This window comes from Carboxylicivirga sediminis, assembly GCF_018156225.1.
Taxonomy (GTDB): domain Bacteria; phylum Bacteroidota; class Bacteroidia; order Bacteroidales; family Marinilabiliaceae; genus Carboxylicivirga; species Carboxylicivirga sediminis.
The window spans coordinates 115,344-173,014 of sequence record NZ_JAGTAR010000005.1; the positions used below are offsets into that span (position 1 = coordinate 115,344).

39 protein-coding genes and 1 other RNA gene (2 of these 40 cut by a window edge) are annotated in these 57,671 nt (G+C 39.8%); 11 read left to right on the forward strand and 29 right to left on the reverse strand.

What is annotated here, in order from left to right:
• Both rbr and KDU71_RS05060 read left to right on the forward strand, forming a co-directional pair.
• On the forward strand, window positions 1-335 hold the 3' portion of the coding sequence (gene rbr, locus KDU71_RS05055; protein ID WP_212188822.1) for a rubrerythrin. The gene continues 241 nt to the left of window position 1, outside the view; only the last 335 of its 576 coding nucleotides appear in the window; its start codon lies beyond the left edge, outside the window; it ends in the stop codon at window positions 333-335.
• 102 nt (window positions 336-437) lie between these two features.
• Window positions 438-1,583 carry a pyridoxal phosphate-dependent aminotransferase gene (locus tag KDU71_RS05060; RefSeq protein ID WP_212188823.1) on the forward strand — a complete coding sequence of 382 codons (1,146 nt, stop codon included), beginning with the start codon at window positions 438-440 and terminating at the stop codon, window positions 1,581-1,583.
• 55 nt (window positions 1,584-1,638) lie between these two features.
• On the opposite strand, the gene KDU71_RS05065 is transcribed toward KDU71_RS05060, so the two are convergent.
• Window positions 1,639-2,106: a MaoC family dehydratase gene (locus KDU71_RS05065; RefSeq protein ID WP_212188824.1), complete on the reverse strand. Its 468-nt coding sequence runs from the start codon at window positions 2,104-2,106 to the stop codon at window positions 1,639-1,641.
• A gap of 365 nt (window positions 2,107-2,471) precedes the next feature.
• Here KDU71_RS05065 and KDU71_RS05070 point away from each other — a divergent pair, with 365 nt between their 5' ends.
• The 3 genes from KDU71_RS05070 (at window position 2,472) to trhA (ending at window position 7,504) form a co-directional block, all read left to right on the forward strand.
• Entirely contained in the window at window positions 2,472-4,898 is a 2,427-nt protein-coding gene (locus KDU71_RS05070) for a glycoside hydrolase family 31 protein (protein WP_212188825.1), read from the forward strand.
• Between the two features lie 9 nt (window positions 4,899-4,907).
• The gene (locus KDU71_RS05075; protein ID WP_212188826.1) at window positions 4,908-6,767 is read left to right on the forward strand and encodes an alpha-amylase family protein; all 1,860 of its coding nucleotides are present in this window, start codon (window positions 4,908-4,910) and stop codon (window positions 6,765-6,767) included.
• A gap of 107 nt (window positions 6,768-6,874) precedes the next feature.
• The gene (trhA, locus tag KDU71_RS05080; protein WP_212188827.1) at window positions 6,875-7,504 is read left to right on the forward strand and encodes a PAQR family membrane homeostasis protein TrhA; all 630 of its coding nucleotides are present in this window, start codon (window positions 6,875-6,877) and stop codon (window positions 7,502-7,504) included.
• Here the strand turns inward: trhA and KDU71_RS05085 are convergent, their stop codons facing one another.
• The 3 genes from KDU71_RS05085 to folP are packed head-to-tail and all read right to left on the reverse strand — an operon-like array spanning window position 7,505 to window position 10,043.
• Window positions 7,505-8,389: a TIGR01777 family oxidoreductase gene (locus tag KDU71_RS05085; protein WP_212188828.1), complete on the reverse strand. Its 885-nt coding sequence runs from the start codon at window positions 8,387-8,389 to the stop codon at window positions 7,505-7,507. It lies immediately after the preceding gene.
• A 33-nt stretch (window positions 8,390-8,422) separates the two neighbouring features.
• Entirely contained in the window at window positions 8,423-9,190 is a 768-nt protein-coding gene (gene cdaA / locus KDU71_RS05090) for a diadenylate cyclase CdaA (protein ID WP_212188829.1), read from the reverse strand.
• 7 nt (window positions 9,191-9,197) lie between these two features.
• Window positions 9,198-10,043: a dihydropteroate synthase gene (gene folP / locus KDU71_RS05095; protein ID WP_244828208.1), complete on the reverse strand. Its 846-nt coding sequence runs from the start codon at window positions 10,041-10,043 to the stop codon at window positions 9,198-9,200.
• Window positions 10,044-10,462: 419 nt separating this feature from the next.
• On the opposite strand from folP, the gene mdh reads away from it, so the two are divergent.
• The 4 genes from mdh to KDU71_RS05115 all read left to right on the forward strand — a co-directional run bounded on the left by mdh (window position 10,463) and on the right by KDU71_RS05115 (window position 14,327).
• Window positions 10,463-11,392: a malate dehydrogenase gene (gene mdh, locus KDU71_RS05100; RefSeq protein ID WP_212188830.1), complete on the forward strand. Its 930-nt coding sequence runs from the start codon at window positions 10,463-10,465 to the stop codon at window positions 11,390-11,392.
• Between the two features lie 221 nt (window positions 11,393-11,613).
• Window positions 11,614-12,417, forward strand: a complete 804-nt coding sequence (locus tag KDU71_RS05105) for a hypothetical protein (RefSeq protein WP_212188831.1) — start codon at window positions 11,614-11,616, stop codon at window positions 12,415-12,417.
• Window positions 12,418-12,583: 166 nt separating this feature from the next.
• Window positions 12,584-12,985: a transfer-messenger RNA gene (gene ssrA, locus KDU71_RS05110) on the forward strand.
• Between the two features lie 145 nt (window positions 12,986-13,130).
• Window positions 13,131-14,327: a site-specific integrase gene (locus KDU71_RS05115; RefSeq protein WP_212188832.1), complete on the forward strand. Its 1,197-nt coding sequence runs from the start codon at window positions 13,131-13,133 to the stop codon at window positions 14,325-14,327.
• Window positions 14,328-14,460: 133 nt separating this feature from the next.
• Here KDU71_RS05115 and KDU71_RS05120 read toward each other — a convergent pair whose 3' ends face one another.
• From KDU71_RS05120 to KDU71_RS05235, 24 genes are all read right to left on the reverse strand, one after another.
• Window positions 14,461-15,594 carry a type II secretion system F family protein gene (locus KDU71_RS05120; protein ID WP_212188833.1) on the reverse strand — a complete coding sequence of 378 codons (1,134 nt, stop codon included), beginning with the start codon at window positions 15,592-15,594 and terminating at the stop codon, window positions 14,461-14,463.
• Window positions 15,594-16,076: a PulJ/GspJ family protein gene (locus KDU71_RS05125; protein WP_212188834.1), complete on the reverse strand. Its 483-nt coding sequence runs from the start codon at window positions 16,074-16,076 to the stop codon at window positions 15,594-15,596. Before KDU71_RS05125 ends, KDU71_RS05120 begins: the two co-directional genes overlap by 1 nt.
• A complete protein-coding gene (locus KDU71_RS05130; RefSeq protein WP_212188835.1) occupies window positions 16,066-16,413 on the reverse strand; it encodes a type IV pilus modification PilV family protein in 348 nt (115 codons plus the stop codon). Before KDU71_RS05130 ends, KDU71_RS05125 begins: the two co-directional genes overlap by 11 nt.
• A 5-nt stretch (window positions 16,414-16,418) precedes the next feature.
• Entirely contained in the window at window positions 16,419-17,606 is a 1,188-nt protein-coding gene (locus tag KDU71_RS05135; RefSeq protein ID WP_212188836.1) for a hypothetical protein, read from the reverse strand.
• Between the two features lie 107 nt (window positions 17,607-17,713).
• Complete coding sequence (locus KDU71_RS05140; RefSeq protein WP_212188837.1) at window positions 17,714-18,460, reverse strand: toxin-antitoxin system YwqK family antitoxin; 747 nt, start codon at window positions 18,458-18,460, stop codon at window positions 17,714-17,716.
• Window positions 18,450-18,926 carry a hypothetical protein gene (locus KDU71_RS05145; RefSeq protein ID WP_212188838.1) on the reverse strand — a complete coding sequence of 159 codons (477 nt, stop codon included), beginning with the start codon at window positions 18,924-18,926 and terminating at the stop codon, window positions 18,450-18,452. The genes KDU71_RS05140 and KDU71_RS05145 overlap by 11 nt, the downstream gene beginning before the upstream one ends.
• A gap of 390 nt (window positions 18,927-19,316) precedes the next feature.
• Window positions 19,317-19,760: a hypothetical protein gene (locus KDU71_RS05150; protein ID WP_212188839.1), complete on the reverse strand. Its 444-nt coding sequence runs from the start codon at window positions 19,758-19,760 to the stop codon at window positions 19,317-19,319.
• A gap of 16 nt (window positions 19,761-19,776) precedes the next feature.
• Window positions 19,777-25,263, reverse strand: a complete 5,487-nt coding sequence (locus KDU71_RS05155; RefSeq protein WP_212188840.1) for a DUF6443 domain-containing protein — start codon at window positions 25,261-25,263, stop codon at window positions 19,777-19,779.
• A gap of 20 nt (window positions 25,264-25,283) precedes the next feature.
• Window positions 25,284-28,694, reverse strand: a complete 3,411-nt coding sequence (locus KDU71_RS05160; RefSeq protein WP_212188841.1) for an RHS repeat domain-containing protein — start codon at window positions 28,692-28,694, stop codon at window positions 25,284-25,286.
• Between the two features lie 184 nt (window positions 28,695-28,878).
• The gene (locus KDU71_RS05165) at window positions 28,879-29,523 is read right to left on the reverse strand and encodes a hypothetical protein (protein ID WP_212188842.1); all 645 of its coding nucleotides are present in this window, start codon (window positions 29,521-29,523) and stop codon (window positions 28,879-28,881) included.
• 232 nt (window positions 29,524-29,755) lie between these two features.
• Window positions 29,756-30,004 (reverse strand): hypothetical protein, encoded by a 249-nt coding sequence (locus KDU71_RS05170; RefSeq protein WP_212188843.1) that lies wholly within the window; start codon window positions 30,002-30,004, stop codon window positions 29,756-29,758.
• Window positions 30,005-30,838: 834 nt separating this feature from the next.
• Window positions 30,839-31,804, reverse strand: coding sequence for a hypothetical protein (locus tag KDU71_RS05175; protein ID WP_212188844.1), 966 nt, complete (start codon window positions 31,802-31,804; stop codon window positions 30,839-30,841).
• A 6-nt stretch (window positions 31,805-31,810) separates the two neighbouring features.
• On the reverse strand, window positions 31,811-32,341 hold the full coding sequence (locus KDU71_RS05180; protein WP_212188845.1) for a hypothetical protein: 531 nt from the start codon (window positions 32,339-32,341) through the stop codon (window positions 31,811-31,813).
• Window positions 32,341-33,528, reverse strand: a complete 1,188-nt coding sequence (locus tag KDU71_RS05185) for a PilN domain-containing protein (RefSeq protein WP_212188846.1) — start codon at window positions 33,526-33,528, stop codon at window positions 32,341-32,343. Before KDU71_RS05185 ends, KDU71_RS05180 begins: the two co-directional genes overlap by 1 nt.
• Before the next feature lies 1 nt (window position 33,529).
• On the reverse strand, window positions 33,530-35,422 hold the full coding sequence (locus KDU71_RS05190; protein WP_212188847.1) for a type II secretion system protein GspD: 1,893 nt from the start codon (window positions 35,420-35,422) through the stop codon (window positions 33,530-33,532).
• Window positions 35,423-35,539: 117 nt separating this feature from the next.
• Window positions 35,540-36,967 carry a GspE/PulE family protein gene (locus KDU71_RS05195; protein ID WP_212188848.1) on the reverse strand — a complete coding sequence of 476 codons (1,428 nt, stop codon included), beginning with the start codon at window positions 36,965-36,967 and terminating at the stop codon, window positions 35,540-35,542.
• Window positions 36,968-36,986: 19 nt separating this feature from the next.
• Window positions 36,987-37,439 (reverse strand): prepilin peptidase, encoded by a 453-nt coding sequence (locus KDU71_RS05200; protein ID WP_212188849.1) that lies wholly within the window; start codon window positions 37,437-37,439, stop codon window positions 36,987-36,989.
• On the reverse strand, window positions 37,439-37,858 hold the full coding sequence (locus tag KDU71_RS05205; RefSeq protein ID WP_212188850.1) for a prepilin-type N-terminal cleavage/methylation domain-containing protein: 420 nt from the start codon (window positions 37,856-37,858) through the stop codon (window positions 37,439-37,441). Before KDU71_RS05205 ends, KDU71_RS05200 begins: the two co-directional genes overlap by 1 nt.
• Before the next feature lie 828 nt (window positions 37,859-38,686).
• The gene (locus tag KDU71_RS05210; protein WP_212188851.1) at window positions 38,687-39,160 is read right to left on the reverse strand and encodes a hypothetical protein; all 474 of its coding nucleotides are present in this window, start codon (window positions 39,158-39,160) and stop codon (window positions 38,687-38,689) included.
• On the reverse strand, window positions 39,144-45,773 hold the full coding sequence (locus KDU71_RS05215) for an RHS repeat domain-containing protein (RefSeq protein WP_212188852.1): 6,630 nt from the start codon (window positions 45,771-45,773) through the stop codon (window positions 39,144-39,146). The genes KDU71_RS05210 and KDU71_RS05215 overlap by 17 nt, the downstream gene beginning before the upstream one ends.
• A 23-nt stretch (window positions 45,774-45,796) precedes the next feature.
• Window positions 45,797-51,142, reverse strand: a complete 5,346-nt coding sequence (locus KDU71_RS05220; protein ID WP_212188853.1) for a BACON domain-containing protein — start codon at window positions 51,140-51,142, stop codon at window positions 45,797-45,799.
• A 42-nt stretch (window positions 51,143-51,184) separates the two neighbouring features.
• On the reverse strand, window positions 51,185-51,799 hold the full coding sequence (locus KDU71_RS05225) for a hypothetical protein (protein ID WP_212188854.1): 615 nt from the start codon (window positions 51,797-51,799) through the stop codon (window positions 51,185-51,187).
• Window positions 51,796-52,392: a hypothetical protein gene (locus KDU71_RS05230; protein WP_212188855.1), complete on the reverse strand. Its 597-nt coding sequence runs from the start codon at window positions 52,390-52,392 to the stop codon at window positions 51,796-51,798. Before KDU71_RS05230 ends, KDU71_RS05225 begins: the two co-directional genes overlap by 4 nt.
• Before the next feature lie 4 nt (window positions 52,393-52,396).
• Window positions 52,397-52,927: an OmpH family outer membrane protein gene (locus KDU71_RS05235; RefSeq protein ID WP_212188856.1), complete on the reverse strand. Its 531-nt coding sequence runs from the start codon at window positions 52,925-52,927 to the stop codon at window positions 52,397-52,399.
• Window positions 52,928-54,108: 1,181 nt separating this feature from the next.
• On the opposite strand from KDU71_RS05235, the gene KDU71_RS05240 reads away from it, so the two are divergent.
• A complete protein-coding gene (locus KDU71_RS05240) occupies window positions 54,109-56,496 on the forward strand; it encodes a PocR ligand-binding domain-containing protein (RefSeq protein WP_212188857.1) in 2,388 nt (795 codons plus the stop codon).
• 16 nt (window positions 56,497-56,512) lie between these two features.
• On the forward strand, window positions 56,513-57,181 hold the full coding sequence (locus tag KDU71_RS05245; protein ID WP_212188858.1) for a response regulator transcription factor: 669 nt from the start codon (window positions 56,513-56,515) through the stop codon (window positions 57,179-57,181).
• On the opposite strand, the gene KDU71_RS05250 is transcribed toward KDU71_RS05245, so the two are convergent.
• On the reverse strand, window positions 57,153-57,671 hold the end of the coding sequence (locus KDU71_RS05250) for a sensor histidine kinase (protein ID WP_212188859.1). Its footprint extends 714 nt past the window's final position; the window shows 519 of its 1,233 coding nt (coding positions 715-1,233); its start codon lies beyond the right edge, outside the window — the gene reads right to left on this strand; the stop codon is at window positions 57,153-57,155. The two genes, KDU71_RS05245 and KDU71_RS05250, sit on opposite strands and share 29 nt — an antisense overlap.

A 57,671-nucleotide genomic window follows, 5' to 3' on the forward strand; every position in this document is an offset into this window, starting at 1 on the left:
GTGACACAAAAGACAATTTAAAAGCAGCTGCAGACGGCGAAAATGAAGAATGGTCTGAATTATACCCTGAATTTGCCAGAATAGCCGAAGAGGAAGGTTTTAAGGAAGTAGCTGTTGCCTTTAAAATGATTGCCAAAGTAGAAGCATTTCACGAAGAAAGATATCGTAAGCTATATGATAACCTGGCCGCAGGCAAAGTGTTTGAAAAAGATGGCAAGGTAACCTGGATGTGCCGCAATTGTGGTTTTATTCACGAAGGTACAAAAGCACCAAAGATGTGCCCGGCCTGCCTGCATTCACAAGCTTATTTCGAATTAAAAGAATCCAATTACTAAGCCGCAGACTTAAGTATTGGCATACACGAGGGCTCCTTCACCGGTGCCCTCTTTTTTTTGCATTGCAAAAAGCGTGTATTTTTGCAGCTCAATTACACAAGCATGAACATTGACGAACGATTAGAAAACACCAACTTTCCTCTGCCTGCTATTAGGGAGATTAACCTGTCAAAACACCCAAGCAGCATTAGCTTGGGACTGGGCGAATTGAAAAATTTCACTGTCGACCCACAAATATTTGAAGCTCTCTCTTCCAATTGGAACAACGGCATTTCATATACTCAAAATGCCGGCTTACCAGCTTTGCGGCAGGCCATAGCCAATCATCAAAAGCAACAAGATGGCTTTGACTACAACGAAAATCACGTTGTAGTAACCATTGGCGTACAAAATGCTATGTATACATCCATACGCACTTTGCAAAAGCTTGGTGCGCAAAGAGTTTTAATACCTTCAATTCATTTTGGCATTTATAAGAAAATTCCGGCTGAATTTGGCATGGAAGTTATCTGCTATCCACTGAACAGCGATTTCAGTATTAACCTGCAAGCATTGGAAGAAATTCTTTTACCGGATGACATCATTATTATTAATTCGCCTTCCAATCCAACTGGCAAAGTCTTTTCCACTGATGAGTTGAGCAATCTGGGCGAATTATTGTCAAAAAAACTGACAAAAGGCTATGCCATAGCAGATGAAATATACAGTGCATTGGTATATGAAGGACAAACTGCAGAATCATTTTCTAAATTCTTCAAGCGAACAATTATTGCCAATGGTATATCAAAAAGTGGTGCCGCAGCAGGTTTGCGGGTTGGATGGCTTATAACCCGCCATGAAAAACTGGCAAAAGCATTTACATCCAACAATGCAACCATCATCAGCACGCCACCTACAGCCAACCAGTATGCCGCCATACCAATCATTGATGGCCAAACGACGAATACCATTAACCAATATAACCAGTTTTTAAAAGCGAACCGTGATAAAGTAATGACCATGTTGGATTCCCTTGACATTGAATACAACATGCCCAGAGGAAGTTTTTATATTTTCCCCAAAGTTGGCAATAAGATAACTTGTAATATCAAAGACTTTTGCATCACTACGGCCTCAAAACCCAATGGAGTGGTTGTCATCCCGGGCGTGGCTTTTGGTGCTGAAGAGTACATCCGCATTTCATTGGCAACAGCTGAGATGGATGAAGCTCTTACACGGCTTAAAAAAGCCATTGAACACTCCCTTTAGGCATAAAAAAAGGTGCAAAAAACTTGCACCTTTTACTCTTATATTTTTCTATCGCTTAAGCATTGAAGTGATACAAGAAAACAATCTCGCCTTCATAGGCTGGTTTTCTGCTACCTTCAATTTCCAGCTTAATACCAATATTAGCTCGTGTTACACCTCGTAGGTTAACAGCGTTATTAACTTTAGCGTGTAAGCGCACCTTACTGTTAACCAATACAGGGGCGTTAAACTTCAATTTTTCAATACCATAATTAACCTGCATCTTAAGGTTTTGAACATCCACAATCTGGTTCCATAAGTGTGGCAAGATAGAAACAGTCAAATATCCATGCGCAATAGTATTTCCAAACGGCGATTCGTTCTTCGCTTTTTCAACATCGGTATGTATCCACTGATGATCTAATGTTGCATCGGCAAAAAGATTGATTTGTTCTTGAGTAAATTCATGATAATCAGAAATTCCAAGGTCACTACCTATTAACTTTTCTAATTCGTCAAAACTCTTAATAACTACTTTACTCATCGTCTAATTGTTTTTTAATTGAAGCCGCTAAGATAAACTATTTCAACAAAGCTGCATAATCTGCTTCAACAATGGCAATATCACACATGGAACGAATAGCGGCCATATTCGAAAACGTTTGCAAATCAATATTTTGAATAAAAAAGCTAAGCATCTGCTAATTACAATCTCTTTCAAACAACCACAATCCCAGCCATAAACACATGATTAACTGAATATTACCAATCACAAACAATTACAACTAGTCATCATAGAATGCAAAGCACTCCATTGTCACTATCGCTTAAAACATGCGGTATTCGTAACTTGCCTAAGTGTATTTATATGGCTTAAATAATGCCAACTAAAGATTAAAACTTATACAAATGTCTATCAGAAATCTGTTTACAGGACTGCTTCTGCTTCTTGCAAGTAGCCTTAGCCTTTTTGCTCAGTCAAACGATCGTTTGTTTGTATCAGCAAAATATGAAAATAATGTACTTTGTATAAATGTGAGTGATGGTTTAATTAGGCTAACACCATATTCCCAATACAGCATAGAAGTCTCTTTCAGGGCCCATGCAGATGAAGAACTCTTCCCCTCGCACGCCATTGCGCCGGAGAACCATCCAGTGAAAGCTACTTATACCGAAACCGAGCAAACCATTAAGCTTTCAACGGGTCAACTAAGTGCATTGATAAACAAAGCACCTTTTTCAATTAGTTATTATTATAACGAAGAGCTAATCCTTGGCGAAGAGGCAGGTTATTTCGCTGACAGTGTCAAGCAGGGCTTTCGTTTCAAGCTGATGCCAGATGAACTGCTGATGGGTGGTGGCGAAAGAGCTCTGGGCATGAATCGACGCGGTAATAAGCTCCAATTATATAACCGAGCCAGCTATGGTTATCAAACACATGCCGACTTGATGTACTATTCAATGCCACTCCTCATTTCGTCAAACAAGTATATGCTAGGTTTTGACAATGGAGCCAGCGGATGGCTTGATATTGGCAAAACAGAAACTGACATACTGCAGTTTGATGCGGCTGGAGGCCGTATGAGTTACTTTGTTGTTGCTTCTGATAGCTGGCTAGATTTGAATTACAACTTTACTCAATTAACCGGTCATCAACCAATGTTGCCACGATGGGCTTTAGGTAATATTTCCTCGCGCATGGGTTACCACTCGCAGCAAGAGGTTGAAACTGTTATTGATTTATATCAGAAAGACGATATCCCATTAGATGGCATTGTATTGGATTTATATTGGTTTGGCCCCGATGTTACAGGCCATATGGGTAACCTGGAGTGGTATCGTGATTCATTTCCTGAGCCTGAGAAAATGCTTGAGCGCAATAAGTCCAAGGGCATTAACACAGTGCTCATTACGGAACCATTCATCCTTAAAAACAGTGGCAAGTACAAAGAATGTGCAGAGCAGCAATTACTGGGAACCGATTCCCTCGGTAATCCTTACATTTTTGACTTTTTCTTTGGTACAACAGCTTTACTTGACATTTTTAAGCCCGAAGCACAACATTGGTTCTGGGAAATTTACAAAAAGCATACAATGAGTGGCGTTGATGGCTGGTGGGGCGATTTGGGCGAACCAGAAGTTCATCCCGATGATCTTATGCATGTCAATGGTCGTGCCGATGAAGTGCATAACTTGTATGGACATGAATGGGCAAAAACCATTTCTAAAGGTTATCAGCAAGACTTTCCGGATAATCGGCCGGTTATCCTGATGCGTGCGGGCTTTATTGGCTCCCAGCGTTACGGTCTGGTGCCCTGGTCGGGCGACGTCAGCCGCTCATGGGGTGGTTTACAGTCGCAAGTTGAAATTGCTCTGCAAATGGGGATGCAAGGTTTGGCCTACATACATTCCGATTTAGGTGGTTTTGCTGGTGACTACAGGGATGCTGAACTTTATACCCGATGGCTGCAATATGGGGTTTTTCAACCCATTTATCGAACGCACGCCCAGGAAGACGTGCCACCTGAGCCAGTTTTTTGGGATGACAACACCAAAGCTGTTGTCCGCGATTTCATTCGTTTACGTTATCAACTAACCCCCTACCTTTATACCTTAATGTATGAAAACACCGTGAAGGGATGGCCTCTGATGCGCCCGCTGTTTTACCTCGAAGACAATGCTGAGCTGTACAATGAAACCAAAACCTACTTATGGGGAGATAACTTCCTGGTATCGCCAGTGGTTGAAAAAGGCCTTAAATCACAATCGGTATACTTGCCTAGGGGACATAACTGGTTCAATTTCTTTACGGATGAAAAGTTTGAAGGTGGCCAAACAGTAAATGTAGTAACCGATATTTCAACGCTACCAGTATTTGTTAAGGCTGGCTCGTTTATTCCCATGGTGCCAGTTTACAACAACATGACTGCGTACACGAGTGAGCACCTCATCCTGCACTATTACCACGATCCTTCGATAAAAACGAGTACAGGCCAGATGTATGAAGATGATGGAGTAACAAGGGACAGCTACAAATCAAATAAATACGAGCTTTTGAACTTTGATGCAAGTCATCAGGGCAGCTTGCAGCTAACGATAAAACCTGAAGGCTATGACTACGAAGGAAAACCTGATAGCCGGCACATTGAGCTGATTATTCATAACTATTCACATAAACCCAAAAACATTAACATCAACGGAAAGAAGGTTAAAATCACAAAATCAAGCAGCAAACCAGGCACCCTAAAAGCGGGAGCTTATTATAATCTTCAGACAAAACAGCTACACATCAATTCTGAAATGAGCAATGAAGCATTAAAAGTATTAATCGATTAATTTAAACATATGCACAGATTATTAGCAATATGCGCACTGGCTCTGGCAACTTTAGCCTGCCAGCAACAAAGGCCATCAGAAAGCCAGAAAACAACTGAACACAAAACTGTTGTTTACCAGGTTTTCACCCGACTATTTGGTAATACAAACACAACTAACAAGCCTTGGGGTACCATAGAAGAAAATGGCGTTGGCAAATTCAGTGACTTCACCGACAAAGCCCTTTCTGAGCTAAAAGACCTTGGAATTACACACATATGGTACACAGGCGTACCACATCATGCGGTTATAAACGACTATACAGTGTACGGAATTTCTAATGACGACCCTGATGTTGTGAAAGGTCGGGCTGGCTCACCCTATGCTGTTAAAGACTACTACAATGTGAATCCTGATCTGGCTGAAAATCCAGCCAACCGTCTGGAAGAATTCAAAGCCTTAATTGACCGTACGCATCAGCACGGTATGAAAGTATTGATAGATATTGTACCTAACCATGTTGCCAGACACTACGAAGGCAAAAATAATCCGGCAGGTGTATTGGATTTTGGAGCACAAGATGACACTTCAGTAGTATATGCCGTAAATAACAACTTCTATTACATCCCCGGCGAATCATTTAAAGTACCAAATCCTGAAAATAACTACCAGCCACTGGGTGGAGAAGCACATCCATTAGCTGATGGCCAGTTTGATGAAAATCCTGCCAAGTGGACAGGCAATGGCTCCAGACTGGCACAACCTGGTTTTCATGATTGGTATGAGACAGTTAAAATCAACTATGGCGTGCGCCCAGATGGAACAAAAGATTTCCCGGAGTTACCGGAAGGCTATGAACTAAAGGACTATAAAGCGCACTATGCATTTTGGCAAAACAAAACGCTTCCAGATTCGTGGCTAAAGTTCCGTGATATTGCCTTGTACTGGACCGAACTGGGAGTTGATGGCTTTCGTTTTGACATGGCAGAAATGGTGCCCGTTGAGTTTTGGAGTTTTATGAATTCATCCATCAAAATGGCTAATGAAGATGCTTTTCTGCTGGCTGAAGTATACAATCCAGCATTGTATCGTGATTACATCCACAAAGGTAAAATGGATTACTTGTATGATAAGGTTGAATTATACGATACGCTTAAACACATCATGCAGGGTCATGGCTTAACCGATAACCTGCCTGCTATACAAGACGGTTTGAAGGATATTGAACATCACATGCTTCATTTCCTCGAAAACCATGACGAACAGCGCATTGCAAGCCCTGAATTTGTAGGTGATGCGAAGAAAGGGATGCCAGCCATGGTTGTTTCGACTACCATCAGTACAGCCCCGACAATGATCTATTTTGGACAAGAAGTAGGTGAACCAGGTGCTGAAAATGCAGGATTTGGCAATCATAGCCGTACAAGTATTTTCGATTACATAGGTGTACCGCATCATCAGCGCTGGATGAACAATGGTGCATTCGATGGAGCTCAGCTTTCAAATGAAGAAAAAGAACTAAGAGATTTCTATAAACGTCTCCTGACTTTCTCGGTAAAAAGTCCGGCACTCATGGGTGAATACAAAGAGATTCACACCATCAACCGTTCAAATAATGAGAACTATACAGATAAAACTTTTAGCTTCGTGCGCTGGTGCGATAAAGAGCAACTAATCATTTGCTCAAACTTTCAACCAAATAACTCGCAGAACTTTCTTCTAAAGATACCTGCAGAAATCATCAAGCAATGGCAGCTCTCGGATGGACAATACCAACTGACTGACCAATTATATGGCAGCACAAATAAGCTATTAGTTGAGAATGGGGAGGGTACGATAGATATCCATACCGAACCACTCGCTTCATTTATTTATAAGATCGACAACTAAACAGTACAACCGGTGACACTTCGAGCAAGGTCACCGGTTTTTTGTTTAACACTTTTATTCCAAAGCCCTTTGGGATACTGCGATTTCATATACCTTTACAACAAAAAATGCAAGTTAAACCTTCCACCTACAGCCCACTTGAGGAAAAGCTAAATATCTACAGTCATCTGGCTGGTATAATACTAGGCTTTGTAGCATTAATCTTTCTATTATTTAAAGCCAACAGCACTTTATCATTGACAGTTTATCTAAGCTATGGCGCATGCATCATAGCACTTTTTACATCTTCTACTTTATATCATTCTGAGAAGGATTCTATTCGACGAGCACGGCTAAAGGTATTCGATCATTGTGCCATCTATTTTATGATAGCAGGCTCCTATATTCCCTTTCTGATACTTGGCATAGGTACAAGTTGGGCCTGGTGGCTTTTGGCCGGTGTTTGGCTATTAGCCATTTCCGGAAGTATACTTAAGCTGTTTTATGCAGGTCGTTTTCAAATTCTCTCAACCATTAGCTATGTATTGCTGGGCTGGATTGTTGTAGTGGCTATTAAACCGCTAATAGCCGCATTAAGTACGCCAGCTCTGACCTGGCTGGCGCTGGGAGGTGCATTTTATACCTTGGGTGCAGTTTTATACCAGATTAAGCGCATACCTTTTAATCATGCCATTTTTCATGCATTTGTATTATTAGGTGCCTATGCCCATTTCCATGCTATTTATTGGCATATCTGATTAGCAAATCAAATCGTCAAGCACTGCCTCAAAGGTTGGAAACTCAAAATGGAAGCCATCTTTCTCAAGTCTTTTAGGCAACACTTTCTGTCCAACCAGCAAGGCATTGGCGCCTTCGCCAAACATCACTCTCAACAGTTTTTCAGGAATCGCTGGCAATACAGATTTTCTGGTACGTTCTTTAATGGCCTCAGTTATTTCCAGATTCGATAGCATTTGTGGTGCAACTAAATTATAAATCCCATTTGATGCCTCTCGCCTGATGAGATACCAGAAAGCACTTAACACATCATTTAGATGGATAAATGGGAAAACCTGGTGTCCATCGCCCAGCCTGGCCCCTAATCCAAATTTAAATGGTTTAAGCATCCGGGGAAATGCACCGCCTTCATTGCCCAAAACGACCCCTAGCCTAACAATACACAGGCGCACATCTGTCAAAGACTGAACTTTATAAGCTTCGGCCTCCCACTGCTTACACACATCACCCAAAAAATCATTGGCATAGTTGGTCGAAAACTCATCATGGACCTCAAAACTATCATAAATACCAACCGCTGATGCTGTTATGAAAATTTCAGGCGAAGTTTCCATCTGGTGTATAGCATCTACCAGTACATTTGTTGTATTTATACGACTGTTTAGTATCTCTCGCTTGTAGTTAGGTGTCCATTTTTTAGCGGCAATAGGAGCTCCTGCCAGATTTATAACAACTGAGCACCCATTTAATAATGTTTTGAGCTGTGATTTTTTGCTTTTAAAATGCTGTCGTTTTAAGCGCACAACAGTATAGCCATTGCATTCAAGGAAATTACTCAATGCATTACCTATAAAACCTGTGGCACCACTTATTGCAATCTTATTATCTATTCGCCCCTGAGGCATAATCATCTAGTTTATCAAGTTAACCTATAGCTATCAGGATTTATTCAAAAATTCCTGCAACTCTTCACCACTTACTCCCATCTCCATTTGCCCTTTACTAAAAAACGAAATACGTCCGGTTTCCTCCGACACAACAATAGCATGAGCATCTGTAGCTTCGGTGATACCCATGGCTGCCCTGTGCCTTAAACCAACGCGCTTTGGAAGATCAGTATTTTGAGAAACAGGCAGAATACAGCCTGCTGCTTTTATTTTGTTGCCGGTTATAATAACAGCTCCATCATGCAGTGGGCTGTTTTTGAAAAATATATTCTCCAGTAGTTGTGAAGATATGACCCCATTAATCAACTCACCTGTCTGCACATAATCAAGTAATTCTGAATCCTTAGTGATAACAATCAGCGCGCCGGTTTTGGTTTTTGCCAATGACAGACAAGCTCGCACAACTGGCTTATTGTAGATGGACATCATTCCTTTTGATTGTGACATAAACACCTTATCCATTGAAAAGCGTGTACTCACGTTGTACCTCGATCCCAGCAACAAAAGGAAGCGCCTGATCTCTTGCTGAAAAACGACTATGAAGGCCACTACACCAACATTAACAATATTGTCGAGAATGGTGGATGACAACTCCATGCCAAATGTTTTGATTAGTATCCAAAACACGATAAAAGCAAAGATGCCCAGCATGATATACAAAGCCACTGTTCCTTTGATTAGCTTATAGATGCGAAACATCAGGTAAGCAACCAAAACAATGTCGACCAAATCGATAAATCGTATATCCAGAAAAGTCATTGAATAATCAGGCTTTTGTAAGTTGACGCACTAAATTAATACATTCTACGGCTTCTTTGACATCATGCACCCTTAAAATGTTGGCGCCATTCAATAATGCTACGGTATTCAGGGCAGTTGTTCCGTTTAAAGCGTGTTCAGGCAATATATTAAGCAACTTGTATATCATAGACTTACGAGAAACACCCACCAACATTGGCAATCCGAATAACTCAAACTGCTTTAGCTCTCTTAATAACTCATAATTGTGTTCAAGCGTTTTGCCAAAGCCAAACCCTAAATCAAGAATTATATCTTTAATTCCACAAAATCTTGCCTGTTTGACTTGTTTGGCGAAAAACAGGCTGATATCACCAATCAGGTTATTATAGGTAGGATTCATTTGCATATTTTGAGGTGTACCTTGCATATGCATCAAAATATATGGTACACCCAACTCCCCGATTTCTACAAACATCTTTTCATCCATCATACCGCCAGAAATATCGTTGATGATATCAACTTCAAAATCATTTACAACCATCCGACTCACTGAGGCTCTGAAAGTATCTACTGAGATAACTGCATCTGGAAACCTTTTACGAACCCAGGAAAGTGACTGTGTCAATCGGCTTATTTCCTCCCGCTCTGAAACATGCATGGCACCCGGACGCGATGAATAGGCTCCAATATCGATTATATCACCTCCTTCATTAATGATTTGTTCACAGCGTTCTATTATTTCTTTCTCCAACTGATACTTACCTCCATCAAAAAATGAATCAGGAGTAATATTTAAAATCCCCATTGCCAATGGCTTATCCAGAGACCGAAGCTCACCTTTAATATTGATAACATGACTTTTACCCGACATTTCAACAACTATTAGATAATTAATTTAAACATGATGGATGAAAAATTGTTAATTCTCATACAAAGCTAAAACAAATAATTTGCACGGCTTAGCAAGCGAAAATTTTTGCTTGAAAAATGAACCTGACGTTAAATTTTAAGATGTTATATTTATTAACATTTGACACAAATCACACTTAATAGAGAAATTTTTCATTAAATAAAATTAAGCATACAAACCTACACCTGAATACCTTACAACCACAGATACAATTGATAACAAACGTTAAAGCGTTATTTTTTCAATATGCCTGTAAATAAAGTTTTATATTTGCGTAAGCGAAAAAATAAACATTTAATGCGTTAAATGTTAAGCTTTAAAAGCGCGCTATTTCTGAATTAAAGGAAAATCAAATATTACACTAATTAATACCTATTATTATGAAAGTAACAGTAGTTGGAGCAGGTAACGTAGGTGCAACTTGTGCTGATGTTCTTGCCTACAGAGAAATTGCTAATGAGGTTGTTCTTGTTGACATTAAAGAAGGTGTTGCGGAAGGAAAAGCACTGGATATCTGGCAAAAAGCTCCGATTAACTTGTATGATACCAGAACAATTGGTTCTACTAACGATTATGAAAAAACAGCGGGTTCAGATGTTGTAGTTATCACATCTGGTTTACCTCGTAAGCCAGGGATGACTCGTGATGATCTGATTTCAACGAATGCAGGTATTGTTAAGTCGGTTACCGAAAATGTGGTTAAACACTCTCCGGATGCAATTATCATCATTGTATCGAACCCACTTGATGTAATGACTTACCAGGCACATTTAACATCTAAATTCCCACGCACAAAAGTAATGGGTATGGCCGGGATACTTGATACTGCTCGCTACCGCGCATTCTTAGCTGAAGAGTTAAATGTTTCACCAAAAGATATTCAGGCTGTTTTAATGGGTGGCCACGGCGATACAATGGTTCCTCTGCCCCGTTATACAACTGTTGGTGGTATTCCGGTAACTGAATTAATCGATGAAGATAAACTAGATGCCATTATTGAGCGTACTAAATTTGGTGGTGGCGAACTGGTAAAATTGATGGGTACTTCGGCCTGGTATGCACCAGGATCAGCTGCAGCTCAAATGGTTGAAGCAATTGTAAGAGACCAGAAGCGGGTATTCCCTGTTTGTATTAAGTTGGATGGTGAATATGGCATTAACGACTGCTACCTGGGTGTTCCGGTAATTTTAGGCAAAAATGGTGTTGAGAAGGTAATTGAACTTGACCTTAATGCCGACGAAAAAGCGCTTTTGGAAACCAGCCGCAAGCACGTTTTGGAAGTAATGAACGTTTTGGATAAAAACGCCTAATTAAAGACACTGATTATATAATCTGATTCTACAGGCCCTGCCATTTTTGTGGCAGGGCTTTTATTTGTACGATAGCGAACAATTACATGTTGCAATACCGTTCATTCTTTTAGACTCTTCGAAGCCCATTTAGGCCACATCACCCTATCATACTGACACTTACAAAACATGGCACAAATTCTGAAATGTAGTTAGCGTAACCAACGATGGAGGATTGAAAGATGAAAACTACAGTTAACCATAACCACAGACACTCAGTAATTAACTACTTGTTTTTCGGTATTGCAGCCAGTATTTTTACTTTGAGTATATTTTTCTCACTATATCAACAAGAGGAAAAAGTAAGATTCGTAAAAGATATGTCGTTCATGGTCAACTCACGACTTACCAAACCCGTATCTACTTCAACCATCACTGAAACATACGCGGTAAATCTAAAGGAAATGATGAGTGACACGGAAGCTCCTTTAGTGGTAGAAGCATGGATGACTGAACCCTACCCTGTAACTGCATCAGCACAACCTGCAGCCATACCAACAGCCTATACTGAACAGGCAATAGTAGTAGAAGATTGGATGACTGACCTGAATAGCTGGTCTGCTGTTTCAAGCAATACTTTCGAAGAGGAAGCATTGGCAATTGAAAGCTGGATGCTGAACACAGAAGAGTGGGCTGTATTAAACAGCAACAGCGCCTATAATGCAAATACCTATGCCGCAGAGCAACTATATATTGAAGAATGGATGTTGGATTTAGACAACTATATTTCCTTACCAGCGAGCAACACTTTCGACGAGGAAGCTCTTACTATTGAAAGCTGGATGCTAAATACCAACGAATGGGCAGTATTTGCAGAAAACAGCCCCTTAGCAGAGTTTGTAGGAGAGCAACTTTACATTGAAGAATGGATGCTGGATTTAAGAAGCTGGTCAGTAATTTTCAATGATGCAGAATTTGAAGAAGCTCCCTTGACTATTGAAAGCTGGATGTTAGATACATCAACTTGGTTAGCTGACGCTAAATAACCTTTATATACGATTCCATCAGTTGGGCCGGACAGAAACTGTTCGGCCTTTTTATTTTATGCATGCCAGAGCTTTATCATGTATTCCTTCAGAAAAAATGACGCAATTAAAGCTATTAGTGCTATTGAGCGAAAATATTTATTAATTTTGCCCTGCACTACATTTAGGGGCTGACGTGGATTTGACAGCTTGGCAAAGTGGTGTGTAAGCATGTCGAGCGTTGTGGTACCGGCTCGTTAATCCCGGATCTCAAACTTTTTTAATTGGCGAAAATAATTACGCTCTTGCTGCTTAATCGAAGTATAGTAGATAAGCCCAATTTCGGCATAAGATGCTGAAACAAGACATCTCCCGGGTGCTAACGTTCTGAGGCGGCCCGATTCGGAGATGCTGGTAAATCGGAACTAGAAAACAGTTTGTCTTGCACTGCTTTCGAAATTTAAGAGACTAAGGTAGCGATCGGTGGCTTTGATCCAGTTGCTACCCGACAATTAAGTCAAAGCTAAGCATGTAGAAAGCACATGGCTTCCTTGTCTGGACCGGGGTTCGATCCCCCGCAGCTCCACCAGAAAGTGAAATAATTTGAAATATAAAACTTCAAATCATTTCACTTTCAGCTATTTAGATAAAATCTATTCAGCTTCTTGAATGTCTAAATCTCAACTTATTTCCAGATTTGTTTGACAATTGTTTGTACACAAAATGGAAAGATAATGAAAGCAAGAACAGAATTAAGGTTGAGAAAATCCTATTCAAGGCAAGATGGCTCACACCCGATTCATCTCAGATTAACAATCAACCGCCAATCAAGATATTTTTCTTTGAAAGTTTATTGCAAAGAGGAAAACTGGTTAAAAGAGAAGCAAGAAGTTAGTTCTACAGTAGAAAACAGTGCTATCATTAATTTGAAAATTTCTGATGCCAAAACAAGGGTAAAAGCAATTCTCAATGACTTTACCCGTTTTAACAAGCCTCCAACATTTTTAGAATTTACAAATAAGTTTCGTGGCAATTTCTCTAAAGATAATTTTTACGCATTTGCGCTTTCATACATTAAAAATCATGAGGAGTTGTCTGCAAACACCAGACGATCATACAAAAGTCAACTTACGAAACTGAATAACCATACTAGAATAAAGAACCTATCATTAGCGGAGGTTAATAATCTTGATTTTATACAAGGTTATAAAAACTACATGCATACCACACTTGAAAATAAAACGAATACTATAACCAAGTCCCTCGGTTTTATAAAAGCTGTATTGAATGAAGCCATTAGAAATGATTTACTAGATACCAATGTTTTCAATAAGATTAAGCTAAGTAAGGTACCTAGTAAAAGAGAGTATTTAACTTCTTACGAAATAGAGTTGCTTGAAAAGTATTACAGCTCATCAAAAATACCAAAAGGTGAAAAGAATGTTCTACGATACTTCCTATTTAGCTGTTATACCGGATTGCGATTTATGGATGTTAAGCAATTAACCCCCAAACACATTATTTCTAATTCAATTCTTTCTAATGAAAATGGAAGTGTTGATGACTGGAAAACTGTGGAAAAACAGATGCACAAAACTAAAATTGATGTAGTAATTCCTCTAACTAAGAAAGCATTATCATATTTACCTTCATATGAGCCTACTGCTCAGCAACCAATATTTAGAGTAATCTCCAACCAAAAAACGAATAAAACTCTCCGAAAGTCTATTACCAAATGTAAAATTGACAAAGCTAGTAACATTAGTTTTCATTGCGCCAGACACTCTTTTGCAACTAACACCTTACATAAAGGGGTGGCACTTAAATATGTAAGCAAAATGCTTGGACACACTGAAATTAAGACTACAGAACTCTATACAAAACCCAATAAACATTACTTAATCGATGCAATGAGAGTTCTGGACCAGTAGTAGCATTTTGAGGGTACTTTTTTTGTACTTTGGTACTAGAAGCTATCTAACTCATTAATTTATTGACAATTTGCTCAGTACAGAAAAAGTACTTTCATATACATCTCAGCACTAATAAACAATTCAAGTTCACCTAACTTCCCATCAAGGAATTTCCTAACTTAAACATCGGTAAATACATGGCAATTAGAATAACAGCAACCATCCCGCCAATTAAAATTATTAATAGAGGCTCAAGCATAGAACTCATTAAAGCGGTCTGGTGGTCTGTGTCTTCACTATATTGCTCATAAAGCCGTTTGAAGATCCCATCCAGTCTATTGGTTTCTTCCCCAACCTTTATAAGCGACACCATGCGTGATTCAAAAATGCTAAACCGGGCCATCGAAGCATGAAGTAATTTCCCGTGAAATAGGTCCATTTGAATCTGTTTTAAAGCCACTTCAAATGGATATAAGCCCATCATCTTACTTACTAAATCAAGAGCCTGTACTAAAGGAGTTTTTGCACCCGTCATCAGGGCCATACTTTGACAGAAACGTGCCATGTATATTTTGCGCACCAATGGGCCAAATAGAGGAATATTCAACAATAGTGATGATGAGCCTTTTCGAAACCACTCCTGATTTTTGAAGGTTTTATAGGCGAATGTAATACCAGTAATAGTTAGAGGAATTAACAACCAATAATCTCTAAAAGCTTTAGAAACACTAATGACACCCTGCGTTAAGGCCGGTAACTCTGAATCAAAACGCATAAAGGCATCTGCAAAAAGTGGTACGATAAAATTCATCATAAAAAAAACCGCACCAAAAGCTGTAAAGAATATCAGAATTGGATAGGAAAAAGCACTGGTCATCTGCTTACGCTGCTTCAAGCGCTTGCGATAGTACTGCGTCAACTCCTTCATCACTTCAATTAAGCGGCCACTCTCCTCGCCTATCCTCAAACTAAAGAATTCATACACACTGAAATGCTTATTACTTTCTATCGCTCCTGAAAAACTGGCTCCATGAAGTATTTTATCTGCGATAGATTGAAAAAGGTCCTTGAGTTGTTTATTTGTTTGTTCCTTTATTATTATATCCAGTGAAGCTTTAAAATCAAGACCTGATGTTATCAGAATCACTAACTCTGAATAAAACTCTTCTTTGCGCTTATCATTAAACACCTTACCCAATGTGATATCTTTCTTCCAGAAAGACACATGATCAGATGTTTGTTTATTCGCCTGTTGTTTCTTTATTTGTGCAATATCCAATGCCATCACTTAATCTCATCAAAGGTTATTCCTACGGGATAGTCTTTACTGACACTTATCAGATAGACCATTTCATGATTGATACAATCAAACGATATTTGTCCTACCAGTTCACTGCTCTTTTTTGAAGCGATAACCTGCGGTGGACGATGCTGAATGCGAAACGTATCGGCTGCAATGGCACTCTGCCTAAGCAAATAATCCTTCATAAATGCATATGAAACTACTTCTCCGTTAGAGATACAGTCCAAGGTAGTGCTATAAATCACTTGTTCTGCTTTGTCCATATCCGAAGCTAAGGCAGTATGCAACAGATTAATTTCTGTTTGAGTATGCCCTACCACTGTGACCGAATGAAAAAGCTGATAATAATACCGAACACCTGCATAAGCAAAGAGCACTACCAGCCCGGTTAATACCATAGCAATCACAGCCTCCAATACCGTGAAGCCTTTCACACATATATGTCTTAGATGCCTAATCTTCATTTACGGGTATTTCAATATACAGGCGACGACTGGCCAGTAACTTATCCTCACCTTGTGTTGCATTTATCTGTATTAACCAAAGTCCTTTTGCCTCATCCATTAACTGCGTCTGTTTCGAAACTGTATAAAGCTGTTTTTCAAGGATAAGTGGTTCAGTATTTTTTGTTGTGATTACCTCATTGACCAAATGATTAGTATCATACCAGGCACGCTGTTTCAACAGCCTGTCGGAACTGGAGAAAACAGTATTAAAAAGCACACCGGATAGAGCAATACTCATCGAAATAATGAAGATAGCCACCACCACCTCAATGATGGAGCTTCCTTTTACAGTCATTCGTTTTACCATGTGGCCACCTCCTTATACTTATGAATGTCATTTGTAATACAAAACGATGCATATCCATCGGGTAGCTTCCCCTCGTCAATGGAGCAGTCAATCATAAAATTTTCATAAAAGGCTCTGGCCGTCATTTCAACAAAACGGTCACAGTACAAACTGCCAATGATTTGCCCTTTAAAATTCACATCGCCATTGACATATACCTTTCCAACCAGACTACTGTTCTTCCCAATGGTTAGTGTGGTCTCCCCTTCCTGAGCTTGTTCAGAATAACAAACCACACCACCATTAATTTTACAACCACTATGGATGGTTATACTGGCTTTGGGTAATTTACTGAAAACTCCAAGGTAAGAGGGATAGTTAAGCTGACAGCCTGATTCCACCACAATGCTACCGGAGGCAACTGCCTGCAGTTTTCCCTTAAAGCCACTCTTAAAAACGATTGATTTACCAATTAATTGAATATTATTCAAAGCCACGCCCGGCCATACTTCAATGGTATCAGGCGAAAACAAGATGATGTTACTGTTATAAGATCCCTTATCCAACACCATACGTCCATGCGCCTGAATCAACAGGCTTTTCTCTGTGAATGGCTGATAAACTTTCTGTTTGGTTTTCAAGCTTTGAAAAGGAATAATACTATCTGTAGCGCCACTTTGTCCGCTAAAATAACGCTGATAATACTCCCGTAATTCATCTTTAATGGCTGGCATTGCCTCTTTACTCAGCTTCAAATGACCATCGTGCAGATATGGTCCTTCGAAATAGCGTCCTTCAGCATTTCCTTTACGAAGTCCCAATTCCGATAAATAGCAATCTCCATTGATATAGCTGTTACCAACCAGTGATACGTAACGCTTCTTATCCGGCATCCAAAGGGCCGCACGTATATTCTCCTGCTCAGCAAGCAATACTGTTTTTTGCTGTACCAACCTGCGCCATTGGGCGCTTGCAGTTAGTTTTTGAAGAAAGCCCCAGCGGTTCATCACGAGGTTAACAGGTGCCGAACCATCCTCAAACACATCCAGTTCCAGAGTTTTTGTTTTAGACAGTAATCCGGGCTGACAGCATACTTTCGTAAGGGCTGAATTTATATTATCAGTCAGCTCTGTGCGCTTATAAAAAAGTGCGTCTTCGTTGAAGGATAGCTGAAAGTAGGAAATGGTTAATAAGCCAATCATGCTTAAAATCAACATCACAAAGATGGCATAGTACAATGCTCCACCTTTGATTTTTCTGCATGAAAGTTTTATGAAGACATATAGGTTTTTATGGAGGAGCAAGCGGCTCATGATTCAGAATCAGCTTGCTTAGTCTCCTTCACTTTCGCACCCTTTTCTTTGCTTTTCTTCTGCCGCTTCTCTTTCTGTTGGGCTTTGTTAGCTTCCCGTTCAAGCTTCTTCTGTTCTTTATCCTTGAGTCGTTCCTGCTTATTAAGGGCTCGCTGATTCTTCCAGCGGGTTAGTAAATTTTCCTTTGCTGCCTTACTTTCATCGTACTTTACCAGAGTACCTTCTTTATACTTCGACTTTTCCTGTTTACCATCAGGCAGGTAATGAATCACTTCTCCATGCAAGCGCCCTTTTTTGTATTGCTCCTGATGAGTCTGTTTCCCATTGTTAAAAAAATAAGCCACGCCTTCTTTCAGGCCACCCTTGTAAGTGCATTCAAACGCTTTCAGTCCTTTACTATCCCAGGTTGTCCACAGGCCTTCTTTCAGGCCTTTCTGATAATGCCCTTGTTCAATTAATTGATCGTTTGAATTAAACACCTTGTAACTCCCGTGTAATAATTGACCGGCATATGCGCCCTGATTGACTTGAATCTTATCAAAGGCATACCAGGCATATAATTTATGCTCATCCAGTTCAATCTTATCCGATTTGTTCACCAATATGGATAACTCAATCAAAGTATCCGGTTTATGAATCAACACCGTTCGTTTTTCCGGGATGATATCGGCGCTGCTCTGAGCCTGGCTATGTAAGGCTAACAGAAGCAACAAGCAGTATATTAAAAGCTTCTTATAGTCCATTTCTTTTAAAATAACGTTTGTCGTTTTGGTATTCAAGGCCAATCGAATCGGGAGTAATGGCCAATACTTTTACCTGGTCTTTTAGCTCATTCTCACGTACCAGGTATTTTCTACTGGAAATCTGCAGAATAGCCATTGTTCTATTCTTGCGTCGGCTTTTAACCGTTCCTTTAAACTCTACCATGGGCCAACGTACCACCCTATTTATTGTGCGTTGTTCGTTCTTTGGCTCTTGCGGTTGTTCGACAGAAGGCTTTGTTTGATTTTTCAGGAAAGGATCAGAATAATTGTAAGATAATTGCCTGCGAATAGTGTCCTTACTTATTTCTTTGTTACTAAGCACCTGATTGGATTGGTATTCAACAGTGCTGTTATTTCCCGAACCTGAAAACACCTTCCAGAAGATGGTACCCCAAACTACCACTGCCAATGGAATAAGTATATAAAGTGATTTTTTGTTTTTCATGTTTCAGTTTAGGTTTCTCAAAGATAAAAAATCTAAGGAATTACCTTATTGTTAGATAGGTTTAATTTTAAACCTTCCTTGACAACATTGAAAGTAATACATCTCTCTAGCTGACTATTTTTCACTATTCAGAAAGCCCTTAAAACGGATCACTATCCGTTTGAAAACCGATAAGCATCGGTTTTTATGCAAAACCGCTCGGCGAAGTTTGCAACTTCGTCGAATCTAACGACTAGTCTGTGACTAAAAACATATTTGCATTAAAAAGCCACGCTATGGCTAACGTGGCTTTCTATTATTGTTTGCTTAGCAATGTTAGTTGAAAACTAACTTCCAACTCGAACGAAGTCACAGACTTCGCTCAGCTCCGGGATATTCGATTCACATTTACTATTCATTATCAGCTTCTCGAATACCATTAATCTGTAGTTTTATTTTCTCCAAAATTTGCTCTTTTGAAGTGAAAAATGATAAGAAATTATCTTTAGCATTCAGCATAAAAAAATATTTACGTCTACCTTTAAACCTAATACAAAGAATAAATGGTAGCTTAGTTACAATCGTAATATCTATAAAATCTGCGAATGCCTCTTTTTTAGTGGTAAATAAATTGGACAGCTTAAAAAATTCACGATTAAATTCAAGCTTGTATAATCTAGAATAGATAAAATTAAAGCTTAAGACTAGAGTCATACAAATAATTAAAATAATAAAATTATAGCCATCTTTATCAAAAAAGCAAAAAGGTAACAATATTATCAACATGAAAATAGCTATTGCTATCAAGTTAATTTGATAATATTTCACCTTTTCACTACCTATTACCTTGAACATTGGATATCTTTTTAAATTAAAATGTAATTCTTAGTCCGCCTTCAATCGTGAAATTAATTAACATACCATACCCGTATGAACCACTTGTTTGTACACCTGTAGATATTGCATTTTTACTCTCTCCAGTTATCGGATTACTTTCATGACTATAGGATACCTTTCCTGTTAAACCTGGTGTTCCAACTCCAATACCCCCTTCAATTTTATCTTTGCCCGTAAATTCTTTTTTATCCAGATCATAAGTGCCAGACCCATTAAGTTCTACGTCAACTCCTTCACCCCCTATACTAAATCCGGAGTTAAGTTCTAATTCACCATTTTTTGATGCATAGTCGAATTCTCCTGTAGGTCCATTTTTATCGATTCCTCCTGACAACTCCAACAACTCTGCAGACATTAAATTTCCTTTATAACCAGCGCCTTCAATCTTTACTGCTCCTTGTGCCCCTGCTGTAAGTCTAACATTGCCTTCAACATATGGTGTAACTTCAATATCTTCAACAGTTTCTTTTACCGTTTCAACAGCCTGCTTAACTACTGCTTTTGCAAGTTTTGTAGCTACATCTGCAACTACATTTTTAGCTCGCTTAACTATTTCATCAATAGGATTTCTACCATCAGGATCAATAAATCTCATGGGATTATCAAAAGCGTAATTATAAGGAGAGTGTCTTCGCATTTGTTCAGAAAGTGGATCTAATGTATGCCACCTCCCTAACGAAGCATCATAGAATCTAGCCCCATAATCGTACCAATCCAATACACTGCCTCCCAGTACATCGTCCTGTAGCTCTTTACCGTTGTAAAGGTACTTGTTGGAGTTATCCGGGGTTACCGGCATAAACCTGGAACCAAATGCATAGTAGTCCGACTTCTGTAGCAGCTGGGCATTACTGCTGGTTCCATCGCGGCTGAACATGGCCCGCGTATTGCCCAGGTGGTCCTTCAGGTAATACTCGTAGGTATATTCCGAACTGGCATAGGTAGTGACGCCTTCTTCGTTAAGAATGTAATCCAGGCTCTTGTCTCCTTTGTAAATATAGTTACCAAAATAGTAATTCACAACCGCACCGTTCTTCTTCTTGGCCAGCTTCTCACCGGCGGCGCTGTAAACATACTCCAGCCTGTCGCTGCCTTTCTGTACCAATTGGGGTAGGTTCAGCTGGTTGTAGTCAACCGTAAAGCCCCTGCGGCCATCAAGTGTTAAATTCCCGTTTTTATCGTATTGATAAGTTGTGCCTCCATTGATGCTCATCAGCTGGTTACCGGTCGCTGCTCCACTGGTATAATTGTAAGTAAAGTTATCTATAAGGCTGCCACTATTATCAGTGCGCTGCAGGCTCTGTATGTTGCCATTCAAATCGTAGCTCAGGCCTTTCTCTTCAAAGGCGTTACTGGCGGTCCAGGCGCTGCCATAGGTCTTGTAGTCCGATGCGGTCAGGCGGTTCAGGGCATCGTAACTGTAGCCATAGCCCTGCCGGCTGCTGCCTTCGGCATTCCAGATGGTGGCCGATATATTGCCGTTGAACTGTTCCAGGCTATTGTTCAGGCCACTCTCGGTGGTGTGGTACAGCAGGTTCATAGCAAACAGGTCGGCATTGCTGTCGCCCGTGCCATCATTGGCCAGGTTGGCCGGGTTATTGATGGAGCTTAACCAGCCTCTGATGTTATAGCGGTAATCCACGCTCTGTAGGTAACCCGACATGCCATCCTGCTGATGCAGCTGCTTGTCCACCAGTTCGCCCAGCTCATTGTAGCTATGCGCGGCCAGCGTTACCAGTCCGTTGCTGCTGTCACCAGCTATCTGCTGCTTAACGGTCAGCAGTCTCCCGGCATGATCGTAAGCGTAATGTTTATCGGTAGTGGTGGTGACACTGTTAAAGGTCACGGCCTGGCGGGTCTGAAGCGTCTTGCCAACAAAATCAAACTGCGTGCTGACCGTTTCTTCGCCTGCCTCATACAAATCCCTCCTCACCTGGATAGGCCGGTATTTGTCGTCGTAATAAGTTGTGACCATTAATATATCTGGCTCGTCAAGCACTTTGGTAGCTGTACCGGTTACCAAACCTTTTACTTTATCATTATAGTTCACATTACCATGCGTATCGCTATAGCCTGAGATGTTATTACTGCTTTCATCAAATGCCAATACATAAGGGTAATCATAGTTATCGTAGTAGGTCGCTGTGTGATATACAATACTGCTGGCATCCGTCGACCTTGGAAATGAAGCATCGTTATACCCCCAGTGTATGGTATTTGTCTTTTCCCGGCTGACATAAAAACTGCGGCCATTAGTATATTCATTATCAACCAGAGTCTGCATAGTTGCCTGATTATAGGTAGTGCCAAAGGTCACTTCACCGGTTAGCACCGGCCGGTTCAAGGCATCGTACTTGGTAAAAAGCCAGGTGTTAGCGTTGGTAAATCGCTGCTGCCCATCCTGCGTCAGCACCAGGCGGTCGCGCTTATCATACACCATCCACACCTTATCGGCGCCAGGTATTTTCTTCTCCACCATGCGCTTGCGGCCATCGTATTTGTAGATATAGCACCAGGGCTCAATAACGGTAGTATGCGTGTCGGCATAGCTCACTACCGTGCTGTTTTTGCCTATCAGCTTTGAGGCTTCGGGGGGCAGCACGTAACGCAACAGGCCATAATCATCGTACACATAGTAAGTTTCAACGGCTGTTTCACTACCGACCGTTCCCACATAACTGCGTTTTAACACCACCTGTCCCAGCTTGTCCTTGTACTCCTCGGTGGTGTGGAGCTTGCCCCTGGCCGAGGTCCAGTTCTCATCCTTTGTAACAGTTTTATACAGCTGGTTGGCCGCGTAAAAGTCTTTTTTAATCACGGCATTGCTGCCCACTTCAAAGAGCAGCACCCCAGTGGCTGCATCAGCAGTGTTGGTGCCATAATCCATCTTCACAGTATGGCCTGCAAAGGTTGGATTGCCATTGTCAAAGGTTGGCTGCCAGGCGGCTCCGGGAGCGCCCTGGGCCAGTACTCGGTTCAGGGGCGAGTTTTCGAAGACGGTCTCCGCATAGGGGTGGCTGTCGCTTGCTATATGCTCATGGGGTGCTCCGTAATAGTTAACAACGTCCACTTCGCTCATGGTATGGTAAGCTCCATAGTTGCTTTCCTTAACAATGGGCAGGTATTGCTTACGCTCGCGGCCAAAATCATCGTAGGCTATATGCTGCACCACGTCGTGCCCCGATGCACTGCCCCTGACACCCACCGTCTGCTTCAGGCGTCCCAGCCCATCGAAATACTGAATCTGTTCTGACTTCTCAGCCCGCTTCAGTGTACGAATATCGGCAGTATCTGAAACGCCTTCTTTGAGTATTGTAATAGCCGATATATAGTTTTCATTGGAGTAGCTGGTTGCCGTTGGCTGCAGTGTCACATTCACCTGCAAGGCATCGCCCCACAAGTAGGCCGGAGCTCCACTCCTGGAGCGGATGTAAACGGTGGCAGCACTTGAAAACACCTTCTCGAGCTGACTGTCGGCGGTGGAGGTGCCTCCTGCAGTACCTTGCCAGTAATAGCTAATGCCGGCTGGCGGTGTAGACAAACGGACGAGCGTTTGTTCCTCTCCCGTGATAATTGTTGGGCTAGAAGGAATAGATGGTTTGGTGTATACAGATACATTACCAAATCTTGGGGTTGAGCTCCACAGCTTAGAGACATTGTGCTGTGCGTTTAAACGATAATTGCCTTCACTGTTGAAAACCAAAGTACTCGCCGATGATATGCCTCCATCGCTTGTTTGCCAGTAATAGGAAATACTCTCTGTATTAATAGGTTTATGTACTGTTGTTTTGCCATCGCTATAAGTCACCCCGGGATATGGAGGTGGTGAAGGATTATAATAAACAGCTACTGAAGAACTTCTCACGTCACTCCATACCCCAGAAGCTGTATGCTGCATTCGTAAATAGTAAATATCATTACTGATAAAGGTTTTGCTATCTGCATAATCATCCATCGACTTGTTGGTGCTATTGCTTTGCCAATAAATTTTATATCCAACAGGATCAACAGGTTTGGTAACTATCGTTTTACCATGTTTATACTCAATGGTTGCCGCAGCTGGTGGCATAGGTTTAGGGTAAACGCTAACACTACCGCTTCTGGCAATACTCCACAAACCTGAGATATTATGACGCGAACGCAAATAGTAGGTTTCAGGGTAGGTGAAGACTTTCAAGCCTGAGTTAGTCATCGATGTTCCATTGCTACTGCTCTGCCAATAATAAGTACAGTCTGGAGGGGGTGGCGGAGCATTCATCTCTGTCTCGCCAGCTAAATACACAGGTACTGGTGCCAAAGGAATGGCTGGTGCATCATACACCTTAACACCCCCACTGCGCGCCTCACTCCACAGACCTGATATAGAATGACGCGAACGCAGATAATAGTTGCCATCAGCAGTAAATGTCTTGGAAGAAGCACTTCCTAAACCGGTTGACTTTGATAAAGTAGAATACTGCCAATAGTAAGTACAATCAGGCTCTGGTGTAGAACGGGTAACAACAGTTTGTCCGTCTTTGTAATTAAGCAATGCCACTGCTGGCGTAGCCGGCGTAGTATAGACCTTGACACTGCCACTGCGCGCTGAACTCCATAACCCGGATATATTATGTCGTGAACGCAGGTAATAGGTGCCGTTAGACGTAAAAACCTTAGTGGAGGCACTGTTAGCTGTTGAAGCGCCAGTGCTGCTTGTTTGCCAGTAATAGGTGTAACCAGATGGAGCAGACGGTCGTGTTAATACTGTTTGACCATTGCTATAGCTGGGAAGAGCAGGTGCCGGCGCAGAAGGTGTGTTATAAACACTTACTCCTCCGCTTCGCACACTACTCCACAAACCACTTACATTGCTCCGTGCTCTTAAATAATACGTTCCGCTTGAAGTAAATAGTTTAGTACTTGTACTATTGGAGGTAGAGGTACCTGTACTACTGGTTTGCCAATAATAGGTCACACCTGATGGAGGATTCGCTCGGGTTAACTTTGTAGAGCCAGGTGAATAGGCTACTAAAGGTGCCGGTGGCACCAACGGAACTGTGCCTACTTTCACCGAGACTTCATAAGGGCCGCTACCGGTATCAAAAATAATGCTTTGGTTTGAACTACTGGGTAGCGATACCAACTTAATATCAAAGGTATTGCTATTAATTTTGGTTGCTGAAAAATATCGAAAAATGAGACACCTGATAGTACAGGTTACCTGAGGCCCATACAAGCTGATTCGTTTAGTCTCCCCTATTGTTCCAGAGAATGTTAAGCTGGAGGGACTTGAGCCTAAAATAGTACAATCGCCAGGCTCATCTGGCAAATCATGTATGAAATCATCCGCTCCTTCGTTGTTGATTATCCTTGTTGTCTCCAACTGGGTATTTTGCTCCTCTTGTAATAATAACTCCTGACCGAAAACTATATTGGATAATAATAATAATAGAAACAATAAGCATGCTAGCCTAATGTTCATTAGATATCTATTTTTCATTGTTATTGGTTTGGTTCGTTTTTATAATGATAGGTGTGGTTCTTTATAATATTACCTGAATGGTCTTTTATACATTTTAATCGACCAAAACCATCGTACTCGTAATAAGTGGTGATACCATTCGGATCGGTTTGAGAGGTCATACCTTTTAATGGATCATAGGTATAAGTAGTAATTAATGCATCCTGAAGTGATGATGCATTTCTTAGATGAGTATTGAATTGCTCCCAACTGTATTTATTTGCTGGAAGCGTCATATCCGATAGTCCTGTCATAAAGATGTCCAGAGTTTGTGAGCCGAAATAGGTTTGAAGAACATTGTTTACAACTGACTCGAGCGTAACATAGTCTATTTTATCAGCTTTGATTACAGAAAGTGTATAATTGTATCCGTATATTACTGAAGTTGAATAACCCAGTTTTTCATCCTTATATTGGGATACATTTCTATAATCATCGTATTGTTCGACTATAAAAACATCCTCTAATTCTAATCCTTTAAAAGACTGCTCTCCATAATCAAATAAAACAGCACCATCACTTAAAGTCTTATAGTTTCGTCTCAGCCAAACATTTAAAAGTCCATTCGAGTAATTTTTCTCTTCAATCGCCTGGTTAATTTGATTAGTGATTACCATCTGCTCTAACGTCGATAATTGCTCATCTGTTAAACCTGCAATCTGAGACTTTTGGTATGGATAGAGAAGCTTCTTATTTGACATATTCCCTTTACTATCTTTAAATAACTCCTCGGTTATTTGATTATATTGAGGATCATAGGTATAGGTTATACTAGAAGCCACAGGCTCGCCTCCATTTTTATTATAAACTATGGTAGATTTTGATTTTAGCTTACTATTCCCAAGTTTAAATGCATAGTTTACTGGAATGTATTTTCTATCCCAATTTGCAGAAGCATCAACATAAGCTCCTGTAACAACTTCCTTTTGAAGAAACTTTAATGCATTTACTGAAATAATATTAGTGTTGGTATAGCTATAATCTTCCTCTTTTACTTTGTAGTAATTTCCATTATTATATCCATAGCTTATTATTTTATCTGTTTGAGATTTTAAATATTCAGGATATAGTAAATAATCAAAAGGAAAGTACTCGTTGCCCAAAAATCCAATAATATGATCTGTTCCTGTATAGAAATATTCATTTTTGCCAATATTTTGGGAAACTGTTCCAATGTATTCAGTCACTTTATTATACTCAACAGGTGAACCTCCATTATAACCAAAATCAACATATGAAGTCGAGCTAACAAATAATTCTGTTTTATTGTAGCTATCTGGATCTCCAATAACAGTACCAACACCTGCACTTTTTACCGATTTTGAATAATTTCTAATAGTTGGGCTTACCAACATACCCACACCAACTCCTCCTTTAACGCTTATATCACCATAAACATAGCCTTTTATAAAAGACGGCTCTAATTTCCCAACATCATAACTCTTCACAGCCTTTATTCTTAACCCTCCAGCAATTGAAGGATCCCATTCTTTAGGATCAGTTACTTCCACTACATCCATATAGCTTATTGTAGCTGAAGCATACGAAGCATTAATAATCGCATCAGGATCATTAGTACAGTCACATGTCTCAACTCTTAGCGTATAAGTTGTTCTAGCATTTAAATGAATATTAACCACATCAGATACGATTTGATCGGTTTGATGATGAACAACTTCATATATCACTCTTCCAATATCATCTGTCAATATTAATTTTGGATAATTTAAGCCATGTCCAATGGTTCTTGAGAACTCATATGAGAGGTGTGCATCACCACTAAATTTTGGTATTATTGTTACCGTATCTACCAACTTTGTTTGTAGTTGAAGCGATGGTTCACTTACATGACCAACTGCCATTACATTTTCTGGAATCCAAACTAATTCTGTCTGACTCCCGCCTTGGTATAAATTATTATTCAAATAATAATGTGGTTCAAACTCAAACTGAGTTGTACCTCCTGTTGGGTAAGTTATCTGATTTAAAACGCAGGCCTGAACATGTAATGCACTTGCAGCCCTATTAGCATTACCCAATAAAGTTGTACCATTACAAGAAGCAATTTTTGTTTCAGGCACCAAACTATTATTAGAATGCTCTCCATTATAGTATCCCCAAAAATCTTGAGCAGTAGTTTTTCTGGCAGGTAATTTGGTGGTATTGTATTCAAATCCATAATTTTGTGCTTGGCAATTAGGAGAATGCACAACTATAGCATTTAATTTCAGACTCTTATCGTTATTTTCATATGCTTTATATGTTTCAACTCTTTTGCCGCTCCATGGTCTATCAAAATAGGCATCATTTAAGAATTCTATATTCTTTATCTCTTTATACAAATCATTCTCTATCAGCTCATAAACTCTAACATTTGCCAATCTAACAGATTGTCCATCTTGCCTATCGGATGCTATATCAAAGCTTAGTTTACCATTGGAAAAATGTATCTCTGATAATTTACGACAATTCTGGATTGAGATGCTTGTTCCGCCCCAATTATAAGACTGAACGCATAAATTACCTGCATTATTACCATGTGCTTCTGTTATTATTGAATAGGTTTGACTCCCAAGGTTATAACTCCCATAACCATGAGTGTTACCATATTTGAATTTTATGGTATCGGATTTATCTGACGAAACAATATCTGTTAAATACCAGGCAGTTATATTTTTGTTGATACCAATATAATTTTCCCTGGAAGGTATAATTTCAGTTTCTTCATAAGCATCTTCTCCATCCAAACTTCGTCCAAATTGATAAATTGTACCATCAGGTGTTATTATCTCAAATTCCCAGATGCTTCTAGTCAATATTTTCAAATTATCCAGTCCCATTGTATAAAACTCACCATCATTGCCCATTAAAAACTGACCCGTATACCCATTAAAGTTATAATTATAAATATCAGGTTCTGAATCATATTCTCCTTCAAAACTTCGCTTAGCAAATAGGTAGTCATTTTCATCAGTAAAATCAAAACTACCTTCTGCACGTATATTTGAGCATCTACTCCTGTAGCCATTAGGAACAAAATCATCTGCTGCTCCCTTTATAGAGCGCGTTATTACTCCACCAACCATTAAATCCCAACCTAACCCAATCCAGGAAGCCTCTTGATCTACCTTAACACCAGAAGCATGATAGCTTAAGCTTATAGGAACAGAAAGTCGTTTTGTATTAATAGTATATAATGGAATAGATATATTTACTAATCCATTTTGAAGATTAACAGGATATTCACCATACTTACCAAGTGAGGCGGCAGTAGGTGAAGATGGAAAACTCATATTTGAATTCCATCTTGAATAGTCCTCATTCTGACCAAATGTGTTTAGTGGCATTAGATATATAACTAGCCAAAAAACAATTTTTATTATTCTTATCATATTTACAATTTATTTCTTTATACTATTCTCTTCACCAAATCCACCCTCTAGTTATAACTCAGAGGACACGATTCTCACTATTAAATCACTAGTCACACCTCCATGCATACAATGCGTTTCAATTCTTTTCACTCTTTTTTGAAACTTTTGGTTCACAGGCTCTGTGCTTCGGACTTAAAAAAACCTACCTATCCACAATCACCCGTGCACCGCGATACTGGTTGTACAGTTCGGGCTGATTGATGGCCACCACCTCCATCAGCACATCCAGCTTGCCTTTCAGCAGGTCGTCTGCTTCGTCCATGCGGGCTTCCAGCTGCTCACCCGCATCCTTACGATTGACGATGGCACTGCGCACCGCCGTTTGCTTCTGGTCAAATTGCTGGTGGGCCTGCTTAAGTCCATCCACTGCTGCGGCATCCAGTCCATAAGGGGCAGCCGCCTCCTGATACGCTTCGGCCAGCTGTATCACCCGCTGCGAGCGGCTCAATAAAGCCATCTCAGCCAGTCGCTTCAGGCTCGAAGCCGACATATCCAGCTCATCGGCCGAAATACCATTCTCCGAAAACACCGCATAGGCCTTCAGCATGCGCACCGTGTCCATCACACGTCGCTCCAACAGCTCACGGGCCGCATTTTTATTATCCGAAGCCGCACTAAGGCCATTGCCCTTGGTCACATCCAGAGCAGCTACTGCAGCCAGTACAGCCGCAAATTCATCAATCGATTCACTTAGTCCGGGCAATGCCCCTAATGCTTCGCGGTTAGCAGTCAGCCAGTCGCGCACCACCTTATACATGTTAAAGCGGTTGTTTAATCGTTTGTCCATTTTCTAATTATTTAAGGTTATTATTTGGTTGGTTCCGCGTTTGAAACCGGTTGATTATGCTATTAAGTGCACATAGCGTCGCACACAGTGCCGTAAACATCATCACCTCATCCATCTTCAGGCTTCGAACAACTTCTCCATCTCACCTCTAACCTCTCATCGCTTTCTTCTCATTACTCAACTCCTCATCTCCTCAACTCAAAACCCTAAACCCTGAACCACAACTCACTTCTCATCTTTTCAACTCCTCAACTCTAAACTTCCATCTCCCCCTCAACTCATCACTTACCAATGCTCCCCTGCAACTATCCCTTGCAGCGCTACAACCTGCCAATGAGGCAGTGTAACCTGTCAGTGTTTCAGTGTAGAAGTGCTTTGTAAGGCCTGCAGCATGTCTTGTAACGCCTGCGCCATACATTGTAAGGCCTGCGTCATGCCTTGTTGGCCCTGCAGATGCCCTTGTATCGACTGCGGGGGCCATTGTTTTAACTGCGTATAGGCTTATTGCCATTGGGGCTGATGATGCATCTATAGCAAACAAAACGCATTCTATTAATTGTGTGTGTGTGTGTGTGTGTGCAATGAAATACCAGTAAGATGCCCAATCAGTTGATTAAGACAACCATTACTAAAATCAAATCACTATGGTTTTATTAAAGTTGTATTCAAGCAAATGAGATAATCATCTCTACATGCTTATTAGCTTTACAACAAATCGGACTTTCTGAATAGCCAGGCACTTGAGGGTGTGCCTCTGTAAGAGAAGAATAAATTGCAACGCAGGCAATCAATAGATTTTTTTTCATAATGTACTAGGTTCAGTATAAAAGTTTAACTATTGCCAGTATTATAAAATACTGACAGCTACTAACTCTCACCTATGTACTATTATTTGATACTCAACACAAGTACCAGATAACTCCCTTGATTTATATGATTCTCCATTGTCCTTTCGGACTATACAAGTATAATGTTTTATTTTAAATATATAAACTATACAGTATGCTATTACACACCTACAGTTGTATTCAGTCAACTCTGCAATGCTTATAATTTAAGGATTATATACAAAAAACATAAACAACACAATGCATCAATATAGAATCAGTATAAATACGACACATAAGCTTCAGTTAGTTAATCACTAATGATGGTATCTATTTCAATGTTACTAAAGGGCATCATGGGATTAAAATGGTTTTTCAATACCACTTGTAGGAATTGCTTCACTTAAACACATACATTCCTTTATCTACATATTTTTCAGTTCAACGTTATGCGTCAGGCCTAATCCATTAATAATGATTTATAAGCTCTACTGCTCCACCTTAAACTCCCCCACCTCACTATCAATACTTTCGTTACCTGCTTTATCAACCGATTTAACGAGCCAACGATAGGTTTTATCATTATTCAGCTTGATGGTATGGGTTTTTCCTTCATAATAACCTGCATGCACCAATACATCCTGTAAGGTTCTTTTTTCGTAGATTAACAGGCTGTCTTTAACATCATTCCATTGAGGATCGGAACTGTTCCATTTAAAAACTACCGTTGTATCAGTAAGTGTGGCGTTATTACCAGGCTCTTCCAAAGTTGGTTGATTGGGCTTTGTCTGATCAATCACCAATCGACTACTGTTAAACATACTTTCTGATTTTTCGTTGATTGCCCTTACGCCCCACCATAACTCCGACTCTTCGAGCTCGTTAATACTTAATCTGTTAAGCAATTGTGAAATATCAGTTGTATCAAGCACTAAATTCCCCAACCAGCTTCCCTTGTATATGCGTAGCTCATAGGTATCAACATGTGGTATGGTATCCCACTGAAATTCTATAGCTGTTTCGTTGGTGAAATAATTCTCCAAGGGCTTACGCAGGCGTATTGTCTGACGTGTTAAATCATCTGAAGCAATAATGTTTAGAACCGCATAACTCCAATCCGTCACATACGCACTGTTCTCAGCTCGTATACGCCATTCAAATTGGCCTGGATAAAGTGTCATCTCGTATTTATCTCCACTCACAAGCGTGTCGGTTAAAACCGTCTCTGAGGCATCAAAAGACGGAGAAACTAACTGAAGCCGGTATTTATCTGCACCGTCAATTTTATCCCACCAAAAAGTATGAGTTACAATTTCAGTAGTTGTACCATCTATGGGTGATAATATTTCTACTTGATCATTTTCTATATCCTCTTCTAAAAACACTTCACAGGCTGTTATACCTATAAATGATAAAACGATAACGATGAAATATTCTAGAGTTGATTTCCTCATGTTTTCTTAGTTTTGATTTGCTCCTACCGATTGAATGTAATACACGCCAAACAATTCTTTCTTTTTTTTGCGGAGATTATATTCCGACTCAAAACGAACCGAACGCAGTTTACCCGCAGCTGAATGATGCTCCAACTCATCCAGCAGTCTTAATAACTTTTTAAAGGCCCCTTGTACCTTTAGCTGATAGGTAACAACCGATAGTTCATCTTTTGTAAAGACATGCTTAATGGGTATTTCGTTTAAAACAAGCTTATTCTTTTTACAATAATTGGCAGCTTTCTCAATCAGGTACGGACTGGCATCTTCGCCAGAGGCATCACCAATCAAGCGCTCCACATCTTCCAGCTGTTGTTCTATCTGCTGTAATCGACGGGGTGCATCCTGTATACCCATTAGCTGCTCTCTTCGATGATCCAGTTGTTCTTTCAGCTCAAAGGTTTTATTGACGCCCAACTTAAAGCTCAACCAAATTAGTATCACCGCTCCAACCAGCATTAGGTAAAACTTCTTTTTATTGCTAAGGTTATCAAACATCAGAATAAGAGTTTAAGGTTAAACTTTGCCGGCACATCCGCTTCATCCTGACTATATGAAACCAAATCCACTTCTTTTACCCAATCCTCTCTTTTCAGTTGACTCAGCCACTTATGAATGGCTAAAGCATCTGTTGTTTCTCCAACAATTAGTATTGTATTTTCCTCAAATTGTATTTCTTTACTTTTCTGAACCTTACTCACTTCAGGATGCATGGCTATCTGGGTTAAGGTCAGATTGGCCGGCATCAATTCCACCAACCTATCGCAATACCAGGCAAAGGAAGTCTGTCCTTCCAGACCACCTTTGAGCACTAGCTCCCTCTTAACAGCTAAATCACTCTCAGCTTCTTTAAGTTGCTTGAGAATGTTTTCATTTAAGGCATATTGTCCAGATATCTGGTTATAATCTTTGTTGTATTTATCAAAGAATAAGTAGTTAACAAACAAACCGATAAACAATGCTACCAATACCGACCAGCCGGCATAAAACATCAGTCTCTTATAACTGTATTCTTCCAGCAGTGCTTTGCTAAATGCATCACTCCCCAGCCTTGCTTCAAAAAAGCTGATGCACAATGCCAACAGTGGCAAATGAGGACCAGAAATAACGTCATCCCCAAACTTATATCCACTAATGCTTTCATCTGATAAAGGTTTAGCAGTAGTTATTTCATTGTGTTCAATGTTCAACACATAGGAACCCGCTATAATTTTTCCTTCTAGTGAAAGACTAGCAATCAACGGGGCAATGCACATAGGCCCAACACTGATCTCAATAATGTCTTTAATATACTTCTGAACGTTTAAATACACCTCCTGTAAGGTTTCCGTTCGTATAATGGCAACAAATCCGGTTTTACCCTGACGATATGGATACAATTCGAAATCCTCAATATTGGGAACGAGCTGACCAGTCAATTCACCATTATCATCAAACTGAGCTTTCTTAATTAACACTCCCCAACCTTGTATATTGATTATAACAGGTGCTTTGTCTGGCAAAAAACGCTCTAATTCTTTCTCTGACTGGATCGAGCTTTTTCGATCAACTACCTTATAGTCCCCCTTTCTATTCTCAAGAACAAGGGCATTATAGCTCCAGCTCTCTTTATTATTCAAACAAACAGAGACAGCTGCCACTCTTGAGCAGGTTGCCAATAGCTTATGTTGCAGTAGGTGATTCAATTTAGCTGATTATGGTTGGTTTGATAAATATATTCAGTTTAGACTCTGATTTGGATTTTACCCTGGATGAAAATAGCCATTTAACAAAAGGTATCCGCGCCAATAAGGGCACTCCACTTGTTGTATTGCGCTTATTGGCTTCCTCAAGTCCGCCCAGCAGAATCATTTCCTGATCACGAACGCGAATAAGTGATTCAAACTTGCGAGATACTTTCCCCGGCGGAGCATTCTTCTCAATCCGTTCTGTAAAGTCACTCTGTTCCACACTAATTTTTAAAGTAACTTCCTGATTACCGGCCACCAATGGGCGAATATCTATTTTCAACTCTGCCTCAACAGGTTTGTACGTGGTTGTCTTCTGAGAAGATGACGTAACTGTTCCATACATTACATTTAGCTCCTCCTTATAATATTCTGTGCGACCAATACTCATAGTAGCTTTGTGACCGTTCATGGTTGACAGCTGGGGGGTGGAACGCACTTCTATCACCCCATTCTCTTCGAGCGCCTGCAAAGTCATGTAAAAATTAGGATTAACCTTACCCAGATTGACCCAACCGTGCCCGTTGATGCCATCAATAATCTTATTGATATCGCCGGCGCCAATGGTCATGTCTACCGATGGCAATACCGTCCCACCTGAAGTAACAGGCTCTTCAGCAATACCAGCTGAGATACCAGTGGACAAGGCGCGCGAATCCTTATTGTCTATGATTACCACTTCAATCAGAATAACCGGCACAATTTTGTCGACTTGCTTAAGAAACCCGCATAAATAGTCAAGACGATCATTGGTTCCGGCCAGCACCAGACTGTTTAAATCCGGATACTCAATAATATCCACTCCTTCCTTTAAGTTTTCAGGAATAATATGCACCAATGAATCAATGGTTCGGTAACGCATCTGCACCAGACGTACATCTTTCATCTCCATCGTTTCGCGCGGGCCAACCCACCAGGTCTCATTCATCTGCCTGGCAGACGTATTAAGGCCTGCAAATACATCTTCCATCAACTTAAGTAATGACACCCCCTTAACATCTATGGTAACCCTATCACTAACCTCACCTATCACCTGGTAAGGCACTGTTAAGGGTTCAAACACTTTAACTAATAACTCCTTGAGATCTGCATTCTCTGCTTTCACATCAATGGAATCAATAGTGTATGGATGTACCACCAGAAACCCTGGTTCATTATTTCCTTTAGACTGATTAAAGTTATTACCTCGCTGATTAGAAACCTGAGTGTTGTTAATCTTCACGCTTGGCTCAAACAAATAAAAACCATCCTCCGTCTTTTGCACCTTAAAGTTATTTCCAACAGCCATCTTCTCAAGGGCATTATCAAAAGGCATTTCCCGAATGTATGAACGAACATTTATTCCATTGGTACCCGGTGTAACAACCACATTTTTGCCGGTTTGCCGTGTAATCTCACGAGCCACCTGCTCAATGGAAGCCCCATTAACCTCGATGGAAACAACCTGATTATCTGCACTGTACTCTATTATAATAGATGGAGGTGGTGGAGGATTAGGTATAATTACGCGGCGTATATTAAGGATATTGCCAATAATACTGATCTCCACAGGATAGTTACTCTGAATAAACAGCAATAAGTCTTTTACCTGTACATTACTAAAGTTATTGCTAACCATCTGGTTTAGTCCGGGATCTAAATTTACATTCAAGCCTGCTTCATTAGCTATACCTCTGATGAACTCATGCAAAGGCAATTCGTTCACCGTAAAATCAACTCGTTCCGTTAATGCAGGCGTGGTTTTTGAAAGGCTATCAAGTATTTGCACAAAGGAATCTGTGTTAGTTTGAGCAGATAGCCTGTTAGTTAATATAAATAGAGTCAGAATAAGTAGTAAACGGTTCAGGTTCATAGATTTTTTTTCGTATTTGGACTGAGACGTGTGTCGGATAGTAAAAATAATGAATATTGCTTTTACATTACTGTTGAAAATGTTAAATCTAATAATTTAGAAAGTGTTTAATCAGTCTTAGTGCATAGATAAAATAGGATAGACCTCTTCAAGGCTGGTTTGTCCGTCATTAAACATGTCGAATGCCACTTCTGAAAGGTTCATAATATGTTTCTCCTTTAAATATTCGGATACATCAAAGGCCTCGTGACGAATACTCTCCTTTAACTGACTGTCAATCGGTATTATCTCATACAAGGCCCTGCGTCCACGATACCCGGTATAAAAGCACTTGCTACATCCACCTGGCACATAGTGTTTATTAATTTTGACTGGCGCAGTAAACCCTGCCGGATAATCAGCCTCATCAAAATCAACCTGTTTCTTACATTCACAAAGACAACGCACGAGGCGCTGGGCAACCGATAGATTAAATGTAGAGGCCACCAAATAAGCAGGTACGCCCATATCCACTAATCGAGTAACTGTTCCCCAGGCCGAATTGGTATGCACTGTACTCAACACCAGGTGGCCGGTTAAGGCAGCTCTCACAGCCATACGTGCTGTTTCGGTATCACGTATCTCACCCACCATGATGATGTCGGGGTCTTGCCGCAGAAAAGTTCGCATGGCACTGGCAAAATCAAGACCAATGGCCTCCTTCAATTGCACCTGATTAATACCTTCCAGGGTATATTCAATCGGGTCTTCAATAGTAAGTATATTAGTATGCTCCTTGTTCAACATCTTAAGGGTCGCATACAAGGTGGTGGTTTTACCCGAACCTGTGGGACCACTGATTAACACGATACCATTGGGTTTTCTAACGCCTTCGAGGTAATCATCCAATTGTTCTTTTTGAAACCCAAGGATGTCCAAATCAATTTGGGTGGCATCCCGGTTAAGCAAACGCAATACAGTCTTCTCACCATGCAAGGTAGGCAATACCGACACACGGATATCAAACTTACGGCCGTTCTCATTGAAGATGATACGTCCATCCTGTGGCAGGCGCTTTTCTGCTATATCCAGGTTAGCTTTAATCTTAATCTTATTAGTGAGTGCCGGGTAATCATTCACACCTATCACATAACGTTCCACCAGCTTACCATCGATACGAAAACGCACCCTGCAGCGCTCTTCATAGGCTTCCAGATGAATATCACTACTCTTGATGCGGGCAGCTTCTTCAATCATCTGGCTCAATAAATCGGCACCAGCACGCATAGACAGCTCCTTTGCGCCTTCTCCGGCCTGCTCCCGTTCGTCACGCGGATAATAGCGACTTAAGTGCTCTATTATCCATCCATCCGGCTTTGCTTCCAACAATATATCTTTGCCTAATAGCACCAATAGCTCATTATCCAGTTCATCTTTTTCAAAGTGCTCTTCTGAAAAATAAAAAGTAATTGAATCTGACACGCTTTCTTTCGGTAAAATATGATAATGCCAGGCTTGATCGGTGGTGATTAATTGCTTAAGTTCGGTGCTTAGGGTGAATTCCATAGAATCGGGTTGAGTGTAATTAAGTAATGAATAAATAGCCCTGATAAAACATGAGCAAGACAGCCATAATGCCTGCCAGAGGTATAGTCAGGCCTTCCTCTCCTGTACGCCTTTTGATGATTATGGCAAACGCCGTACTCAGCAAGCAGGAAACGATGATGAAGAACAAATACTGCAAGGGCATCAGGTAGAAAGCGAGTAGCAACATCATCAATACATCGCCCCAGCCAAAGGCATCATTAAAAAAATCGAGCCGGCGATTGCGCACCTTGAGCCAAAGCGCCACCATGGCGATTTGTAGCAGACCAATTCCCACATTAACTACTACCATGGGCCATTGCCAAAGGTTTTGGTACAAATGAATACCTGCTAAAACAAAAGCAGCCATATAAAGAACCAATGGAATCAGCCGCGACTTAAAATCGAACCAGGCAATGCCGGCTAATGCACCCAGATGCAGCAGTAACCACATTAGTCCTTGGTTACTTCCACCAGGTTTTTATCCTGGTCAATCTCCCAAATGTTAAACACCCCATCACCATCGAAATCTACAACAGCAGTAGCTCGTGCCTTAAATGTATTGGGTCCTACTTCAACCACCTCAATGCGGTAGTTGGCTTTACCCCCATCACTCACCAACAACTCCTGCTCGAAATCAACAGCAGATAATTCCTCGTTGTATTTAGAGTGCATATAAAAATGCGTTTTCTGTAATGAGTGTAAGTGATTTAACTGTAATTGGGCCTCCTGGCTTTTAGCCTTGGAGATTAAGGGCATCAGGTTGGGCAATGCAATTAATAAAAGAATGCCAATGATAACCAATACCACTAACACCTCAGGAAGTGTGAAGCCTTTAACTTGCTTACTAATAGCCTTATTCAATAATTTCATACTTTTAGATTTAGGTATTATTCCGATTTAACATCGGCATTAACCATTGCAATTTCACTGTTTCGTTTAAGGCTCACATTGAAATGCAATTGGTATTACAAGTATACTAATAACGGATATTCTTTCATAATATTGGAGAAGTTAAAAATGAATATTCTGGCAGTAATTAAATCGGATGATAAATAATTTTATACATACAATAACCTATCACCGATTAAAACACAAAAAAAACTGCATAAGCATTGTACCTTTAAAACGGATAACTATCGGTTTTAAGATCGATAAGCATCGGTTTTCGAAGCAATATAAATGACAACTTCGCCGAATCTAACGAGTAGTCTGTGACCATAAATCATATTTGCATTAAAAAGCCACGCTATTGCTAACGAGGCTTTCTATTATCATTTGCTTTGCAATGTTAGTTGCAAACTAACAGCTATCTCAAACGAAGTCACAGACTTCGCTCAGCTCCGTGCGTCATTGATTGACACTACTGCGAGCTGGGGTAATGCAATTATACTAAATAGTACACTGTTTTCATAATATTGAAAGCGTTAATAACACCAATGCTAAATTTCTATTTTTTAGCATCAAGCTAAAATGATTCCAAATATCAATCTTTTACCCGGCGAAGTTTGCAACTTCGTCGAACAGCACAAGTATTCTGTGTTTACAAAACATATTTGCATTAAAAAAGCCACGCTATCACTAACGTGGCTTTCTATTATTGTTTGCTTCGCAATGTTAGTTACAAACTAACAGCTATCGAACGAAGTTACAAACTGCGCTCATACAGTTAATCATTCTACGGCGAGCTGAGGTACTATTTTACTTCCTATCAATACTTAAACTCTTAAATAACCTTCTTAATAACCATATAAACAGGATTAATAAAACAGTATTCAAAAGAATTACAAAAATAAAAGTAAAATAATAGTCCGTTACTTTTGTATTTGGCGAGATTTTTTTTCCCCCTTCCAAGGTTACCATTGAAATAATTTTATTACCATCATAGTAAGAAATCCGTACTTGCTCTCCTAATAAACTATCAATCGCTGGCAGTTCAATTCTCCAAAAAGTTTGTGAATAGTAAAAGGTATTGCCATTAACCGTTGTAAATTTGTATAATTTCTCTTTTTTTTGCTCAATAATCTCCTTCAATTCAATATTTGCATAGCATGCTTTATTAGTAATATTTTTAAATCTGAAAGAAAAAGATGTAAAAATGATTAATAATATTCCAACAATTATTAATTGTATAGAAATACTCGATGTATGATAAACTCTAAAAAACTCCACCACTTCTGGTTATTTTAAAATAATATACTAATCCAACACCCCAACTACCACTCACCGCTTTCTCATCATACTTCACATTATGAATATTAAGTGACACTTTCTCTATGGAATGTTTTATAAAAACACTACTTGAACTTTCCTTTTGGACAACAGGATAATATGTCCCTGAGTAATGATCTGCTTGCCTTAAATGATAATCTGTAATTGAAAACTTTTCACTTGCTCTGTTTTCACCTAAAATACCAAATGAATAACTTTGCATTCGTAATCGTTCTCTACCATAAGCACTTCCATGATCAACTCCATATCCAAGAATATAATTATTATCTTCTCGATTTAAATCTACAAAATCGTTTTTGAAATCAATTGATGTTTTCGCGTCAATTAGATGTAAATTTCCAATCGATCCTCTCAATAGCGAAATTTCAGCAAAGCTTAAACCTCCACCAATTCCAAGTTTTAAATTAAAATCTATATCATACTTAACTGGATCATGAAGTAAAATTTTACTACCTCCCCAGTTTTGTTTCCAAAAGATACCCGCACTACCAGGTTCAAAGTATTTTTGCTTCCCTGTAATTCTATTTACATACCATTCTCTCCCATCAGGATCGATACCCATCAAAGGATTATTACCCATCCCCAAATATGGCGAAGCAAACTGCCCAGCCGGGTCGGTGGTTAGCCAGCGCCCAATACGGCTGTCCCATAGCCTGGCTTCAAAGTGGTTATAGTCGGTTTCCTCATCTCTTTCGGCAAACTGGCCCTGGTAGCCATAGCGGTAGTTAGTGCCCTCAAACAATCGGCCCTTCATTTCCCAGCCAAAAGGATAATAATCGCGTCGCGTATTAATGGTTTTATCGTCTCCCTTTACTACGGCCCGCACATTACCCAGGTGATCCGTCAATTCATAATAGCTGGCAAATGTACTGCCTCCTTTAATGGAAGTACCAATACGTGTACTACCATAAATAGGATACTCTATAGGATTGCCACTGTCATCGTAAATGGCCATGATATTGCCCGAAAGATCGCGCACATAATAGGTGTTACCATTTGATGTTTCGCTCGCTACTCTAAAGCCTGCATCGTCGTAATAATAGGTACCAATATTAGAGCCATTGGTTTTTGTTACCTGCTTCACTTTACCTGTTACATCGTACTTAAACAGATGCTCATTACCTGTTTCGTAATTAGCTATAAGCTGTCCGATGTTGTTGTACTGATAGGTACCGGCCACCTGTGTACCGATATCACCCAAGCTGGTAGTGCCGTAACTATCTATCATGTGATCCAGACGATTAGGAAAGGCCGCCTGATAATTGTACGCAAGCTTATCCATTTTAATATTGTCGCCATGACCATTACGATTAAGTGTTTTGATGTTACCATTAGCATCGTAACTAATATTTCTTACTTTATAAGCACTGTCGGTTCTTGCTTTAAAAGTGCCATCATTCAGGATGATACCATATTCGGCCTCACTCAGGTAATTGCGTTTATTGTAAGCAATTTTGTAAGCCTGCTGCTCATTGTCAGACGAATGTTTCCAACGTGTCATGGCAATATTGCCCCCATAATTATTGGTTATTCCAACTGTTGCTGAATATAAACCATTGCCCTTGTAGTCGTCACTATAATAATCAAGAGCAAGAGCAAACAGGTCATTGGTATCGCTTCCGGGGCCTTCACCGGGGCTTAGCTCGGGGTGGTTAATACCCTTAAGCAACCCATTGAGGTTATATACATAGTCAATGCCCTGCACATTATTGGCCAGCTCAACACGGCGCAATGGCCCATGCGGATAGTAGTAATACCTGGCCTGAATCTGCTTTTCAGGATTAACGGCATTACTGGTATACACCGCTGACAGGTTTTGATTGGCATTGTATTCGTAATAATGCATAAAGGCATCGCTTTGGTTGCGTTGATAGGCCACCTCGGTAACATTACCAAGGAAATCGTAGCTATATTCAATTTTTTTATCGCCCAACCAGGCGTGGCTACGGATCACCCACTCTACATTTCCATCGTAAGTATACGAATAATAGGTGATATTCCCATCATATTCTGTTTTAGATACCGCTCCCTCTACAAAGCTTTGGTTTCTTTGGTTACCATCTGAACCATACCAGGTTCGGTGCCGCTGGGTCAGCTTGCTTATATCAGCTGAAATGTTCATTTCAGGATTAGCCTGTACCTGTGCAAAAGTGATTGTACCAACATACTCACCTGACTCTACAGGCCGCCCAAACTCATCATAATTGGTATAGGAGAAGCGCCCCTCCTTTTCTTGCTCAGCATTCTGCGAAAAGCGAATAGCACCATCAGCCCGGTATACAAATTGCGAGATACCTTCATCGGGAGAATCAACCTTTGTTAGCCAGCCCAACGAATTATAGGTGTATTTAGTCACCATATCAATGGTTTCCCCAGCCAGTTTTTTCTCAATGGCCAGTGGTGTATAGCTACGCTTCAGGCGTCCTCCTTTATCGTAAATATTTAAATTGTGATGCGAATAACTACCATGCGTTACAGATACCTCCAAATCATTACTCCCCTTAACACGGTAAAAACCACCATCGTCATCAGTTACATAAACACCTCCTACTGCAACAGAATGGGTATGAACCGGATCATCATTTTGCAGGTTAACTACCCGGTTAGCAGTACCCCTTTCAACCTTAATATTTCTAACCCCTGGCGGCAAATGAATATCTACATAATTGACACCTGGCACAACTCTATAAACATATGGTCTGGCTGTGGTCGACTTAACATTCACCAGGCACGAAGCAATGGCCGCACCATCACTATTCGCATAACTGACGACTTGCTGCTCATCCGCATTAATGCTTATGGTTTTAACCAAACCTTTATGCTCCACTGTCGGTTCAAAAGCTTTCATCCAGGCCAGCTCATCGTCAGATGCCGGCATTGCATAAACTTCGCTTTCGTTACCACTGCCCATCCGATGTTCAGCACCTGGAGCTGAAGTACGGCGAGTAGCACCCGGCTGTGTATTGCTGTAATCTACTCTTGAGAAAGGATAGTCCGTATGATCGATGTATGGCTCAAAGTCGTTTTCGGCACTATAATACCAGCCAAGTGTGTTGACACCATGTCCTACTGCGCCATAATCTTGTGCTGTATATTCGCTGCCATCCTCTTTACGTACAAAACCCGTGATATACGATAGCTGACTTTGATGAACCGGAACAGCCATAGTATTAAGTACTCCCCTTCCTAATTTGTCATATAAAGTTTCGGACACGATGGCATTACAGCTTTCCATGTCGATGGACTGCGATTGAATGTTGCGCCCAATTCCATCAGTATAGGACTTACTCCAGCCAGTCATTTGGGGTTCAGAACTGCCTTCGTCGTATGAATAACTGATCGTTTCGGTCCAGTTCATATCCATATCTGTTTCGGCATAAACCGGGCTCACTCCTACCTTAATCATATTGGAATAGCTTGTATTATTATCAGAGGTCACTTTTCTGCGATAATAAAAAGTTGTATTAAGTTCTCCTGGTGTATATGTGGAACCAGTTGCGCCAATAATATTCAACCACATTCCATCCCCGGTATGTTGTTGCCACTGATATTGGTAACTTCCATTACCTCCGTAAGCGCTCTGCGTATTTGTCAATGTTTGTGGTATGGAGTTAGCGTCAATACGCTGATTACCGGCAATAGTACCACCTACAGGCTTAACAATTACCTTTACACTGGAAGTGTACGTTGTATTACCATCAGAGCTTACCGCTCTCCGGTAATACCGAGATGTGGTCAACTTTGAGCTGCTTGAATACGAACTCCCGGTAGCGCCTGAAATATTGCTCCACGAGGTGTTGTTAGTAGATATCTGCCATTGGTAATTCAAGGAGCTGTTACCGCCTGCAGCCGGTGTAACATTGGAAAAAGCACCAGCTACCGCATTGTATCCAATGGTTTTGCCCCCACTGATACCACCCGGGTATGGACGAACAGTTACTTTCACACTGCCTGTAAAGGTTGAATTACCATCGGATGTAACTTTTCGGCGGTAGTAATGGCTATTACTTAGTTGACCTGGAGAATAGGAGGAGCTGGTTGCCCCACTAATATTGCTCCAACTAGAGTTATTTAATGAGCTTTGCCATTGATAACTGTAACTACCATTTCCTCCGGCAGCTATAGAAGACGAGTTTAATGATACTGCTAAAGAGTTGTAGTTGATGGTTTGATTGCCACTAATACTTCCAGCACTTGGTTTTACAGTAATTTTAACACCACCTGAGTAAGCATAGTTGCCATCGGAATACACCCGACGACGGTAATAGATAGAACGGGTTAAACGGCCAGGTGAATAGGATGAAGAGGTAGCACCACTAATATTACTCCAGCTGGAGTTATTGCTTGAACTTTGCCACTGGTAACTATAACTGCCGTTACCTCCCACAGGCGAAGAATTATTTATTAACCCGGTTGGCGTTGCATTATAATTAATCGTTTGTGCACTTTTGATGCTTCCGGCTGTTGGCTTAACTATAATTTTTACACTACCTGAATATGCTGTTTGTCCATCAGAGGTCACTTTTCGGCGATAATATCGTGATGCAGTAAGTGTGCCTGGAAAGTAGGAGGAGTTGGTTGCCCCGCTAATATTACTCCAGTTAGAGTTATTTGATGAGCTTTGCCATTGGTAACTGTAGCTGCCATTCCCTCCTAAAGGAGATGAGGAATTAGGAATGGTAGGAGATGAGGTGTTATAATTAATGGTTTGGTTGCTTCCAATACCTCCTCCGGTCGGTTTGACAGTTACCTTTAAACTACTCGAATAAGCATAATACCCATCGGAATAAACCCGTCTTCGGTAATAACAAGAACGTGTTCCTTTTCCAGGCCCATAGCTAGAAGAGGTTGCCCCACTTATATTACTCCACGTGCTATTGTTGTTAGAGCTCTGCCACTGATAACTGTAACTCCCATTACCTCCGGCAGGAGAAGAAGAATTCGTGAGAGTGGTTATTGTCGCATTATAATCAATGGTTTGCGAACTACCAATACTACCAGAAGTCGGTTTAACCTTTATTTTCACACTACCTGTATAAGCATAATTCCCATCGGAATAAACACGGCGGCGATAGTAGATAGAACGCGTTAAACGACCGGGCGAATAAGATGAAGCGTTTGCTCCACTAATATTACTCCAGCTTGAGTTATCAGTTGAACTTTGCCATTGATAATTAAAGCTCCCATTACCTCCAACCGGGGATGAATTATTTGTTAAGCTCGCCGGTGTGGCATTGTAATCAATTGTTTGTGCACTTTTAATACTGCCTGCCGTGGGGCGTACTGTAACTTTTACACTAGATGAATACGCATAATTACCATCTGAATAAACTCTGCGCCGATAGTAGCGCGAATTCGTTTGGGCTCCTGGAGAATAAGTTACACTTGTTGCCCCACTAATATCGCTCCAGGATGAATTGTTGGTTGAACTCTGCCACTGATAACTATAGGTTTTATTTCCACCAAGTGGACTGGATGAATTCGTCAGTGTTGAAGCAGTTGCATTATAATTAATTGTTTGCGCTCCGCCAATACTTCCTGATGTTGGTCGCACAGTAACTTTAACCGTATTGGTATATTTAGTTTGTGAACCACTTGTTACACGTACACGATAGTATGATGATTGCGTTAGTGGTCCTACATTATAAAACTCATCAATTTCAAGAAAATCTTCATCAACAGTAGGGGCAGACTCCAACCCGCCTGAAGGACCAGAAGTTGAATTATAAACATTCGACCAATAGGAGTTATCTGTAGACTTTTGCCACTGATAACTATATGTACCAGATCCTCCTGAAGGCACAACATTGGCAAACAAAGTAACAGGTGAACTAGAGTTATAATCAACAGTCTGACTATGTGAAATAGATCCAGGACTAAAAAGTAAAGAAATTGTAATTGTATTACTATAAGCAGTTTTGCTACCAGCTGTCGCCTTGCGTCTGAAATATGTTTTAGAGTACAAATTACCCGGGCTATAGCTTGAACCGGTAGCACCACTTATATTACTCCAAGTACTATTATTGGTTGAACGTTGCCATTGGTAATATATAGTACCACTGCCACCTGAAGCGGAAACTGTATTAACAAAAGTGCCTGGTGATTCTCCTGAATAAATTGAGGTCTTAGGACTACTAATACTCCCTCCTACTAATGGAGGAATAGGGGCTTTAATTGTTATTGGCAACATAACAATATCATTACTTCCAATAAACCTAATCGTTGTTTTAGTTTCCTGCGTTGTACTTGGCAGGTACGACAAAGTAATGGTATACTTATTATATGCTGTCTTTGCAAAAGACAAATATTCCGGGTACAAATATGGAACATCACAAGAGCTATACATTCCATATAATGTGATAGTTTTCTGTTCTCCAACATGTCCTAGAAATGTTAGTGAGGTAGGAGAAACTCCTGTGATATTGCAAGTATTGTCAAGGGGAGGTAAATCCTCAATTTCTTCCCCCTCAATTATTCGCTGAGGTTCTGTTATTTGAGCTAATGCCAATGACCCAAATATGAATATATATATTATTGATAATAAAAAACTCTTCATAACTTAAACAATTTGATAATGGTTTATTTCACTGTTAACATATCATCAAGCGGTGATAACGTATCCTCCCCGGCTTGGGTCACGGTTATTTTTGCGGTTTTAACAATTTCACCGGTTTGAGGATTCTTTCCGGTAATGGTAATCTCACCACTTCTGATATCTCCCACAAGAATTGGAGCACATGAAACGGTTAATAAACCATTGCCTTCATTACTGCCATTGGTTAGCCGAATCCATGATGGTGCAGAAGCTGTCCATGACAATTCAGTTGTAATCGTTACCGTGCGACTATCAGTGTTAAATTCATCAAAATGTAAAATTCCAGGACTACATGTAATTGAAGGATCAAATACAGTTCCTGAACTACTGTAAGCCATATTAGCAAACTTCATTTTATGCTCCACTACCGCTCTAAATCCATCAGGTGTTTCCTTTTCAACAGACTGTAATTGGCCGGCTAAGTTATAGTTGTACTTTGTAGCAATATGATTAGCATCAAGCATAGCAATTAATTCATCATACCCATTGTAAACATAGCTGGTAACAACACTGCCTTCGATATTGAACCTAAAATCATCGACATAGAGTACCTGAGCCGATTGGTTCTTTAAAGCGAAAGTGACTGTATTGCTGCCATTTATTGAACCTGGTAATAAGCCATCAGGCAGATACCCCTCATAGGTATGTAGGTTCCATTCTCCAAAGGATTTTACACTTGCGCTAGATGGATTACCCCACAAACCAAGTGGAGTCGTTGTACCGTCACTTACTGGTGCTTCCTGATTATTGACCAACATTTTTAACTCAAACCCAAGTCCTTTTACCCAGAAAGACAAACGATATGGTGCAGCTTGAGCAAATGAGTTTTCAATGATATTTACCTGACTGCCTGAAGTGACTTTTAAACTTTTATCACCGGTATGAGCTTCTTCGCTTGATATTGTAACACTTGCCAAACTCTTATTTCGCTCAAAGCTTTCAAAATAAATATCCTCCACAGCAGCAAAAGATGCTGTGGCCAATATTTGACCAAGTTCATTAGTCTGCACAGCTGACTTACGTCCCATAATATCCATAGACTCCACCGGCATGGAGAATTGGTTATAACGCAGAACTTCACCATTCTTCTGCCAACCTGCATTAGTGGCACCCATAGTCCAGCTATAATCATTAAAATCCTTATACGATCCATCTTCGTTCAGCTCACCTTTCCAGCTATAGCCGGCATGCTTACGCCAAATATTGTCACTCACTGCGTTGTAACCATCTTTCCAGGTTTGTACACTGGCAGCCAATGTGCCTTTTTCGCTACCGTTGTCGTCAATTTCGTATAGGTAACTCGCTGTTTCCTGTGTCAGCATGTTCTTAGGACGTCTTCCGTCATTTTTAACCCCATCCCAGGCAGCCAACGAACCCATTGGGGCGTATTTAGTATAAGCCGGTACTTTTTTTGTGCGGAAACGTTCACCCATAGGGTTAGAGAACTCAGTTTCTAATACCTCGCCGGTAATCGGATCCCAAGCTTTATTTTTTACTGTATTCGTATAACCATTATTGGTTTTAGTCACACTCTTTAACACATTTGGGTATTGCTTGCGGATGATAGAACTAAAGTACCAGTCTTTTTCCTTGGTCTTATGGTCAGTTACCAACTTAGCATACTTAAAGGCTTCACCAATCTCCCCTTGTGGCACTGAATCCATGTCATAATAATCGTACTCCGTTTTTGACACAACATCTCCGGCCTGGTTGTTAACTTCAATCGACACTAAACGCCCCCAGGCCGATTTATTATCTTTAAGGATGCTGCTTCTGGTATACACATCCACATCGTAATCTCCATTATCGGGATGAATATAGTCATAGTGCTTAACTGTGTTATCAGGCAAACATATTACATCGCCAATACTATTATTCAAATAAGAATCGGGCACATAAAACTGATACGTAGTTGACAATGCCGATGGGGTATTATCCCTGCCATAGTTTTTAACCACAACCTTATCATAATAAACGCCTGCTGCCGGTATTTCACCAAAGTAAGGTGTAAATGACTCTATATCACTTGGCACTTGGGCTGTAATTCCGGGGTTGGGGTATTCATAAACAGTAGATGATTGTACCTTTCCTCCTTCTTCCAGTTCAATGGATTTGGTACGTAATCCACCTCCATAGAAATCCGTTTTCTGAGCCAGAGCTATGCCCCCACTAACATTATAAGTGGTGCCAACAGGTATTGAGCTACTCGGCTCTGAACTAGGATTACCAACCTCCTGAACCAAAAGTGTACAAACTATACTATGGTAATTGTTGGTTGTTGAAACTGTTATTTCATTATTACTATGAAACGCTTCAATCAGTTCGTATTGTTTATTGCCGATGGTCAGGTTTTGCATATACAAATCTGCGAACTGAAGATTATTAACATCCAAGTTAGACAAGTCAGCATTAAACTTCACTCTGAATTGACAATCTAAGGGACTGTTACCGGATATTTTTTCAATGGAGGACAGACTGTAGTAATTACCAACATTATCCAAGGTCGTATAGTTGGTTGTTGTTTTTACTGTTCCATAATCATCAGCTATATATTTTCGTTCTGCTTTAAACTTTTGAACCTTAGGTGCACTATAGACATCTGATTCGTAATTAACATTAATTTTACCGCCCATGGGGAAAGTAATACTGGTTAAGCTACCATAATCAACATCCACTTTTTTATGAAAGTCATCTTCATATTTACTAAAGAAGCCCCAGGCATCTTCTTTGGTACTACCAGCATCTGCTAATGTCTCCTTATAAGAGAACATATAAGGCGGCATTACCTTCGCGCCACCTTTTCCTTTAAATTCGATCTGTTTTAAAGTCAATTTACCTTTTGCTGATGTAGAAGAGGAGTTGGTATGACCAGGGTGAATGCTGTTGGTGTATGTGAATTGAATTGTTTTTAAAGATTTTGGTTCAATTATATTAATATCATCATTAACATCCCATACTTTTTTATCATCACACACATAACCTTCAAACATATTTTGTTGAAAATTTCTCACAACAACACCATTGCATTCATTATCGATAAGATAACCCCAAGTGAGATCAACATAGGATTTTAGTATCCAATTCCATACAACTCCATCACCAACGCCATAGGTACTATTATGTAATACTCCCCTATTCTGCGGAGATATTACCGGCTTTTTACATAACAATATTTTGTCCAAGGCTAATACTGACGCATTCTTACTTATCTTAATATTTACCTTATTATCAATATTATAATACCAAGGTGTATATGTAAAGCTACAACCTATCGAATTTTGAAAATCTTTAGTATTTATCACTTTGACAGGATGAGTAAAACCATCATCAATTGTATATCCAAAACCATCTTTTCTAAGATCTTTTATAAAAAATGCAATATGACTTGCAGTTTCAACGGAGTTCAAATAATAAATTTGCTTTCGCCCCCAAGTTAGATAATCAGTTTTATCAATAGTCTTTTCCTTTTTCCAAATATAGCCATCGGTCCATTTACCATAATCAAATTTTACCCAATAACCTTTGTCATTATCTGTTAAATATCCATCTTTATCGGCATCAACATAATCAGGGCCGGTAATAGCTGTTAACAACCAGGATATTGCATATTTATTCGGTTCAAATTGAACATTGTATTTGCCGGCATCGGTTTTATCACTAGCCTTCTGATAGGTCTCATACTGATAGACTGGTAGAGAATAGTGATACCGTAAGCCATCGCTTTTAACAATGGTAAAAGCACCAATACCATCTGGGTCAAAATAATCTTGATTCAATCGTGGATGAACATGGCCTTCTTTATTGGCAATTGAAGTTGTTTCTATAAAGCCTCTAAGCTGAGATACCTGATACTGATTTTCAATTTCATCATTTGTGAACCATTCAACCACATTTCCTGTAGCCAGACGATTGAATACATTATTATAATTAGGATGGATTTTCCTGTCAAATTCACCATCTCTATTATATAAATCATCAAAAGGATTACCTGTACATGAGTTTATATATTGCCCAAGCCCACAAACACTCTGCCAACCGGGACCGCCTACAACCAGACTATTTTGCTCCAATATCAAATTTGAACTATTTTGGTAATCAAAATAGAAATTGACCTGACTATAAGAGGAAGCTGCAGTGTAAGCATCGTTGGAGTAATAGTAATCGAGTTCTTTTTCGATATTACCATCACTATCTTTTGACAACTCGATACCCGTGCCAATTAAATATGGAGCTTTGTCTTCAAAGCGCCTTGGAGACATATAACCGTTTAACCCTTGAGCTGAAAATTGATAAGCATCATAAGCAGGTAGTGAAATCATATTTTCTGAACTACCACCATTAGAACTATAGGAATACGCATATTCCACCAAGTCCATATTAATGAATTTATCGGCTACTTGAGCAGTGATATCATCATAGATATTACTATAATATAAAGGACCATATTTTTTGTTTGAACTAAGCTTTTTCAAATACCATTTTATTTTGGTATGAGAAAAATTTAACGAAAACCATGGCGTAAATACAGGAATATTAGAACTGCTCTTAACAATTGTGTAGTCACTTTCCGACACCCTTGAGGATGATGCACTAAAACCTCCTAATACAGACGGGGCTACACTTACGCCCTGAGACGATAAGTTAACCCCAAGACCTATCGCCGTATAACCTGATATTTCGGTACCAGACATTGGATTATAACTGACACCAATACCAACACCATTCCCCGATACATTAACCCCGGCGCTAAAACCACTGGTATGTCCAACATTGAGACCTACCGACATGCCACCATTCATAGGATAGTAACCTATAGAACCACCAAAACTCATTGGAGAGCCTTCTGGTCCAACACCAGCGGACAATCCGCCGCCCCAGGTCTTATTGCTGTCCCAAACCACATTAACACCAACACTGATTACACCAGAAACACCCACTCCAAGACCTACTCCCCATTGCTCGTATTGCCCCCCATCATCATTTAAATAAAGATAGTTATGCTTCCCATTATAGTCATCAGCCACCCCATTTACTGAGCGTAGGATACTACCTGGGTTTAAATTCCATCCCAGCCCTACCCATGAGGCTTCCAAATCAGTTGTAGCCCCGGCATGATAATGCAGAGAGATGGGGTACCCACCAGCCGGCCCGGGCACTTCTAACAGTGGTAGTACATAAGAAAAGTCGCCCGACACCAAATCGACCATATCAGTAGCGTCAATGGGCTCAAAGGAAGCCGCTTCAGGGGCTACCGGTCCGGTATTTTGGGCATAGATTGTTATAGGCAGGCATAATATGCCCACCAAGGTTAGGAATAGTAATTTTTTCATACTTCTTTGGTTAAAAATTAATATAGGTAGTTTTATATGTGCTTATTCAATTATTAAATCAGGTATATTTAAAATAGCATCTTTAGTAATGGTAAAACTGAGTTCGCCCGTCCCAATATCCAGGTCTTTCAATTGAAAGCGAAAATCAGTGTCTAAATCTTTATCTGCTTTATAAATCAACATCAGGTCAGTAGAGGTATTGATGCCATAGTAGCGAGGGATAAAACAGTCGACAAACTCCAGGGTGTCAGTGGGCTGTTTTATCAGATAGGCATTTTGTCCCATACCAAATGATAACGTATTAACCAGCTGAGAATACTTAAACCGGTCGCGCACATAGGCATGTAACAAACCTTGCCCATGAGCTGATAGTTTTAACTTGATGTAATGGTATTGCTTATAGTTTGCTAACTCATTTAAATACACTTGTGTGGAGATACTATCAAGACCCTGAAATTCCTGATAAGTCACCAATTCCTGAGGCCAGTACTGAAGAGAAACAGAAACATTATTTATTTCTTTTTCCTGTAACAAGCCATTATCAGGGTTATTAATATATTCCAGAAATTCAGGATGACTTAATTGTTTTTGGCACGATGCGATTAACAACAGAAAGACAAACAATGCCAACATAAAAATGGATTCTTCCCGTTTCATTTGTTCCCTTGGTCTTTATTCGTTTGACTATTGTAGTAACGTATCAGCTGTTTTAGCTCATCTTCCCTTAGCTTTTTGGTTCCAATCTTTTGCTGAACCTCCGGCAAATCTTTCATAAGCTCTACCAGTAATGCCAGTTGTTTCTTTTTTTGTCTGCGAAACTGGATAGGAGAATATTCAGGAAGCTTTTCAGCAATATATACCCGTTCGTAATTAAAACCATAGCTGCTAGATTTATACCTAACAACCGTTGAGTAAAGGCTTATCCTGCCCTCAACTTCTAATTTGGCAAACATAAACTCATGCTTGTCTTGGCCAATCGTACTTACCTTTGTCCGTACATCTTTAAGAACTATATAATGGTCATTTTCCTGGCCGTAGCCTAATACCTCTGAAGCCAGATAAGTCTGCTTTTCTCCGTCATCTTTATTAATGGACTTTGTAACAATACCGCCTTCACTCCTGTACTTCACCATGCATTCCCTTTTAACACTGTCTTTATCGATAATATAACCCCTTCTGTATTCTAACAGCTGGGCAAAGAGTTGGCCGGTTACTGACAACAATAACCCTAATAGAATATGTTTCTTCATAAGGTTACTGCTTATTTAGTCCGTTTTCTGTGTTGTACTGTTTATTTAGTCCTTCAAGCACTTCTTCAGTGATATTTAGATCTTCTTGTGCATACACAACATTGCCACTACCATTGGCGCCAAGTATATACCGATAACCTTTTTCTTTACCGTATTTTTTCAAAAAATCATTTATACGATTGATGTGTGTCTGTTTAATTTTTTGCTCCTCCTCCATAGCTTTTTTCTGCATGGCCTGCTGATAACTGGCCACCTGCTGCTGGCGGACATGAAGCAATTCTTCCTTAAGCTCGCGTTCCTTAGTACTCATCTTTTTGCGACCTTGCTCATATGCTTTAAGATCATCTTGGAACAGGTTTATCAAGCTATCGACACCAGCGCTATATTCCAAGTTCTTTGCATCAATATCCACACGAGCTTTTTTCATGCCTTCATATTGCTCAAGTAATATGTGAGTTTCCACATAACAGGTTTTTTCATTATTACAGCTTGCAAAAAAGCCAGCTACCACAAATGCTAATAAAAGTTTCTTCATATTATTTTTAATTTGATTATTTATAAAAATTATCGTTGGATACTCTCCAATAGATTCAATATAAATTGCTAAGCAGCAAGTATCAATCATAAGTTATAAGGCAATAACAACATATTCTTCTTTGATACTTTAGTGATGTATTTTTCAATAATTCACATATAGGATTTATAAAAATCTCGTTATTTATATATTGCTAAATATGACAGAATATACTTGTCTATGAAAAGATATAATTTGTCCATTCTATGAAATCATCGATGACTCCATAATAACACCAGTTACAGTCAAAGAATTTCCTTGTTCTGATAATTCAATAATTCGCAGACCTTAAAAAAAACAATTTGAATAGTATCTAGTTCCTGATGGATGTGGCTGTTGCAATTTAAAAGAAGAATGAATTACAACGCGGGTAATCAAAAGAGGATTTTTCATAATGTACTAGGTTCAGTATAAAGTTTTACTATTTTACCAGTATTTATTCTGGTAATTAATAATACTCACCTATATGTCATTAATTAATACTTTGACATTAGTCAAACGTATCAACTAACAATTCCCTTGTAATAAAATGACTCCCAATTGTCCAAAATAGACCTTACAAGTATAATATTTTAAATTAATTATTGAAATAAAAATTACAACTAGCACACACGTATAGTTATACCTCCATTGCTATTACAAACGTGATAAAATAAGACTTTTACGTCAATTCCATATAATAAGCATATAGCCTTAATTTAGAATTGATATAAACATTTCTACAGTTTCATATTACAATTAAAGGTATTTTAAATTCAAGACGAGTCCTGAGGATAGGAAAAATACAATTAGGTAAGTATAATTTTAATAAGTGAGATATCCCCCGCAGCTCCACAATTACAAATCACCTTCGGGTGATTTTTTTTTGCATGGCATCTATACTAAATACAATTAAAAATAAGTGGGCAAAACCGTTGCCTTGCCCACCTAATACCATTACTCTATGGCGCAATGTTACCATAACAAACATAACTGATCTACTTCTTTTGCGTTGTTGGAAATCTTATTAATTATCCAAAATTCATCACTTTTTAGTCTTTTTTAAATAAGTATTCTACCGATTTTCATAGGGATATTACCTATTTTTCTACGTACAAATACCTATTTAAAGAAAAGCTTCTACATTTGTTGTAAAAACTTTGATGCAAGGCAGCCAGCAACTTCATTCTATAATAGAATTAAATAATCTTCAGGCGCTTTTTAAGAGTTTTTATGCCTTGAGTGGCGTTGCTGTAACATTTACTGACGTCAATGGTAACTTATTGTACAATTCCAATGGCTCACACTTTGGTGCTGGTTGGGCTCATGTATGTACACATTTTCATCGACAATGTGAATCAACAAAGAAAAACTGCATCATAAGTGATACATATCTGGCAACTCACTTAAAGGGCGGAAAAGATTATGCTATTTATACCTGCCTTAATGGTCTTGTTGATATAGCCGTTCCGGTGCATTACAAACGAAAGCACATTGGCAATCTGTTTTCTGGCCAGTTTTTCATGCAAACACCTGATATCGATAGCTACGCTGCAAAAGCTGATAAATACGGATTTAATAAAGCAGAATATTTGGCTAGCATTAAAGCCATTGAGGTGTTTTCACAGGAAAAAGTGGACAGCATCGTAACTTTTCTTAAGTCGCTTGCTAAGATGATTGTCACCAATGCAGGCCAACACAATTGGAAGAAAGACATTGGTGAAACAATCAATTACAATACGCCATCGAATATTGCATTTAATAAACGTAACGAGATACTAACCACAACACTTCTTTCACTTGAGGACTACATCTATTCGCTGGATACAAATGACTGCTTTGAAACTATGTATACTCATTTTAAAATTGGCTTGTTGGAAGATAATTACGACAATATTAAAGGTAAACACTTCACCACCATAAATATCGATCAACAATTTAAACGACGACTCACACGAACACTATCTAATGTTAAACTTACCCACCAAGCCGAAAGTTTCTACTTTCAGTTATATAGCCGTTATCCCGGGCAACAATATAAAGCAACCGTTGCTTGCAGGCGAAATGCTCATAATCAGTTTGGTGGTACAACTCTTCACATTCGCAACATTACCTACGAAGCATCAGCTTATGATGAGGTAAAAAAACTAATGCATATTATTGATCAGAGTCCGGTTGCCATTGTTATTACCGATAGTGATGCAAACATCGAATACATTAATGAGTGCTTCACCCGCAATACGGGCTATAAATTCAATGAAGTAAAAGGTAAAAATCCCCGAATCCTGAAATCTGGAGCTACATCAACAGCTGCATATAATGCCCTTTGGCAAACAATAAGCGAAGGGCGCACATGGAAAGGCACATTTCAAAATAAAAGAAAAGACGGTTCCTTTTTTTGGGAAGATTGCATAATAAGTCCGGTGCTTAAGGAGGGAGTCATAACTCATTTTGTCGCTATCAAGGAAGACGTAACAGAACATAAGGCCATGGAAGAAGAGTTAATGCGCTACAAGAATAAACTGGAAGGCCGTGTTATTGAGCAGCGTAAATTACTGCAGCAAACCCGCCACGATTATAAGGAGATAGTTGAGCACCTTTCGGGTATTGTGTGGGAGGTAGATATGCGCGGGATTATACAATTTGTTTCGCCCAACATATACCGCTACTCCAATTACCAGGTTGAGGAACTAATTGGACAACCTATACACTTTCTTTTCGATCCTGAACTACATGGCAAACTGTTTAAGTTTATTTCTACATTTCATTTGTGCCCCCATGAATTTAACGATTTTGAAGTATTTCTGGATAAAAGCCACAAACGGACTTACTTAAAAGCATCAGGCAAACCCATTTACGATAAAAATGGCGTATTAAAGGGCATTAGAGGTATATCCCTTGACATCACTCAACAAAAGGAGCAGGATAAACAAATAGTGTCGGCTATTTGGGATGCTGAGGAACGACAAAGGACGCGTATATCAATGGAGCTACACGACTCAATTGGTGCTACCATGTCGGCTATCAGCATGTATATGAATACCCTTAATACTCAATATCCTCAAAATAAGCTTTTGCAGCAGGTTGACAGTATTGTAAAACAAACTGCTAATGACATCAGGTTAGTGGCTCGTGAACTAAAACCCCCAGAACTTGAAACACTTGGTTTAGCCGAAAGTCTTAATGCTATTCGACTACTTTATAGCAAATTTGATAAGCTGAACATTAAATTTCTAACCGATAACCTAACAAAAGAGCCAGGTAAAGATGTGCAGCTAACCATATACCGGATAGTATCGGAATTAATAAGCAATTCAATCAAACATGGCAAGGCAGACTCTATGACAGTTAGCCTATTTAACCACAACGGCGAGATATTCTTGCTGTATGAAGATAATGGCCATGGTAACTTTTCCCTGGATAACAGTTTAAAGGGCGCAGGCATGGGCATTAAAAACATCATGACCAGGGTACGCACTTACGGTGGAGCGTGCCAGTTTTTTCCAATAAAGGGTTTTGGCTTGATTGTTGGAATACAACTTAAATACTAACTTCAACACCAATCACATGAATTACACAATTGCTATAGTAGACGATCACCCCCTGTTTATTGAAGGTTTTAAATCATACCTTAGCTTAAATCGTAAGATTGAAAGACTGGAAACAGCAGCTAATGGTCGACAGTTTATCGAGCTGATTGAAAGTGGCTATCTACCTCATATTGTGTTTATGGATATAATGATGCCGGTTATGGATGGCATTGAAGCAACAAGGCACATCAAAGCCAATCATTCAGATGTAAAAGTAATCGCTCTATCGTCGTTAGAGAGCCTGGAGCATGTGGAAAAAATGATAGATGCCGGTGTGGATGGTTACCTGCTTAAAGAAGCGACACCTGATGAGATAAACAAAGCCATTGAAGCTGTAATGAATGAAAACAACTACTTCTCCAATAAAATAGTACTATCATTATCAAAACGAGCCATCAACGGCAACTCGCACCAAGTAAACAACTCACCTGTATCATTAACAGTTCGTGAAAAACAGCTACTTATTTTACTATGCAAAGGCCTAAGCCGCCAGGAGATAGCAAGCAGCCTGCATATATCGGAAAAAACGGTTGACAAGCATAAAGAAAATATACTTGCCAAAACCGGATGCAAAAACCTTATCAGGTTGGTGATATACAGCATCAAAAATAAACTGGTTAGTTTGGATGCTCTGACACATCTGTAATGGACTGCGAATGGAAACCCTTTGCGCTATTAGCCAACGAAAAGCTGAAAGTACTCCCTTTGCCAGGGATACTCTCAATCAGCAACGAACTGTTGTTGGCTTCCAGAAATTCGTGACAAACTGACAACCCAATACCTGTTCCTTTCTCCATATTGGCGCCTAAACCCGGTTTAACCCTTTTCTTTCGCATAATACTCTTTAGTATATGAGCTGGCATACCAAGCCCTTTGTCCTTCACAAGTATGCGGGTACGATTACCATTCTCCGCTACTAGTTCTATTTCTATGAGTTGCGTATTTCTGGAGAACTTAATAGCGTTTGAGAGTAAATTTTGTAAAACCACTTTTATCATATCCATATCGGCAAATACCCGGCTATTACTCGTATTATATGTCAGCCGCATACTAATTGACTTTTTTTGCATGCTTAACCGGTAGAAGGCCTGTAGCTCACTCAGCAGCTTATCCAGATCGAAATGGCAGGGCAAAGC

Excerpts from the sequence above, each read along its gene's own strand:
- mdh (WP_212188830.1), top strand. The coding sequence starts at position 10,463 with ATGAAAGTAACAGTAGTTGGAGCAGGTAACGTAGGTGCAACTTGTGCT.
- KDU71_RS05245 (WP_212188858.1), top strand. The coding sequence starts at position 56,513 with ATGAATTACACAATTGCTATAGTAGACGATCACCCCCTGTTTATTGAA.
- KDU71_RS05120 (WP_212188833.1), bottom strand. The coding sequence starts at position 15,594 with ATGGCATTGGATATTGCACAAATAAAGAAACAACAGGCGAATAAACAA.
- trhA (WP_212188827.1), top strand. The coding sequence starts at position 6,875 with ATGCAAGTTAAACCTTCCACCTACAGCCCACTTGAGGAAAAGCTAAAT.
- KDU71_RS05175 (WP_212188844.1), bottom strand. The coding sequence starts at position 31,804 with ATGAGGAAATCAACTCTAGAATATTTCATCGTTATCGTTTTATCATTT.
- KDU71_RS05070 (WP_212188825.1), top strand. The coding sequence starts at position 2,472 with ATGTCTATCAGAAATCTGTTTACAGGACTGCTTCTGCTTCTTGCAAGT.
- KDU71_RS05205 (WP_212188850.1), bottom strand. The coding sequence starts at position 37,858 with ATGAAATTATTGAATAAGGCTATTAGTAAGCAAGTTAAAGGCTTCACA.
- KDU71_RS05155 (WP_212188840.1), bottom strand. The coding sequence starts at position 25,263 with ATGAACATTAGGCTAGCATGCTTATTGTTTCTATTATTATTATTATCC.
- KDU71_RS05200 (WP_212188849.1), bottom strand. The coding sequence starts at position 37,439 with ATGTGGTTACTGCTGCATCTGGGTGCATTAGCCGGCATTGCCTGGTTC.
- KDU71_RS05195 (WP_212188848.1), bottom strand. The coding sequence starts at position 36,967 with ATGGAATTCACCCTAAGCACCGAACTTAAGCAATTAATCACCACCGAT.
- KDU71_RS05230 (WP_212188855.1), bottom strand. The coding sequence starts at position 52,392 with ATGAAGAAACATATTCTATTAGGGTTATTGTTGTCAGTAACCGGCCAA.
- KDU71_RS05130 (WP_212188835.1), bottom strand. The coding sequence starts at position 16,413 with ATGACTGTAAAAGGAAGCTCCATCATTGAGGTGGTGGTGGCTATCTTC.
- KDU71_RS05220 (WP_212188853.1), bottom strand. The coding sequence starts at position 51,142 with ATGAAAAAATTACTATTCCTAACCTTGGTGGGCATATTATGCCTGCCT.
- KDU71_RS05140 (WP_212188837.1), bottom strand. The coding sequence starts at position 18,460 with ATGGACTATAAGAAGCTTTTAATATACTGCTTGTTGCTTCTGTTAGCC.
- KDU71_RS05060 (WP_212188823.1), top strand. The coding sequence starts at position 438 with ATGAACATTGACGAACGATTAGAAAACACCAACTTTCCTCTGCCTGCT.
- KDU71_RS05225 (WP_212188854.1), bottom strand. The coding sequence starts at position 51,799 with ATGAAACGGGAAGAATCCATTTTTATGTTGGCATTGTTTGTCTTTCTG.
- KDU71_RS05135 (WP_212188836.1), bottom strand. The coding sequence starts at position 17,606 with ATGATTGGCTTATTAACCATTTCCTACTTTCAGCTATCCTTCAACGAA.
- KDU71_RS05160 (WP_212188841.1), bottom strand. The coding sequence starts at position 28,694 with ATGATAAGAATAATAAAAATTGTTTTTTGGCTAGTTATATATCTAATG.
- KDU71_RS05170 (WP_212188843.1), bottom strand. The coding sequence starts at position 30,004 with ATGGCCCCCGCAGTCGATACAAGGGCATCTGCAGGGCCAACAAGGCAT.
- KDU71_RS05240 (WP_212188857.1), top strand. The coding sequence starts at position 54,109 with ATGCAAGGCAGCCAGCAACTTCATTCTATAATAGAATTAAATAATCTT.
- KDU71_RS05180 (WP_212188845.1), bottom strand. The coding sequence starts at position 32,341 with ATGTTTGATAACCTTAGCAATAAAAAGAAGTTTTACCTAATGCTGGTT.
- KDU71_RS05190 (WP_212188847.1), bottom strand. The coding sequence starts at position 35,422 with ATGAACCTGAACCGTTTACTACTTATTCTGACTCTATTTATATTAACT.
- KDU71_RS05115 (WP_212188832.1), top strand. The coding sequence starts at position 13,131 with ATGAAAGCAAGAACAGAATTAAGGTTGAGAAAATCCTATTCAAGGCAA.
- cdaA (WP_212188829.1), bottom strand. The coding sequence starts at position 9,190 with ATGACTTTTCTGGATATACGATTTATCGATTTGGTCGACATTGTTTTG.
- KDU71_RS05125 (WP_212188834.1), bottom strand. The coding sequence starts at position 16,076 with ATGAAGATTAGGCATCTAAGACATATATGTGTGAAAGGCTTCACGGTA.
- KDU71_RS05165 (WP_212188842.1), bottom strand. The coding sequence starts at position 29,523 with ATGGACAAACGATTAAACAACCGCTTTAACATGTATAAGGTGGTGCGC.
- folP (WP_244828208.1), bottom strand. The coding sequence starts at position 10,043 with ATGTCGGGTAAAAGTCATGTTATCAATATTAAAGGTGAGCTTCGGTCT.
- KDU71_RS05065 (WP_212188824.1), bottom strand. The coding sequence starts at position 2,106 with ATGAGTAAAGTAGTTATTAAGAGTTTTGACGAATTAGAAAAGTTAATA.
- KDU71_RS05145 (WP_212188838.1), bottom strand. The coding sequence starts at position 18,926 with ATGAAAAACAAAAAATCACTTTATATACTTATTCCATTGGCAGTGGTA.
- KDU71_RS05085 (WP_212188828.1), bottom strand. The coding sequence starts at position 8,389 with ATGCCTCAGGGGCGAATAGATAATAAGATTGCAATAAGTGGTGCCACA.
- KDU71_RS05215 (WP_212188852.1), bottom strand. The coding sequence starts at position 45,773 with ATGAAGAGTTTTTTATTATCAATAATATATATATTCATATTTGGGTCA.
- KDU71_RS05235 (WP_212188856.1), bottom strand. The coding sequence starts at position 52,927 with ATGAAGAAACTTTTATTAGCATTTGTGGTAGCTGGCTTTTTTGCAAGC.
- KDU71_RS05150 (WP_212188839.1), bottom strand. The coding sequence starts at position 19,760 with ATGTTCAAGGTAATAGGTAGTGAAAAGGTGAAATATTATCAAATTAAC.
- KDU71_RS05075 (WP_212188826.1), top strand. The coding sequence starts at position 4,908 with ATGCACAGATTATTAGCAATATGCGCACTGGCTCTGGCAACTTTAGCC.
- KDU71_RS05105 (WP_212188831.1), top strand. The coding sequence starts at position 11,614 with ATGAAAACTACAGTTAACCATAACCACAGACACTCAGTAATTAACTAC.